59 protein-coding genes and 1 pseudogene (2 of these 60 running past the window's edge) are annotated in these 55265 nt (G+C 71.1%); 34 read left to right on the plus strand and 26 right to left on the minus strand.

The genetic code is table 11. The annotated features are described in order from the left end of the window. From OG858_RS02435 to OG858_RS02460, 6 genes are all read left to right on the plus strand, one after another. Window positions 1-421, plus strand: partial view of a response regulator transcription factor gene (locus tag OG858_RS02435; protein WP_319066221.1) — the 3' portion only. 248 nt of this gene lie to the left of the window's left edge; only the last 421 of its 669 coding nucleotides appear in the window; its start codon lies beyond the left edge, outside the window; the stop codon is at window positions 419-421. A gap of 91 nt (window positions 422-512) precedes the next feature. Further along, window positions 513-1073, plus strand: a complete 561-nt coding sequence (locus tag OG858_RS02440; RefSeq protein ID WP_319066220.1) for a GNAT family N-acetyltransferase — start codon at window positions 513-515, stop codon at window positions 1071-1073. A gap of 236 nt (window positions 1074-1309) precedes the next feature. After that, window positions 1310-2779 (plus strand): type III PLP-dependent enzyme domain-containing protein, encoded by a 1470-nt coding sequence (locus tag OG858_RS02445; RefSeq protein WP_319265190.1) that lies wholly within the window; start codon window positions 1310-1312, stop codon window positions 2777-2779. After that, window positions 2776-4095 carry a pyridoxal-phosphate dependent enzyme gene (locus OG858_RS02450; protein WP_327723209.1) on the plus strand — a complete coding sequence of 440 codons (1320 nt, stop codon included), beginning with the start codon at window positions 2776-2778 and terminating at the stop codon, window positions 4093-4095. The genes OG858_RS02445 and OG858_RS02450 overlap by 4 nt, the downstream gene beginning before the upstream one ends. A 1-nt stretch (window position 4096) precedes the next feature. Next, window positions 4097-5305 carry an aminotransferase class V-fold PLP-dependent enzyme gene (locus OG858_RS02455; RefSeq protein ID WP_328545178.1) on the plus strand — a complete coding sequence of 403 codons (1209 nt, stop codon included), beginning with the start codon at window positions 4097-4099 and terminating at the stop codon, window positions 5303-5305. 45 nt (window positions 5306-5350) lie between these two features. Beyond that, window positions 5351-6106, plus strand: coding sequence for a class I SAM-dependent methyltransferase (locus OG858_RS02460; protein WP_328545177.1), 756 nt, complete (start codon window positions 5351-5353; stop codon window positions 6104-6106). Between the two features lie 17 nt (window positions 6107-6123). Here the strand turns inward: OG858_RS02460 and OG858_RS02465 are convergent, their stop codons facing one another. The 3 genes from OG858_RS02465 to OG858_RS02475 form a co-directional block, all read right to left on the minus strand. After that, window positions 6124-6774, minus strand: coding sequence for a GNAT family N-acetyltransferase (locus tag OG858_RS02465; RefSeq protein WP_086751985.1), 651 nt, complete (start codon window positions 6772-6774; stop codon window positions 6124-6126). An 80-nt stretch (window positions 6775-6854) separates the two neighbouring features. Then, window positions 6855-8282 carry a rifampin monooxygenase gene (gene rox, locus OG858_RS02470; RefSeq protein WP_328545176.1) on the minus strand — a complete coding sequence of 476 codons (1428 nt, stop codon included), beginning with the start codon at window positions 8280-8282 and terminating at the stop codon, window positions 6855-6857. 360 nt (window positions 8283-8642) lie between these two features. Then, window positions 8643-8927 carry a hypothetical protein gene (locus OG858_RS02475; RefSeq protein WP_328545175.1) on the minus strand — a complete coding sequence of 95 codons (285 nt, stop codon included), beginning with the start codon at window positions 8925-8927 and terminating at the stop codon, window positions 8643-8645. Window positions 8928-8963: 36 nt separating this feature from the next. On the opposite strand from OG858_RS02475, the gene OG858_RS02480 reads away from it, so the two are divergent. From OG858_RS02480 to OG858_RS02490, 3 genes are all read left to right on the plus strand, one after another. Then, a complete protein-coding gene (locus tag OG858_RS02480; RefSeq protein WP_086751991.1) occupies window positions 8964-10052 on the plus strand; it encodes a glutamate--cysteine ligase 2 in 1089 nt (362 codons plus the stop codon). Window positions 10053-10277: 225 nt separating this feature from the next. Continuing rightward, the gene (locus OG858_RS02485; protein ID WP_319265202.1) at window positions 10278-12008 is read left to right on the plus strand and encodes a SpoIIE family protein phosphatase; all 1731 of its coding nucleotides are present in this window, start codon (window positions 10278-10280) and stop codon (window positions 12006-12008) included. A 164-nt stretch (window positions 12009-12172) separates the two neighbouring features. Further along, window positions 12173-12607 (plus strand): ATP-binding protein, encoded by a 435-nt coding sequence (locus OG858_RS02490; protein ID WP_086753729.1) that lies wholly within the window; start codon window positions 12173-12175, stop codon window positions 12605-12607. A gap of 16 nt (window positions 12608-12623) precedes the next feature. Here the strand turns inward: OG858_RS02490 and OG858_RS02495 are convergent, their stop codons facing one another. From OG858_RS02495 to OG858_RS02505, 3 genes are read right to left on the minus strand one after another with little or no spacing between them, the layout of a single operon-like run. Next, a complete protein-coding gene (locus tag OG858_RS02495) occupies window positions 12624-13073 on the minus strand; it encodes an ATP-binding protein (RefSeq protein WP_319066213.1) in 450 nt (149 codons plus the stop codon). Window positions 13074-13121: 48 nt separating this feature from the next. Then, window positions 13122-13424, minus strand: coding sequence for a DUF5133 domain-containing protein (locus OG858_RS02500; protein WP_086753720.1), 303 nt, complete (start codon window positions 13422-13424; stop codon window positions 13122-13124). Between the two features lie 59 nt (window positions 13425-13483). Next, window positions 13484-14323, minus strand: coding sequence for a SigB/SigF/SigG family RNA polymerase sigma factor (locus OG858_RS02505; protein WP_086753718.1), 840 nt, complete (start codon window positions 14321-14323; stop codon window positions 13484-13486). A gap of 381 nt (window positions 14324-14704) precedes the next feature. Between OG858_RS02505 and OG858_RS02510 the strand changes: the two genes are divergently transcribed. Beyond that, window positions 14705-15532 (plus strand): RNA polymerase sigma factor SigF, encoded by an 828-nt coding sequence (locus OG858_RS02510; RefSeq protein ID WP_086753716.1) that lies wholly within the window; start codon window positions 14705-14707, stop codon window positions 15530-15532. A 116-nt stretch (window positions 15533-15648) separates the two neighbouring features. Next, window positions 15649-16053: an STAS domain-containing protein gene (locus OG858_RS02515; RefSeq protein ID WP_086753714.1), complete on the plus strand. Its 405-nt coding sequence runs from the start codon at window positions 15649-15651 to the stop codon at window positions 16051-16053. A gap of 178 nt (window positions 16054-16231) precedes the next feature. On the opposite strand, the gene OG858_RS02520 is transcribed toward OG858_RS02515, so the two are convergent. Further along, entirely contained in the window at window positions 16232-16705 is a 474-nt protein-coding gene (locus tag OG858_RS02520) for a MarR family winged helix-turn-helix transcriptional regulator (RefSeq protein WP_234441059.1), read from the minus strand. Between the two features lie 63 nt (window positions 16706-16768). Here OG858_RS02520 and OG858_RS02525 point away from each other — a divergent pair, with 63 nt between their 5' ends. The 6 genes from OG858_RS02525 to OG858_RS02550 are packed head-to-tail and all read left to right on the plus strand — an operon-like array spanning window position 16769 to window position 22604. Beyond that, window positions 16769-17956, plus strand: a complete 1188-nt coding sequence (locus OG858_RS02525; RefSeq protein WP_086752025.1) for a PP2C family protein-serine/threonine phosphatase — start codon at window positions 16769-16771, stop codon at window positions 17954-17956. Between the two features lie 59 nt (window positions 17957-18015). Continuing rightward, window positions 18016-18915, plus strand: coding sequence for an STAS domain-containing protein (locus OG858_RS02530; protein WP_319066210.1), 900 nt, complete (start codon window positions 18016-18018; stop codon window positions 18913-18915). Continuing rightward, window positions 18912-19352: an STAS domain-containing protein gene (locus OG858_RS02535; RefSeq protein WP_086750352.1), complete on the plus strand. Its 441-nt coding sequence runs from the start codon at window positions 18912-18914 to the stop codon at window positions 19350-19352. The genes OG858_RS02530 and OG858_RS02535 overlap by 4 nt, the downstream gene beginning before the upstream one ends. Beyond that, window positions 19352-19792 (plus strand): anti-sigma regulatory factor, encoded by a 441-nt coding sequence (locus OG858_RS02540; protein ID WP_086750351.1) that lies wholly within the window; start codon window positions 19352-19354, stop codon window positions 19790-19792. The genes OG858_RS02535 and OG858_RS02540 overlap by 1 nt, the downstream gene beginning before the upstream one ends. Continuing rightward, window positions 19792-20862 (plus strand): ATP-binding SpoIIE family protein phosphatase, encoded by a 1071-nt coding sequence (locus OG858_RS02545; protein WP_319315190.1) that lies wholly within the window; start codon window positions 19792-19794, stop codon window positions 20860-20862. The genes OG858_RS02540 and OG858_RS02545 overlap by 1 nt, the downstream gene beginning before the upstream one ends. Beyond that, window positions 20859-22604: a PP2C family protein-serine/threonine phosphatase gene (locus OG858_RS02550; protein WP_327723213.1), complete on the plus strand. Its 1746-nt coding sequence runs from the start codon at window positions 20859-20861 to the stop codon at window positions 22602-22604. The genes OG858_RS02545 and OG858_RS02550 overlap by 4 nt, the downstream gene beginning before the upstream one ends. Here the strand turns inward: OG858_RS02550 and OG858_RS02555 are convergent. The 5 genes from OG858_RS02555 to OG858_RS02575 form a co-directional block, all read right to left on the minus strand. After that, window positions 22585-23022, minus strand: a complete 438-nt coding sequence (locus OG858_RS02555) for a MarR family winged helix-turn-helix transcriptional regulator (RefSeq protein WP_086750348.1) — start codon at window positions 23020-23022, stop codon at window positions 22585-22587. The genes OG858_RS02550 and OG858_RS02555 overlap by 20 nt on opposite strands. Before the next feature lie 107 nt (window positions 23023-23129). After that, a complete protein-coding gene (locus OG858_RS02560; RefSeq protein WP_086750347.1) occupies window positions 23130-23939 on the minus strand; it encodes an SAM-dependent methyltransferase in 810 nt (269 codons plus the stop codon). A gap of 34 nt (window positions 23940-23973) precedes the next feature. Then, window positions 23974-24468: a hypothetical protein gene (locus OG858_RS02565; RefSeq protein ID WP_319315197.1), complete on the minus strand. Its 495-nt coding sequence runs from the start codon at window positions 24466-24468 to the stop codon at window positions 23974-23976. A 602-nt stretch (window positions 24469-25070) separates the two neighbouring features. Beyond that, window positions 25071-25322 (minus strand): DUF397 domain-containing protein, encoded by a 252-nt coding sequence (locus OG858_RS02570; RefSeq protein WP_086750345.1) that lies wholly within the window; start codon window positions 25320-25322, stop codon window positions 25071-25073. A 2-nt stretch (window positions 25323-25324) separates the two neighbouring features. Continuing rightward, entirely contained in the window at window positions 25325-26146 is an 822-nt protein-coding gene (locus OG858_RS02575; RefSeq protein ID WP_328545365.1) for a helix-turn-helix domain-containing protein, read from the minus strand. A 304-nt stretch (window positions 26147-26450) separates the two neighbouring features. Between OG858_RS02575 and OG858_RS02580 the strand changes: the two genes are divergently transcribed. Both OG858_RS02580 and OG858_RS02585 read left to right on the plus strand, forming a co-directional pair. Continuing rightward, window positions 26451-27872 carry a tetratricopeptide repeat protein gene (locus OG858_RS02580; protein ID WP_086750343.1) on the plus strand — a complete coding sequence of 474 codons (1422 nt, stop codon included), beginning with the start codon at window positions 26451-26453 and terminating at the stop codon, window positions 27870-27872. A 622-nt stretch (window positions 27873-28494) separates the two neighbouring features. Further along, on the plus strand, window positions 28495-29046 hold the full coding sequence (locus OG858_RS02585; protein WP_319315203.1) for a DUF6624 domain-containing protein: 552 nt from the start codon (window positions 28495-28497) through the stop codon (window positions 29044-29046). Between the two features lie 45 nt (window positions 29047-29091). On the opposite strand, the gene mraY is transcribed toward OG858_RS02585, so the two are convergent. After that, entirely contained in the window at window positions 29092-30159 is a 1068-nt protein-coding gene (gene mraY / locus OG858_RS02590) for a phospho-N-acetylmuramoyl-pentapeptide-transferase (RefSeq protein ID WP_086750342.1), read from the minus strand. Window positions 30160-30359: 200 nt separating this feature from the next. Here mraY and OG858_RS02595 point away from each other — a divergent pair. Further along, a pseudogene (locus OG858_RS02595) lies at window positions 30360-30698 on the plus strand (MarR family transcriptional regulator); the annotation flags it as partial. A 105-nt stretch (window positions 30699-30803) separates the two neighbouring features. Further along, on the plus strand, window positions 30804-31304 hold the full coding sequence (locus OG858_RS02600; RefSeq protein WP_037692245.1) for a hypothetical protein: 501 nt from the start codon (window positions 30804-30806) through the stop codon (window positions 31302-31304). 15 nt (window positions 31305-31319) lie between these two features. Here the strand turns inward: OG858_RS02600 and OG858_RS02605 are convergent, their stop codons facing one another. The 3 genes from OG858_RS02605 to OG858_RS02615 all read right to left on the minus strand — a co-directional run bounded on the left by OG858_RS02605 (window position 31320) and on the right by OG858_RS02615 (window position 34407). Further along, a complete protein-coding gene (locus OG858_RS02605; RefSeq protein WP_319315206.1) occupies window positions 31320-32288 on the minus strand; it encodes an aldo/keto reductase in 969 nt (322 codons plus the stop codon). 67 nt (window positions 32289-32355) lie between these two features. Next, on the minus strand, window positions 32356-33657 hold the full coding sequence (locus tag OG858_RS02610; protein WP_373420852.1) for an MFS transporter: 1302 nt from the start codon (window positions 33655-33657) through the stop codon (window positions 32356-32358). A 144-nt stretch (window positions 33658-33801) separates the two neighbouring features. After that, complete coding sequence (locus tag OG858_RS02615; protein WP_373420853.1) at window positions 33802-34407, minus strand: LysE/ArgO family amino acid transporter; 606 nt, start codon at window positions 34405-34407, stop codon at window positions 33802-33804. A 78-nt stretch (window positions 34408-34485) separates the two neighbouring features. On the opposite strand from OG858_RS02615, the gene OG858_RS02620 reads away from it, so the two are divergent. Further along, complete coding sequence (locus tag OG858_RS02620) at window positions 34486-35394, plus strand: LysR family transcriptional regulator ArgP (protein WP_086750339.1); 909 nt, start codon at window positions 34486-34488, stop codon at window positions 35392-35394. A 25-nt stretch (window positions 35395-35419) separates the two neighbouring features. Here OG858_RS02620 and OG858_RS02625 read toward each other — a convergent pair whose 3' ends face one another. After that, window positions 35420-36100, minus strand: coding sequence for an NUDIX domain-containing protein (locus OG858_RS02625; protein ID WP_086750338.1), 681 nt, complete (start codon window positions 36098-36100; stop codon window positions 35420-35422). 103 nt (window positions 36101-36203) lie between these two features. Between OG858_RS02625 and OG858_RS02630 the strand changes: the two genes are divergently transcribed. Then, the gene (locus tag OG858_RS02630; RefSeq protein ID WP_037692233.1) at window positions 36204-36881 is read left to right on the plus strand and encodes an AIM24 family protein; all 678 of its coding nucleotides are present in this window, start codon (window positions 36204-36206) and stop codon (window positions 36879-36881) included. 88 nt (window positions 36882-36969) lie between these two features. Further along, window positions 36970-37596: an alpha-ketoglutarate-dependent dioxygenase AlkB gene (locus tag OG858_RS02635; protein WP_086750336.1), complete on the plus strand. Its 627-nt coding sequence runs from the start codon at window positions 36970-36972 to the stop codon at window positions 37594-37596. Window positions 37597-37613: 17 nt separating this feature from the next. On the opposite strand, the gene OG858_RS02640 is transcribed toward OG858_RS02635, so the two are convergent. Next, window positions 37614-38831: an FAD-dependent monooxygenase gene (locus tag OG858_RS02640; RefSeq protein WP_328545174.1), complete on the minus strand. Its 1218-nt coding sequence runs from the start codon at window positions 38829-38831 to the stop codon at window positions 37614-37616. A gap of 337 nt (window positions 38832-39168) precedes the next feature. Between OG858_RS02640 and melC1 the strand changes: the two genes are divergently transcribed. Together melC1 and melC2 are read left to right on the plus strand one after the other, a co-directional pair. Then, entirely contained in the window at window positions 39169-39534 is a 366-nt protein-coding gene (melC1, locus tag OG858_RS02645; protein ID WP_327723219.1) for an apotyrosinase chaperone MelC1, read from the plus strand. A 41-nt stretch (window positions 39535-39575) separates the two neighbouring features. Then, complete coding sequence (gene melC2, locus OG858_RS02650; RefSeq protein ID WP_086752293.1) at window positions 39576-40400, plus strand: tyrosinase MelC2; 825 nt, start codon at window positions 39576-39578, stop codon at window positions 40398-40400. Between the two features lie 118 nt (window positions 40401-40518). On the opposite strand, the gene OG858_RS02655 is transcribed toward melC2, so the two are convergent. Then, window positions 40519-41250, minus strand: coding sequence for a ribonuclease H family protein (locus OG858_RS02655; protein ID WP_328545173.1), 732 nt, complete (start codon window positions 41248-41250; stop codon window positions 40519-40521). Window positions 41251-41308: 58 nt separating this feature from the next. Further along, window positions 41309-42118 carry a VOC family protein gene (locus tag OG858_RS02660; protein ID WP_086747863.1) on the minus strand — a complete coding sequence of 270 codons (810 nt, stop codon included), beginning with the start codon at window positions 42116-42118 and terminating at the stop codon, window positions 41309-41311. Between the two features lie 196 nt (window positions 42119-42314). Here OG858_RS02660 and OG858_RS02665 point away from each other — a divergent pair, with 196 nt between their 5' ends. The 3 genes from OG858_RS02665 to OG858_RS02675 all read left to right on the plus strand — a co-directional run bounded on the left by OG858_RS02665 (window position 42315) and on the right by OG858_RS02675 (window position 44576). After that, window positions 42315-42737, plus strand: coding sequence for a DUF6153 family protein (locus tag OG858_RS02665; protein WP_086747864.1), 423 nt, complete (start codon window positions 42315-42317; stop codon window positions 42735-42737). 86 nt (window positions 42738-42823) lie between these two features. Then, on the plus strand, window positions 42824-43513 hold the full coding sequence (locus OG858_RS02670; protein WP_086747865.1) for a DUF3105 domain-containing protein: 690 nt from the start codon (window positions 42824-42826) through the stop codon (window positions 43511-43513). Between the two features lie 121 nt (window positions 43514-43634). Next, a complete protein-coding gene (locus tag OG858_RS02675) occupies window positions 43635-44576 on the plus strand; it encodes an SGNH/GDSL hydrolase family protein (protein ID WP_086747866.1) in 942 nt (313 codons plus the stop codon). On the opposite strand, the gene OG858_RS02680 is transcribed toward OG858_RS02675, so the two are convergent. Then, window positions 44573-45577, minus strand: coding sequence for a TerC family protein (locus OG858_RS02680; protein ID WP_328545172.1), 1005 nt, complete (start codon window positions 45575-45577; stop codon window positions 44573-44575). The genes OG858_RS02675 and OG858_RS02680 overlap by 4 nt on opposite strands. Before the next feature lie 161 nt (window positions 45578-45738). Further along, on the minus strand, window positions 45739-46218 hold the full coding sequence (locus OG858_RS02685; RefSeq protein ID WP_086747868.1) for a VOC family protein: 480 nt from the start codon (window positions 46216-46218) through the stop codon (window positions 45739-45741). Window positions 46219-46439: 221 nt separating this feature from the next. On the opposite strand from OG858_RS02685, the gene OG858_RS02690 reads away from it, so the two are divergent. Together OG858_RS02690 and OG858_RS02695 are read left to right on the plus strand one after the other, a co-directional pair. Further along, window positions 46440-47096: an ATP-dependent Clp protease proteolytic subunit gene (locus OG858_RS02690; protein WP_319265253.1), complete on the plus strand. Its 657-nt coding sequence runs from the start codon at window positions 46440-46442 to the stop codon at window positions 47094-47096. Further along, complete coding sequence (locus OG858_RS02695) at window positions 47096-47698, plus strand: ClpP family protease (protein ID WP_086747870.1); 603 nt, start codon at window positions 47096-47098, stop codon at window positions 47696-47698. The genes OG858_RS02690 and OG858_RS02695 overlap by 1 nt, the downstream gene beginning before the upstream one ends. Before the next feature lie 147 nt (window positions 47699-47845). Here OG858_RS02695 and OG858_RS02700 read toward each other — a convergent pair whose 3' ends face one another. Further along, window positions 47846-48211: a helix-turn-helix domain-containing protein gene (locus tag OG858_RS02700; RefSeq protein WP_086747871.1), complete on the minus strand. Its 366-nt coding sequence runs from the start codon at window positions 48209-48211 to the stop codon at window positions 47846-47848. A gap of 85 nt (window positions 48212-48296) precedes the next feature. Continuing rightward, window positions 48297-48890 (minus strand): DinB family protein, encoded by a 594-nt coding sequence (locus tag OG858_RS02705; RefSeq protein ID WP_256960334.1) that lies wholly within the window; start codon window positions 48888-48890, stop codon window positions 48297-48299. A 198-nt stretch (window positions 48891-49088) separates the two neighbouring features. On the opposite strand from OG858_RS02705, the gene OG858_RS02710 reads away from it, so the two are divergent. Next, window positions 49089-50558, plus strand: coding sequence for an FG-GAP-like repeat-containing protein (locus OG858_RS02710; protein ID WP_086747873.1), 1470 nt, complete (start codon window positions 49089-49091; stop codon window positions 50556-50558). 33 nt (window positions 50559-50591) lie between these two features. On the opposite strand, the gene OG858_RS02715 is transcribed toward OG858_RS02710, so the two are convergent. Then, entirely contained in the window at window positions 50592-51974 is a 1383-nt protein-coding gene (locus OG858_RS02715; protein ID WP_179200916.1) for a DUF6777 domain-containing protein, read from the minus strand. Between the two features lie 192 nt (window positions 51975-52166). Here OG858_RS02715 and OG858_RS02720 point away from each other — a divergent pair, with 192 nt between their 5' ends. After that, window positions 52167-53453: a streptophobe family protein gene (locus OG858_RS02720; protein WP_086747876.1), complete on the plus strand. Its 1287-nt coding sequence runs from the start codon at window positions 52167-52169 to the stop codon at window positions 53451-53453. A gap of 58 nt (window positions 53454-53511) precedes the next feature. On the opposite strand, the gene OG858_RS02725 is transcribed toward OG858_RS02720, so the two are convergent. Further along, the gene (locus OG858_RS02725) at window positions 53512-54843 is read right to left on the minus strand and encodes a lysine N(6)-hydroxylase/L-ornithine N(5)-oxygenase family protein (protein ID WP_086747877.1); all 1332 of its coding nucleotides are present in this window, start codon (window positions 54841-54843) and stop codon (window positions 53512-53514) included. A 118-nt stretch (window positions 54844-54961) separates the two neighbouring features. Between OG858_RS02725 and OG858_RS02730 the strand changes: the two genes are divergently transcribed. Further along, window positions 54962-55265: the 5' portion of a methionyl-tRNA formyltransferase gene (locus tag OG858_RS02730; RefSeq protein WP_086747878.1), read on the plus strand. It continues 644 nt past the right edge of the window; only the first 304 of its 948 coding nucleotides appear in the window; its start codon is at window positions 54962-54964; its stop codon lies beyond the right edge, outside the window.

The raw sequence follows: 55265 nt of genomic DNA on the forward strand, positions 1-55265 counted from the left end.
CTTCGACCTCGACGAGTACGCGTACGACGGGCTGCGGTCCGGTGCCAGCGGTTTCCTCCTCAAGGACGCGCGCCCCGAGGAACTCGTCGCCGGCATCCACGCGGTCGCCACCGGCGACGCCGTCGTGGCCCCCAGCCTCACCCGACGGCTCCTGGACGCCTACGCCCACCAGGTACTCGCTCCCACCGGCACCCCTCTCCCCGCCGACCCCCGGCTGAAGACCCTCAGCGAGCGCGAACACGAGGTGCTGGTCGCCATCGGCCAGGGCTGGACCAACGCGGAGATCGCCGAACGGCTCGTCCTCACCGAATCCACCGTGAAGAAGCACGTCGGCCGTGTCCTCGCCAAGATCGGGGCCCGCGACCGCATCCAGGCCGTGATCACGGCGTACGACGCCGGGCTGGTCAGGGCGAAGCCGTAGCCGCCGTGCCCGCCCCGTCGAGGCGCGGGCGCGCGCCGCGCAGGACGGCACCGGCCCACCGTGTGGCAGCGTCTGTGCGAGGCTGACGGACATGACGGTGCATCAAGCCTCGGAGTTCCTGCAGCTGACCCGCCCCGAGGAGGTCACCCCGGGGCTCAGACAGCAGATCGCCGGCTGTTGGGAGGTCGTGGCGAACGCCGGTGGCGCGGTCCTCGCCACCGAGTTCCCTCCCCTGCCGGTGAGCGCGCACGACGTCGGTCCCGTGGTCGACTCGCTCGTCCACGGGCTCGCCCCCGGTCGCGGCAGACTGCTCGTCGCCACCGTCGGCGGCTCGCTCGCCGGCTGGCTGATCGTCCGCCGGGAGCCGCATCCGCTCGGCGCGCACTGCGGCACGGTCAACCACGTCCAGACGCATCCGCGCTTCCGCGGCCGGGGCATCGGCACCGCTCTGATGCACCGCGTGCATGACATCGCCCGGGACGAGATGGGCCTGGAGCGACTCTCGCTCTCCACCCGGGGCGGCGTGGGCCTGGAGGAGTTCTACCGCAAGGTGGGCTGGGAGGAGGTCGGCCGCTGGCCCGGCGCGCTGCGGATCGCCCCCGGTGACGACCGTGACGCGATCCTGATGAGCCTCGCCCTGCGAACCGTCTGACCCTCCGAAGCCCCGCCCCGCCCGGCCCCTCGATCCGTTCACCCGTTCAACCCGTGCGCTCTTCCCGGCCGTCCTGTTCCCCCTCTCCGACCGTCCCGTTCCAGCCGTCGGACGTCGGGAAACAGCCCCTCCCCCACCGGGCCCGATTCCGGAAGGCCCGGCGAGGGGAGGGTTACGGTCGTTATGGCCGATTGCCGACACCGGTACGTCTTCCTCGGTGGGGAGGAACATCTGGGATGAGCGACGACGACCCGTTGTACCTGGAACCACGGCTGGAACCGCGCACAGCGGCTCTCCTGGACTCGGCGCAGCTCCTGCACACCCTCGTGGACGCTCTGGGCTCCCCGCTGAACGTCCTCCTGCCGGACCAGATCGCCGATAATGTACGGCGCTTCCGTTCGGTACTCGACCGCCATCGGCTGGCCGGGCGGATCTACTTCGCCCACAAGGCGAACCGTGCCGGCTCCCTCGTGCGCCGTCTCACCACGACGGACGCGGCCCTCGACGCCGCGTCGCTCGGCGAACTGCGGCACGCTCTCGGGTCCGGGTTCACCGGATCCCGGATCATGGCGACCGGTCCCAAGGACCCGGCGTTCCTCTGGCTCGCCACGCGCAGCGGAGCGTGCCTCAACGCCGACGGTCCCGGCGAGCTGGAGCAGGCGGCGGGTTTCGTCCGCGCCCACGGACTTCCGCGCGTCCGTGTCCTGCTGCGCCTGTCCGGGTTCGAGACGTCCGGAACCAGAACGCTCTCGCGGCGAAGCCGCTTCGGTACGCCGGTGAAGTCCCTGCACCACCTTCTCGATGTCCTCGAACGGCACCGGGACGAGCTGGAACCGGTCGGTGTCGGCTACCACCTCGACACCACGAGCCTCGACGAGAAGGCGGCGGCGCTCGAAGGATGCCTCCAGGCCATGGAGGAGCTGTGGATTCGTGGTTTCCAGCCGCGCGCCATCGACATCGGCGGCGGCTTCGGCGTCAGTTACCTGGCGCACGCGGCCCAGTGGGAGCGCTACACCACCGAGCTGACCCGCGCCGTCATGGGCGGCCGCCCGCCCATGACCTGGGGCGGCCACGGCTACGGTCTGCGGGCGGAGAACGGCACACTCAAGGGCGCGCTGAGCCTCTACCCGGCCCATCGGCCCACGGCCGGTGCCGCGTATCTCGACGAACTGCTGTCCCGCCCGGCGCCGAGCCTCGGGCGCCCGCTGGGCACCCTCCTGCTGGAGAGCCTCTACGACCTCTACGTCGAGCCCGGCCGGGCCCTGGCCGACCAGTGCGGACTCACCCTGGGCAGGGTCCTGGAGATCAGGCCCACGGACACGGGTGAGCCCATGGTGCGCCTCGCGATGAACGCGGGTGCAGTCGGCCTGGAGGACCACGGCGTGCTCATGGACCCCGTGGTCCTGCCCCGCGACCCGGCCCCGCCCGACACGGCGGGCCCGGTGGCGGTCCACCTCATGGGCAACCTCTGCCTGGAGGCGGATCTCATCACCCGCCGCACCGTGTACCTGCCCCGGCTGCCGCGGTCCGGCGATCTCCTGGCCTTCGCCAACACGGCCGGCTACTGCATGGACTTCGCGGCCACACCCGCCCAACAGCAGCCCATGGCACGGAAGGTGGCCGTCTACGAGGAGAACGGCCACCCGCGGTGGTGTCTGGACGAGGAGTACTGGCCGCTCGACCTTACGGGGGACCCGCAGGAATGAGGTACGACAACATCACCGACGCCATCGGCGACACACCGCTGGTCCGCATCGACCCGGCCGTTCACGGGCTGCGCAACATCGACCTGTACGCCAAGCTGGAGATGCTCAACCCCTTCGGCTCGCTGAAGGACCGGGCCGCGTGGAGCATGACCCGGCGGGAGATCTCCGGCGCCAAGGAGCGCGGCGAGACGATCGTGGAGCTGTCCAGCGGGAACACCGCCAAGGCCCTGGCCCTCATCGCCGGCTTGCACGGACTGCCGTTCAAGAGCGTCACCAACCGGATGCGCATACCCGAGATCAAGGACCTGCTCCTGCTGCTCGGCGCCGAGATCGAGGAACTGCCCGGCCGGACCGAATGCCTCGACCCGACCGACACCGACGATCCGCTGACCCTCTTCCACCAGCGGCTGAACCGCCCCGGTGGCGCCCACCTGCACACCGACCAGTACTTCAACGCCCTCAACACCGAGGCCCACGCCACCGGAACGGGCCCGGAGATCATCGCCGACCTGGACGGGCGGGCCCCCGACTGGTTCATCGCCTGCGTGGGCACGGCCGGGTCCTCCACCGGCGTCGCCCGGGCCCTGCGCGCGCACGATCCGGCGGTGCGCGTCGTCGGACTCGTGGGCCGGAAGGCGGACTTCATCCCCGGCATCCGCACGGTCGACGAGGTGCAGGAGGTCGGCATCTTCGACCCGGCCACCTACGACACGCTGGAGGCCGTGAGCGCCGACGAGGCCATCGACGGGATGCTCACCCTGCTCCGCCGCTGCGGCCTGCTCGCCGGCCCCACCGGAGGAGCGGCCTACTACGGCGGAGTCCGTCACCTCCGGGCGCTGGACGCCGAGTTGACGGAACGCAAGGCCGCCGTCTTCATCGTCTGCGACCGTGTGGAGAGCTACCTCGACTACGTCCGCCGGCGCCGCCCCGATCTGCTGGGCCGCCCTCCCGCGAAGACCTCGGTCACCACACTGACCGACACCGAGATCCGCTCGGCGACGGTCATCGACGTCGAGGACGCCCGGAAGTGGATCGCGGCGCAGCGCCCCCTCGTGGTCGACCTGCGCGGCCCCTTCGCGTACGCGGCGCTCCACATCGACGGTTCGGTGAACATCGTCGACGAGCTCTTCGGCGAACTCCTCCGGGGCGGGCTGCCCTTCGGCAGGCGTCAGCCCGTGCTGCTCGCGTGCCCGGTGGGCGAGCAGTCGGCCCGGTACGCGGCCCTGCTCACCCGCATGGGTCACCTCGACGTGCGCAGTCTGGCCGGCGGCATCATCGCCTGGCGGGACGCCGGTGCGCCGCTGGTGCGTGACTGACATGACGGATCCCGTCGCACGGCCGACGGAACTGGTGGAACTTGCGGGGTGGCAGCGGTCGTTGCGCGCCCAGTTCCCGATCGTCGTCGGGCATCCGGACCTCGCCTACCTGGACAGTGCGGCCACCAGCCAGAAGCCGCAGCCCGTCCTGGACGCCGTACAGACGTATCTGACCACCTCGAACGCCAACGCCGGTCGGGGCTCGTATCCCTGGGCCAACACCACGACGGCGCTGGTGGAGAACGCCCGCGGCCGGATCAAGGAGTTCCTGGACGACCCGGACCCGCGGCGGTCGTCGGTCCACTTCACCGGTGGGACCACCGAGGGGCTGCGGAGCATCGCCCGGGACTGGCTGCCCGCGCTCCTCGCCGACGGGGACGAGATCGTCGTCCCCTTCGCCGACCACCAGGCGAACCTTTCCCCGTGGCTGGAGGCACAGGAGCTGCTGGCCCGCCGGGGCGTGCGGGTCCGCGTCCGGTCTCTGCCGTACCAGGAGAGTTCGGGCGACTACGATCCGGGGGCGCTCGCCGCGATCGTCGGCCCCCGCACCCGTTTCGTGGCCGCCACCCATGTCCATCACGTCTACGGCGTTGACATGAACGTGCACCGCATACGGCAGGTGGTCGGGCCGGAGGTGCCGATCTGTCTGGACTCCGCGCAGGGCATCGGCCATCTGCCGGTCTCGACGGCCGGTCTCGACGTCGACTTCGTGGTGTTCTCCGGCCACAAGGCGATGGCCCTGCCGGGTTCCGGTGCCGTGTGGTCCCGGAACCGGCGTGGACCGGCCTTCCGCCCCGGCGGGTGGAGCGGCACTCCCAACACGGTCGGCATCGTCTCCCTGACGGCGGCGCTCGACTGGCTGGACGCCGCCGGAACCGACCGGATCGAGCGCTGGACGGTGGCGCTGACCTCCCGGCTCACGGACGGCCTGGCCCGGATGGACGCCTATGAGGTGCTGGGCTGCCGATCGAGTCTCGCGGCCGGCACCGAGGTGCAGCGGCGCCGGAGTCTCGTCACCTTCCGGCACCGCGAGATCGGTTCACGGGACCTCGGATTCATCCTCTTCAGCCACGGGTTCATGGTGCGGACGGACGGCCACTGCCAGGCGGGCCGTGGTGCGGAGGACGGCGCGGTGCGGGCGAGTCTGCATGTGCACAACACCCCACAGGAGATCGACCAGTTGCTCTCCACTCTCGCTTCTCTGCAATGATTTCCATTAGCAGAGGCGTGACGACACGGAGGCAGTGCGACCGGCATGGATGTGAGCACGGCGACGGCGGCGCGATGGGTGGAGCGCTGGGAACGTCAGCAGCAGCGGTACGCGGTCGACCGCGAGGAGCGGTTCGAGGTCATCGCGGACCTGGTCGAGCATGTGACGCGCGACTGCCCCGCACCCCTCGTCGTCGACCTGGGCAGCGGCCCCGGATGCCTGGCGGCGCGGCTCGCCGGCCGTCTGCCCACGGCCGAGGTGCTCGCCGTGGACGCGGACCCGCTCCTCCTGGAACTCGGCAGCGCCCACTACGGCAGCGCACTGCGGTACGTCAGGACCCTGATCGGCGCGCCCGGCTGGCTCGACACGCTCGCCCTGGCACGCCCCGCGGACGCGGTGGTGTCGACCACCGCCCTGCACTACCTGGGCACGGGCACCCTGCGACGGGTCTACCGGGAACTCGCCGGGCTGCTGCGCCCCGGCGGCATCCTTGTCAACGGCGACCACATCAGCCCGGACTCCACGAAGGTGTCCGAGCTGGCGATCGACATCGGACGCCGCCGAGCCGCCCGGAGCGCCGCGTCCCTCACCGAGGACTGGGAGTCCTGGTGGTCGAGCGCGGCCACCGACCCGGAACTGGCCCCCCTCCTCTCACGAAGGGACGACGGTGGCCGCCCCCACTGCGAGGGCAACGATCTGACCCTGTCCGGCCACGTCGCACTGTTGCGTGACGCGGGCTTCGAGCACGTCGGAGCGGTCTGGCAGGTGGGGCCCAGCCATGTTCTGGCCGCCGTCCGGTGAATTCCAGGTGGGAGACGTCAGGGGCGCGTCACGGCCGGGGAAGTGTCGTGGTCCTTCGTCGTGCGCCCCAGGTAAGTGACCGGGCCTGGGTCCGGGACCTCGATCTCGTGGAAGCCCAGGCGGTCGTAGAAGGCACGGGCCGGCGTGTTGGTGGTGACCATGGAGAGGTGGACTGCCGGGACTCCTCCGGTGTGCAGGGCCCGCAGGAAGGTGTGCATCAGGGCTCGGCCGTGGCCCCGGCCCTGCCAGGCGGGGAGGAGATCGATGTGCAAGTGGGCCGGATACGGGACGACTTCGGGGCGGAGCATGCGTTCGGGGTGGTGCAGGAGCTGGATGATCGCCTCGTCGGGGGTGGCCGGAGGGCCGAGGGGCGCCGGGAAGCGGTCCGCGACCAGGGGGAGCCACTTCTCGCGGAAGTCCTCGACGAAGGCGGGGGTGTTCGCGGTGCCGAGGATGTAGCCGACCGCTTGCCCGTGGCCGTCGTCCAGTACGAAGGTCAGTTCCGGTTCCAGGTGGGCGTACGGGGTGGCGAAGGTCGCCGGGAAGACGTCCGGGTCCGTGTAGACGGGGCGGCTGTCGCCGCCGTTGTGGGCGGTACGGACGCAGATCTCGTGGAGGGCGTCGTGGTCCCCGGGGCGGTACGGGCGTACTGCGGGAGGCGAGGTCATCGCAGCATCCTGCGCCGTGCGGGCCGGTCCCGACAACCGTCCGCGCCAGAAGCGGCCACGCCTCCCCCGTGGGACCGCGCTCAGCCGGCGGCCGCCCCGAACCACCGGGCGAGCCCGCCGAGCAGTTCCCGCTGGTCCTCACCCGCCCAGGCCACGTGGCCGTCGGGGCGCAGCAGCACCGCGGGCACGTCCAGGTCCTCGGCGGTGTCGACGACGTGGTCGACCCGGTCCGCCCAGCCGTCCACCGAGAGCCGGCCGGCCGGGTCGAGCAGGAGGCCTCGGCCCTCGTGCATCAGCTCGTAGAGACGCCCCTGCTTCAGCTGCACGTCCCGCATGCGCCGGCCGAGCAGGTCGTGGCCCTCGCCGAAGTCGTAGCGGACGTCGACCGCTGTGATCATCCCGGTCACGTACCGGTTCACCTCCTCGAAGTCCATCAGCTTCGAGAACAGCTCCCGCAGCGCGGTCGGACCCGGATCGGACCCCAGCAGGGTGATCTGCGCGCGGGTGTTGACCAGCACGCGGGCGGCCACCGGGTGCCGCTCGGCGTGGTAGCTGTCCAACAGCCCCTCCGGCGCCCAGCCGTTGATCGCGGCGGCCAGTTTCCAGCCGAGGTTGAACGCGTCCTGCACACCGAGGTTGAGCCCCTGTCCGCCGGTCGGCGGGTGGGTGTGCGCCGCGTCGCCGGCCAGCAGCACCCGACCGACCCGGTAGCGCTCGGCCTGCCGGGTGGCGTCCCCGAACCGGGACAGCCAGCGCGGTGAGTGCACCCCGAAGTCGGTGCCCGCGCAGGCCCGCAGCTGCTGCCTGAACTCGTCGAGGGTCGGTGGGGTCGTACGGTCCTCGGACACGCCCTCGGCCGGTACGAGGACGCGGTAGTTCCCGTCGCCGAGAGGGGCGAGACCGAACCGCAGTTGGGTCTTGCGGACCTCCTCGACGACAGCGGCGATCGTCGCCGGGGCCTCGGTCGCCTCCATCTCGCCCAGCAGCGTCTCGACCGTGGCGGGCTCCCCGGGAAAGGCGACGCCCAGGAGCTTGCGCACCGTACTGCGACCGCCGTCGCAGCCGACGAGATGGCGGGCGCGCAGCCGCGTGCCGTCCGCCAGCTCGGCGGTCACACCGCTCTCGTCCTGGCTCAGCCCGACCAGTTCGCTGCCGCTCCGGATGTCGGCGCCGAGTTCGACGGCGCGCTCGTGGAGCAGGCGTTCGGTGACCGGCTGCGGGGTGGCGACGCCGTACGCGTGAGCCGTGTCCAGCGTGTCCGGCCAGGGCTTCATGACGCCGCCGAAGAGACCTCCGACCCGGAACTTCTCACTGACCGCGAGGAAGCGGTCCAGCAGGCCTCGCTGGTCCATGATCTCGACGCTGCGCGCGTGCAGGCCCTGCCCGCGGGACTCCCCGGTCGGCGCGGTCAGCTTCTCCAGTACGACCGTTCGCACCCCGGCCAGCCGCAGCTCGCTCGCCAGCATCAGCCCGGTCGGCCCGCCGCCGACGACGATGACGTCGATCATCACAACCCCCATGTACGCGGATTCCCGCTTCGGTGACTCTCGCTTCGGTCGGCGATTGTGCGCCACGGGCGGGGTCTTGCCGCAAGCCCCCCGGTGCGCTATAAGTTGAGAGTGGCAAGGAGTGGTCGAGCTCCTTGCCTTTGTCGTTTCCCGGCGTCGTTCGGTGCCTCGGCGGTCCCTCGGCGGAGTCTGTCCGGTGCATTTCGGCGTCTCTTCCGGTCCGCGGTGGTCGGACACCCCGCTCCGGCGCTTCCGCTCCAGCCGGTTCGCGCGACGGCCTCGGCCGTGCCCACAATGGCGCTGTGCCGGGAACGGAGAGTCCGATGGTGTCCCGAACCGCGGGCGGCCCGGGCCCGGCGGTCAGTCGCTCAGCCGTCGGTGCAGGGGCTGCTCGCCCAGGTCTGCGCCCTTGCGGCTGCCGGCCCGCGCCTTGCGATGCAGCTCGGCCACCGCGGTGTCCTTCTCCCGCTCCGCGTCCTGGACGCACGTCGCGAGGCGCAGCGCGTTGTCCGGACAGGCTCCGACGTAGCCGATCGGGTTGCAGTCCTCGTCGACGGTACCGCCCGGGTACCCGGTCCGTCGCCGCGTGCACGGTTCCGGCCCGCGCGCCGACCGCTGAGGTGTCCCGGCGTCGTCCGAGGGCACACGGCTGTCACATCTACCGCGAAGGGGCCGGATGACGTGCGTACCGTCGGAGTGGAAGAGGAACTCCTCCTGGTCGACCCCGAGAGTGGCGAGCCGCAGGCGCGGGCCGCGGCGGTGCTCGCGCGGGCCGCGCGGGAGGGCACCGGCCAGGGCGTGTTCGAGAAGGAGCTCCACGACGAGCAGGTGGAGTTCGCCACGCACCCGCAGTCCTCGATGGCCGAACTCGGGGCCGAGATCATCCGCTGCCGCAGGGACGCGGCGCGCCATGCGGAGGGACTCGGCAGCGCGGTCGTCGCGCTGGCCTCGTCGCCGTTGCCGGTGAGCCCGACGATCACCATGAACAGCAGGTATCTGTGGATGGCGCGTGAGTTCGGCCTGCCCACACAGGTGCAGCTGGTCTGCGGCTGCCATGTCCATGTGTCCGTCGAGTCCGACGAGGAGGGCGTCGCCGTCCTGGACCGTGTGCGGCCGTGGCTGTCGATCCTGAGGGCCCTGAGCGCGAACTCTCCCTTCTGGCAGGGCCAGGACAGCCGGTACGCCAGCTACCGCAGCCAGGTGTGGGACATGTGGCCGATGGCCGGGCCGACGGACGTCTTCGGTTCGGCGGAGCGGTACCACCAGTGCGTCTCGAACCTGATCGCCACGGAGGTCGTGCACGACGAGGGCATGATCTACTTCGACGCGCGCCTGTCCCATCGGTATCCGACCGTCGAGATCCGGGTCGCGGACGTCTGTCTGCACCCCGACACCGCCGTCCTCGTCGCCACCCTCGCCCGGGGGCTCGTGGAGACCGCGGCCCGTGAGTGGCGGGCGGGTCTGGAGCCGCTCGCACACAGCGCGGGACTCCTGCGGCTGGCCACCTGGCGGGCCGCCCGCTCCGGTATGTCGGAGAACCTCCTGGACCCCGCCACGATGCGGCCCCGGCCCGCCGTCGAGGTGATCCACGCACTGCTGGACCACGTCGAGGAGGCCCTCGTGGAGGCCGGCGACGCCGACCTGGCCCGTGCGGCCGTCGCGGAGCTGATGGGGCGTGGCAACGGGGCCCGGGTGCAGCGCGAGGTGATGGAGCGGACGGGGAGCCTGCGCGAGGTCGTCACGGCGTGCGTCCGGCACACCCAGGCGTGAGGTCGGCGTCCTCAGGCCCGGCGTGTGCGCGTCCGTGGGCGGGGGTGGTCCGGCTACGGCGTTCGCGACGCTGCGTGGTTCGTGGGACGGGCTCCGAGCTGCTGTCGGGCACCTTTGGGGCGTAGGTCACCGGGGACCGGGGTACTGCGTGATGCACGTAGGCCGCACGGGCCCGCCGTGGCGTACTACAGTCCCGTCCGCGACCGGAGCAGGAGGAGCCCGAACATGAGCGCGTGGAGTCCGGACCACCTCGATCGGCAGCCGGTTGTCCCGGCTGGGCGGTCACCGGACGGGCTGCCCGATCTCCTGCACGCCGGCATGTACGTGGTGGACGACAACGGCTCCATCGTCTCGGTGAACGCCCGCTCGGAGGAGCTGCTCGGCCGCACGGCCGACGAACTCGTCGGTCGCGACGCCCACGAACTGCTGCACCGCGACCACCTCGGGCAGACGGTGCCCCGGGCGTCGTGCGCGATGATGCAGGCGTTCCTCAGCGGCCGTACGGGCGGCGGGGACCGTGAGTGGTTCCGGCGCGGCGACGCCACGCTGCTGCCGGTGACCTGGCTGGTCACACCGTGCCGGCTCGAGGACGGCGCGACCGGCGCGGCCATCCTCTTCTACGCGAGCGGCTCGGGGAACGAGGTGCTCCCCCCGGCCACCGAGTCGCCGACGCTGTCGCAGCTGGACCGGCTGGCACTGCTCGCGGAGACGACGACCCGGCTGACCTCGACGCTGGACTCCGACGAGGCGGTCGCACGACTGATCCGGCTGGTCGTGCCGCGGCTGGCGGACTGGGCCATCGTGGACCTGATCACCGAGAGCGACGACGTCTGGCGAACCACGGTGGCGACCCACCACGACGGTGTCGTGGTGCGGCGCGAGGAGCTGGAGGGCCCGCTGCCGCCGGTGCACGAGGAGTCGTTCATGCCGCTGTCCCGGGCCTTGCGCGGGGCGGCGTCCGCACTGGCCGGGCCGGAGACCTACCAGGGGCCGCCCGATTCGGGGATCGCGGTCGCGCAGCAGAAGCTGTTCCAGGTGACGGGTCTGCGCTCGGCGGCGATCGCGCCCATCCGCGGGCCGCGTGCGGTGCTCGGCGCCCTCACGCTGGGCCTCAGTGACCGGCCGGGGGCCTTCACCGACTCCGAGCTGTCCCTGCTGGAGGACATCGCCCGCCGGGCCGGGCTGGCGTTGGAGAACGCGCGCCTGTACCAGCGTCAGCGGCACATCGCGGAGACCATGCAGCGCCATCTGCTGCCCCAGATGCCGGAGGTGCCGGGTCTGCGGATGGCGGCACGCTACGAGTCGGCGTCGGAGTCCTCGCAGGTCGGCGGCGACTGGTACGACGTGTTCTCGCTGTCCGACGGGGCCACGGCCGTGGCCATCGGGGATGTCGTCGGGCACAACATCGACGCGGCGGCGGGGATGGCGCAGGTCCGCAACATGCTCCGGGCCTACGCCTGGGCCCTGGAGGAGCCGCCGAGCGCGATCGTGGAGAGGCTGGACCAGGCCGTGGTGAACGTGGCCGAGGCGTCCATGGCGACCCTGATCTTCGGCCGGGTCGAGCGGAGCGACGAGGGGTGGACGCTGCGGTGGACCAACGCCGGGCATCCGCCGCCGCTGCTGATCACCCATGACGGCCGGTCCCGGTTCCTGGACGAGGAGCACGACCATCTGCTCGGCACGGGCCTGATACGGGCGCGCACCGACACGCTCACCCCGCTCCCTGCGCTGTCCACGCTCGTGCTGTACACGGACGGTCTGATCGAGTCGCCGGGGCAGACGCTCGACCGGGGCCTGGCCCGGCTGCGCCAGCATGCGGCGGCGCTCGCCCACCGGCCCCTGCATGTGTTCTGCGACCTGCTGCTGGAGCGCGCCCGCCCCGTCGACAACGACGACGACGTGGCCCTGCTGGTCCTGCGGACGCCTGCCGAGGGCGGTGAGGCGGGTGAGCGGTAGTGCGCCGACGCCGACCAGGGGCACCGAAGGGCCACTCTCTTTCCCAAGGCCCCACACATCCCTACGCTTTCGCACGCGTAGCCGCTCCGCGCACGGGAAACACGAGCGTCGGAGGAGAACGCGACATCGCGTCCGCCTCAAGAAGCCGAGCGGGGGAAGACGAGTTGGCAACAGAGCCACGTAGGGACGACAAACTGCCTTCCGAGGAGATCTACGACAGCCACGCCGCCTTCGACGGAGAGCTCGGCGACGTGACAGGGGCCCGCACGGCCGCCGAGGGGTTCCTGGGCATCCTCGCGCGCACCTCACCGCCGGCGGCCGTCGAGCACTGGGACGACGTCCTGCTGGTGGTGACGGAACTGGCCGCCAACGCTGTGCAGTACGCTCCCGGGCGCTTCGAGCTGACGATGCGCCGCACCCTCGACGGGGTCCATGTGACGCTGGGGGACTCGAGCACGACGTCGCCGGCGCCGCGCCCCTTCAGTCCCAGCAAGGGCGCCGGCGGGATCGGCTGGTATCTGATCCACACGCTGTGCGACGAGGTGAGTGTGGTGACGCACGACCACGGCAAGGAAGTCCACGTCTTCCTGCCCTGGTGAGGTTCGGGGCGAGGCGTCAGGTCAGCGGCACCAGCACGCTGATCGTCTTGCCGCCGGCCGCGCGGCGCTGGACGTCGACCTCACTGGACAGCCTGTTGATCAGCGGCCATCCGTATCCGTTGGCCTGGTGGGCGCGCGGCAGTACGCCGTGCCCGTGGAGGCTCACGGGCACGGCGGCGCTGTGGTCCCGCACGTTCAGCCGCACGCCCTCCGGGGTGAGGGCGACGTCGAATGCGGCGATGCCGCCGCCGTGCCGGACCGCGTTCGTGACCAGTTCGGACACGACGAGAATGAGATCGATCATCGACTGCTCGGTCGGCGGTCCGGCCGGTGAACGCCACCGCTCCCCCACGAACGCCCGCACGTAGTGGCGGGCCGCCGCCGCGGTGGTGATCGCGACCGGCGGCCGGGCGGACGGTTCCTCCACGGGGGCGGGGTCGTGGCTCACGGGCGGGTGGCGTTCCATCGGCATCATGGTGAGTGCGGGGTCGACGACTCGGGACGGCTCGGCTCATCACTGTTCATGGAGCGCCGCATACCCGCTCGCGCCCGGACCATGGCCGTCGAGTTCCGCGGGGAGTCCCACACGGTTCCCGCACAGCTCCGCGGTCGCGGTCGCCTGCGCGGCGGCGAGCTGCCCGCGTGCCCTTCGCAGGGCCTGGCGAATGTCGCGGGTGCCCGTGGACACGCACAACGTGTACGCCAGGTCCTGCGCGCGGCGCGCTGTCTGGGGGTCGCTCCGCTCTCCCTCGTGGCCCGAGAGTGACTCGTACTCCTCGACGAGCCTGCGCAGGGTCGCGGGGTGAGGCATCAGCATCTGTTTCGCTCCTGGGTGATCCGATGAGGACAGCTGACAGCGGGTCAGGCGGCAGAGGCTCAGGAAGAAGGCGTGTCCGGGCCGAGGGCCTCCTCGCGGACGCGGGCGCAGCTGCGGTTGATGAGGCGGGAGACGTGCATCTGGGAGATGCCGAGGCGGTCGGCGATGCGGTTCTGCGTCATGTCCTCGAAGAAGCGCATGTAGAGGATGGCGCGCTCGCGTTCGGGCAGTCGGCGCAGGCCCTGCTTGACCGCCTCCCGGTCCACGACGACGTCGTACGCGGTGTCGGGCGCGCCGAGGGTGTCGGCGAGGCTGTAGCCGTCGTCGCCGGAGGACATCTCGGCGTCCAGCGACAGGGCGCTGAAGCTGTCGAGTGCCTCCATCCCGGCTTTGACCTCGTCCTCCGTGAGCCCTGCGAGGGCGGCGATGTCGGCGACCGAGGGTTCGGTGGCACCGCCGGAGGTCTGGCTGAGTTCGCGGCGCGCCACGCGTACCTTGTTGCGGAGGTCCTGGACCCTGCGGGGGACGCGAAGCGTCCACATCCGGTCGCGGAAGTGCCTCTTGATCTCCCCGGTGATGGTGGGCACGGCGTAGCTCTCGAACGCCCCCCGCTCGGGTTCGTAGCGGTCCACAGCCTTGACCAGGCCCATCGCGGCGACCTGGCGCAGATCCTCCAGCGACTCGCCACGGTTGCGGAAGCGGCCGGCGATGCGGTGTGCCATGGGCAGCCAGGCCCGGACGAGTTCGTCTCGTACATGGTCGCGTTCGGGCCCCGCGTCCATCGAGGCGAGCCGGGCGAAGGCGGTGGCGGTGTCGGGGGCGTCGTCGTGCGTCCTCCTGTCGGTCGTGCCAGGACGTACGGAGGTACCGGAACCGTTTGCGGACACATTGACCAGCATGGGAAATCGCTCCTGAACGACGCTTTCAGGGACTTGCGGCGGGAAACGGTGGATGGGCGACCAGGCCCGTGCGCGGAAGACCGCTCCCGCCGGCGTGCCTCCGATCCGGAGGCGTGGAACTCCGATTGCCCCGCGATTCCGTGGACAAACAACAGTGCGCGCATTCGCGGTGACGGACGTCGGCCCCGGTGATCCCCTCCGCCGGAGCCGACGGCGACTTCTGGCCAGAGTGGGGAGCGACACGGTCCCTTTCCCGTCCGAGGGGGACTGAGTCGCCAGTAGCGGGGCAAGCGTGGGATGGCAACAAGGCTTCGGGCGAGAGGGGTGGACAGCATGGCAGCCGTGACGGCACGTACAACGGCCACGGCACGGGGGAGGGTCATGGCGGACGGGGTGGACCTCCCGCTGATCGAGGACCCGTCACAGGTCAGGCCGAAGGACGCAAGGGAGATGTCGCGGCAGTTCTTCGACCGGCTGGCCATGTTGGACGAGGGCACGCACACGTATCAGTACGTGCGCAACACGCTCATCGAGATGAATCTGTCGCTCGTGCGGTACGCGGCCTCGCGCTTCCGCGGCCGTGAGGACTCGCTGGAGGACATCGTCCAGGTCGGGACCATCGGGCTGATCAAGGCCATCGACCGGTTCGACCTGTCCCGCGAGGTGGAGTTCACGACTTTCGCCGTGCCGTACATCGTCGGCGAGATCAAGCGGTTCTTCCGGGACACGAGCTGGGCGGTGCATGTGCCGCGCCGGCTGCAGGAGGCGCGGGTGGAGCTGGCCCGCGCGACCGACGAACTGCAGTCCCGGCTGGGCCGGACGCCGACGACGCGTGAGCTGTCCGAGCTGATGTCCCTGTCCGAGGAGGAGGTCGTCGAGGCGCGCAAGGCGTCCAACGGCTACAACACCTCCTCGCTCGACGCGGCGCTCACCTCCGACGGCGGCGAGGACGGCGACGCCGTGCTGGGCGACCTCATCGGCGAGGAGGACCCGTCGCTGCAACTCGTCGAGGACTTCAACTCGTTGGCGCCGCTGATCGCCGAACTCGACGACCGTGAGCGGCGCATCATCCATCTGCGGTTCGTGGAGGAGCAGACCCAGTCGCAGATCGCCGAGCAGCTGGGGGTGTCCCAGATGCATGTGTCCCGGCTGATCAGCCGGATCATCAAGCGGCTGCGCGTAGGGCTCCTGGAACCGGGAGTCGCCTGATCGGGGCCCGTGTGTCCGGACGATTCGCGGGTATGCGCACGGGCGCATCGCCGGGCGATGCGTGGAATCCGTGAATCGGGGCACCCGTCCCGATCGGTAGCGCCTTGGAGGCTCTTGTGTCCGTTGCCCAGAATCCCCTGTCGATCAAGGTCGATCTGCCTCGGGACGACGCCGTGCTGCTCACGATCGAGGGTGAACTGGACATCGACACGGCGACCGAGCTGCAGCATCATCTGGCGAACCAACTGCGGCACGGGCGGCGGCATTTCCTGTTGGACGTGTCGGCCGTCCCCTTCATGGACTCGTCCGGCATGAACATCATCCTGCGGACGTATCAGGAGGTGCGGCGGATCCCGGGCGGCGTGTACGTCATCGCCCCGGCGCCGGCCGTGCGGCGAATACTCGATCTCACCGGCGTCAGCCTGACCGTGGCCACGGTGGACAGCGTGGACGAGGCGCTGGCCGCCGTGGACTCCGGGCAGGTCGCCCGGGACCCGGACGAACCTCGGGCGGAGGAATAGCCGCTGTCGACGCGCCGACGGGCAGGGCCACTTGGCCTGAACGTCGGCGCGACGGGTGCACGCATCGCCAATAGTTGCCGTTTGACAACTATGGCCGGAAAGCAACAGAGTGAGCCGGGTCAAGAGTGTGGGAAGGGCTGGGGATGAGACTGTCGGACCGGGACCGGGTCGGCCGCGGTCACGCGCTCCGGGCGTCGGTGGCGTCGCCCTCGTGGATCTGCGCCGCCGCGGCGGCGCAGAACGCCTCCAGCCCCTCCAGCAGAGCGGTCCGCTTCGTGGTGGGCATCTGCTCCAGCACCGACCGCAGGGCGCGTTCACGGCGGGCACGCAGGTCCACCAGGAAGGCCTGTCCGCGTCGGCTCAGCCGCAGACACAGCTCGCGCCTGCTGGCCGTGCTGGCGTGGCGTTCCACGAAGCCCACGGCTTCCAGACGGTCGCACAGCCGGCTGGTGGAGGGCGGCGTGGAGCCGAGGGCGTCGGCGAGCATCCGCAGGTTGATGCCGTCGTTGTGCTCCAGGATGAAGAGCACGCGGATCTGGGAGGCGGACACCGGAGCCGTCGAGGCGCGCCCCCACAGGACCTCCAGCAGCTCGGCCGCCTCGGAGGTCACCCGCGCCACCTCGTCCGGCCGCTGGTTGGGGGAGGAAGTCACGGGCCCACTCTTCCAGGCATCTCGAACACTGTCAGCTGTGGAAAGAATGGCGTATCCGACATCGTGAACAGATTCGTGGCAGCCGAACGGGCGCTTCGCTCCGCTGCTCCGCACCACCTGCTGGACGCACTCCGCGCCGTACTGGGCGACGACGACTGGTCGGCGCGGGAGGTGGAGCTCTACCTGGCCGACTACTCGCTCACCGCGCTGCGGCCCGTGTCCACGCGCCCCGGCGAGCCGGAACCGCTGCCGATGCACGGCGGTCCGACCGGCCGGGCGTTCGGGGCACAGGAGCCGTACGTGGAGGAGCGCGGCGACGGCCGGGTGCGGGTGCATCTGCCGGTCACCGTGCGCGGCGACCGGCTGGGCGTGCTGCGTCTGACGCTGCCGTCCGCCGCGCACGCAGAGGACCGCCTCGCCGAACTGGCGGAGCTGGCCGTGGTGCTGGGGCACGAGTTGGTCGTCGCGGAGCGGGACACCGATGTGTACGTCCGGGCGCGTCGCTCCAGCCGGCTGACGCTGGCGGCGGAGATGCAGTGGCAGCTGCTGCCGGGCCGTTCCTCCACCCGGCCCGAGTACGCGCTCGGCGGCCAACTGGAGCCCGCCTACGACATCTTCGGCGACAACTTCGACTGGTCCGCCGACGCCGACCGGCTGATGCTGTACATCACCAACGGCATGGGTGAGGGCATCGAGGCCTCCCTGCTGACCAATCTGGGCATCAACGCGCTGCGCAACGCCCGCCGGGCCGGCCTCCCCATCGCCGACCAGGCGGCCCTGGCCGACCAGGCCGTCCACGCCCAGTACGGCGGGGCCCTCCATCTGTCGGTGCTCCTGCTGGATCTGGACCTGGCCACCGGGCGCCTGGCCATCGTCGACGCGGGCTCCCCCCGCATGCTCCTGCTGCGCGACGGGGCGGTCGCCACGGTCGCCCTGGACGCCCAGCTGCCGCTGGGCATGTTCGAGGAAACGGACTACACCGTGCAGGAGTTGACGATCGAACCGGGAGACCGGCTCGTCTTCGTCAGCGACGGGGTGTACTCCGTCGCCACGCCCGGCGGGGAGACGTACGGGGAACGGGCCCTGGCCCGCGCGGTCAACGCCACGCGTCTGCTGCCCGCCGCCGATGTACCCGGCGCGGTGCTCAGGGAGCTCTCCGGCCACCGTGGCACACCCGTGGCGGACGACGACGCGCTCGTGGTCTGTCTCGACTGGTTCGGCCGGGGGGAGGCCGGCCGGTCCCACCGATGAGTTCGCCCACCAGTCGTTTCCCGAAGAGGGGAGGCGCACCAGGACGTGAGGAGAGACCCGTGCCGGAACAGGACACGGCAGGACCGCAGTTGGCACCGGCGCAGGAGGTGGCGGAGTTCCTGCGCAACCGCCAGGAACAGATCGCTCAGCGCTGGGCCGACGCGGCGCTGTTTCGCACCGTGTTCACCCACTCGCGGGACGAGGCGGTGGAGGCGGGCCGGGCGGTCGTGGACGCGCTCGCCGCCGTGGCCGCCGCGGACAGCGTCGAGGACGCGGAGTCCGGCGGCTTCCATGTCGTACGCGAGCAGCTCGCGCGGACGGCCGCCTCCCGGGCGCGGGCCGGTTCCACCGTCACGCAGATCTCCGCCGAGGTGGACGCGCTGCGGCCGCCCGTCACCGAACTGCTGGTCGCCGAGTTCGCCGCCGCGCCGGCCACGCACCTGCGTGAGTGCACCACGACACTGACGGTCCTGATGGGCACCCTGCGTCTGGTGGTGCTGGAGACGGCTCTCAACGAGGGCGAGGAGCTCATCCACCGGCAGCGCCTGCAGCTGATGGAGGTCGCCACGCCGGTGATCAGCCTGTGGGAGGGGATCGTCGCCGTCCCCCTGATCGGCACACTGGACAGCGCGCGCAGCCAGGTGGTGATGGAGCGGCTCCTCGACGCGATCGTCGAGCAGCACGCCCGGTTCGCCATCCTGGACATCACCGGGGTCCCGACCGTCGACTCACTGGTGGCCCAGCACCTCATGAAGACCGTGGCGGCGGCGCGGCTGATGGGAGCCGAGTGCATCGTCTCCGGCATCCGGCCGCCGATCGCGCAGACCATCGTCCACCTGGGCATCGACCTCAGCTCGGTGCTCACGCGGACGAGCCTCGCGGACGCCCTGGCCTACGCGCTGCGGAAGCTGGGCACGGACATCGTGTCCCGTGACGGCGCCGGTTCGGGGCGCAGGTGAGCGGCGATCTCTTCGCCGCGTACGGCGGTCCGTCCCCGTACGGGGCTCCCGTACCGGTACTCAGGCTCGGCAACGTGCTCCTGGTGTCACTCCAGGGCGATCTGCACGACGGCGCGGCGGAACAGCTCCAGCAGGACATCAGCGCCACCGTCGCGCGCAGCGGCGCCACGGGTGTGATCATCGACCTCTCCGGTGTGGAGATGGTCGACTCGTTCCTGGGCCGGGTGCTCGGCGACATCGCCGCCCAGACGAGTCTGCTCGCCGCCGGAACGGTGGTGGCGGGCATGCGTCCGGCCGTGGCGATCACGCTGGTGGAGCTGGGGCTCACCCTGCCGGGACTGCGTACCGCGCTCAGCACCGAGGACGCGCTGCGCCTCCTCGGCGAACCGGACCCGACCTTCCCCCACCGAGTCCACGCCCGCCAGGAGAGTCCGTGATGCAGACCGCCGGCGGCATCTCCGCCTGCCTGCCGATCCACTCGGACCTCGATCTGGTGTGGGTACGTCAGCATGTGCGGCAGGCGGCCGCCCAGCTCGGCTTCGGTCTGGTCGATCAGACCAAACTGGTCACCGCGGCCAGCGAGCTGGCCCGCAACACCCTGGTCCACGGCGGCGGCGGCCAGATGGAGTGCACTCCTGTCGACAGGGGCGGCGCGCGGGGGCTGCGGCTGTCGTTCAGCGACGAAGGGCCCGGTATCCCGGACCTCGACCAGGCCCTCGTCGACGGCTACACCTCAGGCGAGGGCCTCGGGATGGGGCTGGGCGGCTCCCGGCGGCTGGTCCACGACTTCGCGATCGACAGTCGCCCCGGCTCGGGCACCACGGTCACCGTGACGTCCTGGCTTTCGGGTGCGCCGCGCCCGCGCGAGGAGCGGTGATGCCGCGCGTCTGGGAGGTTCCGGTGCACGACTCGACCCGGGTGCGCGACGCCCGGGTGGCCGCCGAGGCCGCGGCTGCGCGGGCCGGGCTGGACGAGGAACGCGCCGCCGGCTGTGCGCTGGTGGCCACCGAGCTGGCGACCAATCTGCTCAAGCACGCCGGTGGGGGGCTGATCCTGCTGGACGTCGTCTCCCGCCCCGCGCCGGAGCGGCCGGACGGCGCGGCCCCCATGGTGCAGATCGTGGCGATCGACCACGGGCCGGGGATGCGCGACGTGGCGGGCGCGCTGCGCGACGGTTTCTCGACGACGTCCTCGCTCGGCGCGGGCCTCGGCACCTGCCGACGGGTCGCCGACGACTTCGACCTGCACAGCACGGTCGGCCGGGGCACCATCGCCCTGGCGCGGCTCGGCGCCCGGCCGGGCCGCCGCGGCGGCCCGGCGTCCTCCTCCGCCCCGGCCGTGCGCGCCGGAGGCGTCAACGTCCCCTTCGCCGGCGCGGAGTTCTCCGGCGACGCCTGGGCGTGGGTCCAGAAGGACGGCCTCACCACGCTGATGCTCGCCGACGGCCTGGGCCACGGGCTGGCGGCGGCCCGTGCCTCCTCCGCGGCGGTCGAGCAGCTGTACCGCGCGCCCGAGCTGCCTCCCGCGCACCTGCTGCGCCGGCTGGAGGGCGCGCTGCGCGACACCCGGGGTGCGGCCGTCGCCGTCGCCCAGCTCGACGTCGCCGCAGGCAGGTTGCTGTTCGCCGGCATCGGCAACATCGGCGCGCGGCTGCGCACCGGCGCGACCTGGCAGCCGTTGCTGTCGCGGCCCGGCATAGTCGGCGCCCACCGGGCCGCCCGTCTCCCACAGCACGAGGCGGCCTGGGGGGAAGACTGCCTGCTCGTGCTGCACAGTGACGGCCTGCCCAGCCGCTGGAGTCCGGGCCCCGCCGCCCACAGCACCTCCCTCGACCCCGCTGTGATCGCCGCCGTGATCGTGCGTGACGCGAGCAGCCCCGCCCGGCCGGTACGCGACGACACCTCCGTCGCCGTACTGAGCCCCTCCCCGCCGGACCGCCTCCCATGACCCGTACCTGGCATGTCAGTTCCGTCATCGACGCCGCTCGGGCCCGTATCGCCACCGCGCGGCTGGCCACCGCGCACGGGGTCTCCGCGACCGACCGGACGCGGCTGGTGTCCGTGCTCACCGCGCAGCTGCGGCAGTGCCTCACGAAGGGGGGCGCGTGGCTGCTGACCGCGCGGGCCACGACGGCGCGGCCCGGCGGCAGCCGGTTCCTGGTCGAGGTGACGTCGGCGAACCGGCGGCCGGGCGAGTTCCGGCAGCCCTGGCGGCTCACGGTCGCCTGCTCGCAGGAGGGCCGCCTGCCGGACAGCGAGCATGTGCCCGGCGATCCGGTGACGCTCGCGGAAGCCCTGTTCGGGGCCGACGAGGACGCCGCGCTGCTGCTGGAGAAGCTCGACGAGCAGGAGGCCCTGGTCGCGTTCCACCGCGAGGAACTCCACCAGACCAACCAGGGGGTCCTGGCCCTGCACGCCGAGCTGGACGCGGCCGGGCGCGCGCAGCGCGAACTCTTCGCCGCCGAGCAGAAGGCCCGCGAGGAGGCCGAGAACGCGCGCGGCCGGCTCACCTTCCTCGCCGACGCCAGCGCCGCCCTGACCGCGTCCCTCAACCCCGACGCGATCGTGCGGCTGCTGCCCACCCTCCTGGTGCCCCGGTACGCCCGCACCGCCGACGTATGGCTGTTCGACGGGGAGGACGACGTGGCCCGTGGCGGCCCGCGACCGGCCGCCGCCGTCGTCGCGGCCCGCCGCGGGCGCCCCCAGTACGCCGCCGACCACCCCGGCGGGCTGCCCGGAGTCGACGACCAGCCGCCCTCGGCGCTCGACCCCGGCCGGCCGCTGCTGTGCGTACCCCTGATGACCCGGCGCGCGCCCCTGGGCGTGCTGACGCTGTCACCGCCGGACGACGAGCGCTGGGACGCCGACGACGCCTTCATGCTGATCGAGCTGGCCCGGCGGGCCGGTGTCGCCCTGGAGAACGCCCGGCGTTTCGAGCACAACCGCGACATCGCCGAGACCCTGCAGCGCGCCCTGCTCACCGAGCTGCCCACCACTCCGGGGCTGCGGCTGGCCGCGCGCTATCTGCCGGCCACCCGGGGCCTGAACATCGGCGGCGACTGGTACGACGCCTTCCGCCAGCCCGACGGCAGTCTGATCACCGTCATCGGCGACGTCACCGGGCACGGTCTGCGCGCCGCGGTGATGATGAGCCAGTTGCGGACCGCTTTGCGCGCGTACGCCGTCGACGGCAAGACCCCCGGCCAGCTCCTCACCCGTCTCCATCTGTTCCTGCACCATCTACAGCCCGACCTGTACGCCACCGCCGTCATCGCCCGGTTCCATCCGCGGGAGCCCACCCTCACCTGGGCCGCCGCGGGGCATCCGCCGCCGGTGCTGCGCGCACCCGACGGGCGGGTGCGCATCCTGGACGCCAAGCCCGGCGCGATGCTCGGCATCCCCCTCCATCAGGAGATCGCCGACCACACCGTCCCGCTGCCGCCCGGCTCGACCCTGGCGCTCTACACGGACGGACTGGTGGAACGTCGCGCCCAGGGCATCGACCCGGGCATCGACCGGTTGGCGTCCGCCCTCGAAGCGCTCCCGCCCGCCGCGCTCGACGACGATCTCCAGGATTCCGCCGACCAACTCCTCCATCCGCTGCTGGACGAAGAGCACGAGGACGACGTGTGCCTGCTGCTCTGCCATGTACACAGCGACGCCGGTCACATCACGGCACGGCCCGGCTGACGATTCCCCCCAGGATCCGCAGTACCTGCTCGACCCGTGCACGCTCGGCCGGTGACATCGTCGCCAGGGCGTCGGTGAGATGCCCCGACAGCCGTTCGGTGACGTCCGCGAGAAACCCGTGTCCGCGCTCCGTGACCACCAGACGCACCTCGCGCCGGTCGCCGTGGCGGACGCACCGCTGGAGCAGGCCGGCCGCTTCGAGCCGGTCGCAGAGCCGGCTGGCCGTGGGCAGGCCCACCCCGAGCTGCTCGGCCAGGGCCGTCAGATTCAGCTCGGGCCGCCGACGCACCGCTCGGAGTGCCAGGATCTGTCTCGGGGACAGCCGCGGAGTGACGTCCTCGACGGCCGAGAACCACAGCGGCACCAGGTTCTCCACGGCGTCGAGAAGCTGTTGGTCGAAGTCGTGGGGGCCCGTCATGCGGGGGGCCTACCCGAAGCGCCCGGGAGTACACGGCCTGCACCGCACGCTCCCGCGTCGCCCGCGCCGGGCAGTGCCGGGGCTGGTGCGGAGGGCGAGCGCGCCCGCTACGCCTTGTGGGCCACTCCCCCGTACACGTCCGTCGGCTCCGGGTTCGTGCCCGGCTCCGGACGCCACAGCGGGCAGGACACGATGCCGGGCTCCAGCAGCTCCAGGCCCTCGTAGTAGGCGCGCAGCTGCCGGGGGCTGCGCAGGACGTACGGGACGGCGCCGGTGTCGTCGTAGCCGTCCTGGGCGCGCTTGAGTTCGGCGTCGGTGTCCGTGCTGTCGTAGTGGACGAAGTAGCTGCCCGGCGGGAGGGCGGCCTGGAGACGGCGGACGATCTCCTGAGCCTCCTCGTAGTCCTGGATGTGGCCGAGGATGCCCATCAGCATCAGGGCCACCGGCTTGCCGAAGTCGAGGACCTTCCCGGCGGCTTCGAGGATGGTGTCCGGGTCGTGCAGGTCCGCGTCGACGTAGTCGGTGACCCCTTCGGGGGTGCTGGTGAGCAGCGCCTGCGCGTGCCGCAGTACCAGCGGGTCGTTGTCGACGTAGACGATGCGGGACTCCGGGGCGACCTTCTGGGCGACCTGGTGGGTGTTGTCGTACGTCGGAAGGCCGGTGCCGATGTCCAGGAACTGGCGGATTCCGCGCTCTCGGGCCACGAAGGTGACCGTGCGGATGAGGTAGACGCGGGAGGCGCGGGCCATCGTCTCGATGTTGGGGGCGATCTCTCGGTAGGAGTCACCCGCCTCGCGGTCGACCTGGTAGTTGTCCTTGCCGCCCATCCAGTAGTTCCAGATGCGGGCCGAGTGCGGCACCGTGGTGTCGATCTTCGACAGGGCTTCCTGATCGGGAGTGGGGTGGCCGTCTGCCATGGGAACTCTCCTGCCTCACATCGCGGGGTCGTCGCTAACCTATCGTCAACTGCCTTGCATTTTGCGAGAGTTGTGACGACCGAGTGACTGGGTCGCGGACGGGACCGCCCGACTCGCCGACATCGACGGTGACCACGGCTACGTGCTGGGCGAGGGTGTGGAAGACGCGGGCGTAGGCCGTGGCGGCCTCCGTGACCTCGGACGTGGTCAGGTGGAGCAGGGCCCCGTCGCGTTCTGCCACGGCGTCGGCGAGGTCCAGGGCCTGCATCCAGGTCACCCGGGAACGGCCCCGGCGCAGTGGCCCCTGGACGAGTTCCGCGATGAGGTTCCCGTCGACGGCCAGCCGTCCGGGTCCGGCGAGGAGTTCGCGGTAGGGCAGGGCCGGGTCCAGGTGGTGGAGGGCGGACGGCATGTGCCGGACGTCGAAGCCGAGATGGGCCAGTTCGGCGACCAGCCCGTTCCGGCCGGCCCCTTCGTGCCCCTCGACGATCAGGGTCCGGTACCGGGTGAGCGAGGGTGGCGGGATCATCCCCGCCCCTCGGGAACGGTCCGGTCGGCGTGCCCGGCGGGCGGCAGGGCTCGACCCGGGACACGAGGCGGCGTGGGCATGCCGCTCCCTTCGGGTGGTGCGCGGCGGGTGTCGACCTCGTGAGCCCGTGCGGGGCCTGGAGGCGACCCCAAGTCTGGGCGCGGCCGGGAGGTGACGGGAGTGCGTGTGTGGGTTGTCCGGTTGTGCGGGCGTAGTGACACCTCGATGGCCGAAGGGCCGTCGGCCGAAGCGGAACAGGGCCACCGACCAGCGTCGGGTCGAGCGGAACGGCTCGGCCGGTCGTCGGCCGGGCGAAGCGGGGCGGCGGCCGGCAAGCCGTTCCGGGCGGGCGAAGCGGGGCGGCGCACGGCCGGGTTGCCGCCGGGTAGGGCCGCAACGGCACGACCGGGCAGTCGGCGTGGACGAAGCGGAAGGGGTCGGCCGGACGGCCGCCGGGCGAAGCGGAGTAGAGCAGAGCAGAGTGGGCGACTGGGTGGCCGTCAGGCGAGGCGAACCCGATCGGCCGGGCGACCGTCGGGCCATACGGAGCAGAGCGGCCCCGCGGCCGTCGGGCGATGCGGAGGGGCGCGGTCCGGCAACCGTCACGCGATGAGGAAGTCGGCCTCCCCGGCCTTGGCGCCCTCCAGGAACGCCACCATCTCCTCCCGTGAGTAGACGAGGGCGGGGCCGTTCGGGTCCGTGGACTGACGCAAGGCGACACTGCCGTCGGGCAGGCGCTTGGCCTCCACGCAGGAACCGCCGTTCGTGCCGCTCCAGGGCTTGCGCCAGCCCTCGGCGCCGAGTTCGGGAGCGGGCATGCCGCTGTGGACGGGGCCGTCGGGTGTCTTTGCCATGTTCACAACTCCTTGCGTAGTGCCGCCAGGATGTCCCTGGTCCGAGCCACCGGTTCCGCCTGCACGGACATCCGGTCCAGCACCTCCAGGTAGGTCACGACGTCCGCGGGCTGGTCGACGTACTGGGCGCCCGCGAGGCCCTCGGTGTAGACGATGTCGGGGAGTTCGGAGAAACCGAAACGGAAGTAGTGGAAGGGGCCGTACGCCCCGGGGTGGGGCCCGGCCGCGAACCGCATGATCTGGATCCTGACCTTGGGCCGTTCCGTCGCCTCGGCGAGCCGGTCGATCTGGGCCCGCATCACCGCGGGGCCGCCCACCGGCCGGCGCAGCACGGTCTCGTCCAGGACGGCCCAGACGGCCGGCGCCTCGGGTTTGACCAGCAGATCCTGGCGCCTGAGGCGCAGGGCGACCCGGCGGTCGACATCCTCGGGGCTCGCGTTCGGGAAGCCGACCCGCATCAGCGCGGCGGCGTAGTCGTGGGTCTGCAACAGACCGGGTACGTACTGGGGTTCGTAGAGGCGGATGACGGCGGCTTCGCTCTCCAGGCTCACGTACGCGCTGAACCACTCGGGCAGCACGTCTCGGAACTTGTGCCACCAGCCGGGCTGGTTGGCCTCCCGGGCCAGGGCGAGGAAGCCCTCGATCTCGGTGCCGGAGACCCCGTAGGTGCGCAACAGCTCCTTCACATAGGGGATACGGAGCCCGACCTCGGCCTTCTCCATGCGGCGGACCGTCAGGGCGGTGACCTCGATGGCGCGGGCGGCGTCGTCGAAGGACACTCCGGCCTGCTCCCGCAGTTGGCGGAGCCGTTTGCCGAGGACCATGCGCAGGACCGTGGGCGCCGCAGGAGTGCTCCCTCCTGAGCGGGTCTCACTCACGTGCAACCTCCCGGGGCGGGATTCACAGCGTGCAGTGTGCCACGGGATCCAATGACACGAACAGGTCCTCGCGGTTCATTCTGAAATTATCAGAACGCAGGTTGCGGGCTGAGTTCTTCGGCCACCATAGTGACCGAGTGACCTGCCGCACATCGCGGGCAGCGTCCCTCGAACTCCTCCGGCCCGCCCAGGAGTTGGCGCCAGGGCGGGCACGGGTCAAGCCGCGCGCCGACACGATGCGACAACCTGGATGGCCGCCGTGACGAACGGATTACACGGATTACCGAGGAACCCGGTGAAGGGGACCGGTGGGCCCAACAAGCCCCTGGCGGCAGCCCTGAAGGAGGCCGGCTGCTCGTACGCCTCCCTCGCTCTCCGGGTCAATGACCTGGGCCGCTGCCAGGGCGCGGACACCAACTACGACAAGGCCTCCGTCACCCGCTGGCTGCAGGGCCAGCAACCACGGGGCAACACCCCGGAGTTGATCGCCGCGGTCCTCGGCGAGCGGCTGGGCCGCGCCCTCGCTCCGGCCGACCTCGGCTTCCCGCTCGATCGCGGACGACCGGTGACGGGACGGGCGTTGATGTACGTGGAGAACGTGGCAGAGACCCTGCACACCCTGGCAGAGCTGGGCTCCACCGACATCTCCCGGCGCAGTCTGCTCGGTTCTGTGCCGTTCGTGCCGGGCGCCCTGACGAATCCGCAGCGGGCCTGGCTGTTGTGGCTGGTGGAGAGCCGGGACACCCCGAGGCTCGCGCCGGTGCCGGGCGGCGGGCCGGTGGAGCAGGTCCACGCGATGCTCCGCATGTTCGACGAGATGGACAACCACTACGGCGGCGGCGGTATCCGCACGAGCATCGTCCAGTACCTCACCACCGAGGTCATCCCGCTGCTCCAGCAGCGCGGCATGCCGCCGCACCACCGGCGCGAGCTGTTCGCCGCCGCCGCCCGGCTCGCCGCCATGGCGGGCTGGAGTTCGTACGACGCCGGGGAGTACGGCCTGGCCCAGCGGTACATGACCCAGGGGCTCAGGCTCTGCGCGGAGGGCCGCGACCATGTGCTGGGCGGGCAGATCCTGGCCGGGCTGTCGCATCTGGCGACCAGCCTGGGCCGCCCCGACGAGGGCGTGGCCCTGGCCCGGGCCGGGGTCGCCACCGCCAAGGACTCGGGCAGCCCTCTCGGCCTGATGCGCCTGCACGCCATGTCCGCGCGCGGACACGCGGCGCTGGGCCGACCCCGCGAGACCGCCGAGGCGTTGCGCGCCGCCGAGAAACAGCTCGACGCGAGCCGGGGCGCCGCCCAGGAGTCGCCCTGGGTGCGGTTCCTCGACCACCACTACCTGCAGGCCGAGTCCGCCGTCTGCTTCCGTGACCTGGGCCTCGCAGCGCAGGCCGAGCACACGGCGGGCGAATCGGTGCGCGCCCACGCCGACCGCCGCCGGCGCCAGGCCATCAGCCGGTCGGTCCTCGCGACGGCTCACCTCCAACAGAACCGTCTCGACGAGGCGATCGCCACGGCCGACGACGCGCTCGAAGCGCTCAGCGGGGTGCACAGCGAACGGTCCATCCAGGCCCTCCGTGACTTCCGGGGCCGGCTGGCGTCCCGCCGCCACGAGCCCCTCGTACAGGACTTCGAACGCCGGTCGCGGGTGGTGCTGGGGGCGGCCGCCTGACGGTGAGGCCGCCTCGATGCGGGACCACCTGGGCAGCCTTCCGGCGAGAGCGCGTTCCGGGCCCGGCCCACGGGCGGATGGGCGCCGGAGACACCCGTCGCCCGGTCGGGGAGCAGGAGGCGTACGACGCCCTCGCCCAGGCCCCGGGTGCACCGGTGACCACCACCCTCTTGCCGCGCATACCGGGCCACCCGGCGGGGACGCCCCGTTCGCGAAGGGGCGGATTCTCGTCGACGTTCACCGCTGGGGAACATGTGCGGCGAGCGCCACCACCCGCCCGCACCTGCACAACCCCTCCACCACCTGGCGCTTTGTGGGCCCGGTGCTGTTGTCTGCGACAACAGCACCGGTGACCCGCCGCGCCGGTCCGCCCCCGTCACCCTGAGCACTCGGAGGAACTCGATGACGGCAGTCAGGGTCGGCGCGCCCCGCCGACGGATCCCTGCAGCGGCAGCGCACGACCCGGGGTGGAGTGTTCATGACGTCCCGCCCGGCGGGGTGGACCGATTCCCGGACACGGTGAGGCTGCCTTGATCTCGCTCACCTCGCTCAACGTGTGGCCCGCGCTCAACGTGTGGCCCGCGCTCGCCGCCCGGGAGCCGATGTGAAGGGCGCCCCGGCCATGGAATCCACGTCGGAACCCACGTCGGGCACCGCATCCCACCACCGGCGCGCACTCGCCGCCGAGTTGGTCCGCAGGGCCGAGGACGAACGGCGGCTGGCCCACGAGGCCCGGTCCGCGCCCACCTCGCGGGCCCGCGCCCTCATCGCCGAGTGCCACGCCGGAAACGGGGACGCCCTCGCCGCGATCGTCGCCCGCCACGGCTGGCCCACCGCCGAGTCGGTCGGCGAACCCGCCTCCACGGCGGCCCTGATGATCCTCCTGCACTCCCCCGACCTCGGCTTCCAGCTCACCTGCCGCGACCTGATCGCCGAAGCCGTCGCGGACGGCCGCTGCCCCGGTGTGCACCACGCCTACATCGCCGACCACTGCGCCGTCGCCCTGAGTCAGCCCCAGTTCTACGGCACCCGCATCAACCCCGGCACTCTCTTCCCGTACCCCATCCGCCACCCCGAGACCGTCGACGAACGCCGCCACGACGTGGGCCTCGGCCCGCTGGCCGAACATCTGCGGGCGGTGCGGTGCGGGTTGGGGGCGAGCGGCGGGCTCTAGGCGCCGGGCACGCCCCACTGGGGAGTTGACGGCGGGGCGTTCGTCTCAGCCCGCGGCCCACCCCGTGTAGAACAGGCCGAGGCCGATGATCACGCATATGCCCTGGATGGTCCAGAAGCGGACCACGACGAGGACTTCGGACCAGCCCTTGAGTTCGAAGTGGTGCTGGAGCGGGGCCATGCGGAAGACCCGCTTGCCGGTGAGTTTGAACGAGCCGACCTGGATGACCACCGACATGGTGATCAGGACGAACAGCCCGCCGAGAACGGCCATGAGCAGTTCGGTGCGGGAGCAGATGGCGAGGCCGGCGAGGGCGCCGCCGAGGGCGAGGGAGCCGGTGTCGCCCATGAAGATCTTGGCGGGCGAGGTGTTCCACCACAGGAACCCGAAGCAGGCCCCCATCAACGCGGCGGCGACGACGGCGAGGTCGAGCGGATCGCGTACCTCTATGCAGGAGGCGGGGTCGGTGAGTTCCATGGCGTTGGCGCACGAGTTCTGGAACTGCCACAGACCGATGAAGGTGTAGCCACCGAAGACCATGACCGACGCACCGGTGGCGAGGCCGTCCAGACCGTCTGTCAGGTTCACCCCGTTCGACATGGCCAGGATCATGAACAGGGCCCACACGACGAACAGCACCGGCCCGATGGTCCAGCCGAAGTCGGTGACGAACGACAGCTTCAGGGAGGCCGGCGTCTGGCCCCGGTCGTCCGCGAACCGGATGGCGAGGAGGGCGAACACGATGCCGACGATCAGCTGACCGGCCATCTTCGCCCCGGCCCGCAGTCCCAGCGAACGCCGCTTCACGATCTTGATGTAGTCGTCGAGGAACCCGACCACACCCATGCCCGCCATCAGGAACAGCACCAGGAAACCGGGGTAGGTCGGGCTCTCACCGGTGATGATTTTGGTGGCGGCGTAGGCGACGAGGGTGGCCAGGATGAAGGCGATACCACCCATCGTGGGGGTGCCGCGCTTGCCGGCGTGGCCGCGTGGGCCGTCGTCCCGGATGTACTGCCCGTAGCCCTTCCGGGCCAGCAGCTTGATCAGCAGCGGTGTGCCGATCAGCGTCAGAAACAGGCCGATGGCCCCGGCAAACAGGATCTGGTTCATGGGACGGCGGTCTCCCCCTCGGTCGCGCTCTGGTACGCGACGGCCTCACCGGTGTCGCTGGTTCTCACAGGCCCCACCCTATGCAGACACCTGATCTTCCTACGGTGGTGGGTAGTTGGCGACGAAGCGAGGGAGGGCAGCCGTCCCCGCCTCACGCTGCCTGCGGCACAATGACCGGTCATGGCCACCCGCCCCGATGCCTGGCCACCCGGCGCCGAGCCGGCGCACCCTTCGAACGGGCTCCCGGCGAACTCGCCGCGCACACCATGGTCACCACCGGCGCGATGACGAAGCGGATCGACCGGCCGGAGCGGGCCGGGCTCGTCACCCGCCGCCGCGCCGAGGACGACCAGCGCGGCCGCATCGTCGCCCTCACCCGGCCGGGACGGGAGTTGATCGACGAGGCGTTCACCGAGCACATGCGCAACGAGCACCGTCTCCTGGATCTGCTGACGTCGGCCGAGGCCGGGTCACTCGAAACGGTGCTCACGACCTGGCTGTCCCGCAGGGAACATCCGGGGCTCTCCGACGGCGAGTGACCCGCCGCCCCGGGCGCCGACCGACCGTCCGGCACGGACCGCGTCGCCGCCTCCCCCACCGGCCCACCGCTCGGGCACCCGGCCAGGGCTGAGACACTGCACGTCATGGCCTCCTTCACTCCCGCGCGCGCCCTGCTGATGCTGACCACCGGGCTGACCTGTCTGCTGATGGCGGGCGGTGCCCTGATCGGCGCGCTGATCGGCGGCGGTCTCGTCGCCCTGGGGGCGGCCGTGTGTGCCGGGCTCGTCGGCATGGTGGGCTCGCTCATCGTGCGGCGGCGGGCCATGGCGCACTTCGCCATGGCCCAGCGACAGGCGGGGCAGCGGGGCTACGCCGAGGGCATCGCGCACGGCGTGCTCATCCATGTGACCGCCTACGAGGCCGCCGTCTTCCCCCGCACCGGGCCGGAGGGCGTCAGTCCCGAGGAGCGCGCGGCCCGCCGCACCATCGCCTACCGCATGGCCGCTCTCGACGAGGTGCCCCAGCGGGTCCGCGTGGCCGCAGCGGACGCCCTCGCCCTGCTCGACAAGACCGACCGCGAGGGCGCCGAGGAGGCTCTTGCCCGCCTCGCCACCACGGTCCGCCTGGAGTACGCCCGCCTGTGAGGCCCTCGTCGCGGCTCAGTGACCGCTGATCGCGCGGGGCGTGTAGGGCCGCTCCAGCTCCTCGATCTCCTTCTCCGTCAGGGTGACGTCGAGTGAGGCCACGGCGTCGTCGAGGTGGTGCGGTTTGGTGGCGCCGACGATGGGGGCGGTCACGGTGGGGCGGCTCAGCAGCCAGGCGAGGGCGACCCGGGCCCGGGGCACGTCCCGCTCACCGGCGATACGGGTGACGGCGTCGACGATCTCGCGGTCGCCCTCCTGGTAGAGGGTCTTGCCGAAGTTGTCGGTCTCGGTGCGCGCGGTGACGGTGTCCCAGTCACGGGTGAGGCGGCCGCGGGCGAGCGGGCTCCAGGGCAGGGTGGCGACGCCCTGGTCCTCGCACAGCGGCAGCATCTCGCGCTCCTCCTCGCGGTAGAGGAGGTTGTAGTGGTTCTGCATGGACACGAACCGCGTCCAGCCGTGTCGCCGGGCGGTGTGCTGCATCTTGGCGAACTGCCAGGCGTACATGGAACTCGCCCCGATGTAGCGGGCCTTGCCCGCCTTCACCACGTCGTGCAGGGCCTCCATCGTCTCCTCGACCGGGGTGTTCGGGTCGAAGCGGTGGATCTGGTAGAGGTCCACGTAGTCGGTGCCGAGGCGCCGCAGGCTGTCGTCGATCTCCGTCATGATCGCCTTGCGGGACAGGCCCCAGGCGTTGGGACCCTGACGCATGGCGCCGTTCACCTTGGTCGCGACGACGACCTCCTCGCGCCGCGCGAACTCCGCGAGCGCCCGGCCGACGATCTCCTCGCTGGTGCCGTCGGAGTAGACGTTCGCCGTGTCGAAGAAGTTGATCCCGGCGTCCAGCGCCTGCCGGATCAACGGGCGTGACGCCTCCTCGTCCAGGGTCCATTCGTGCGTGCCCCGGTCGGGGAGCCCGAAACTCATGCATCCCACACAGATCCGGGACACGTCCAGACCCGTCGAGCCGAGCTTCACGTACTGCATCGTTGCAACTCCTGCCTGTGGGGGTGTGCGGCTGACAAGCGTACGGAAGCGCGGATGCGCCGACCGGTCAGATCCGGTAACGCCGCAGTGCCGGTGTCACCGTCGCGAGGAGCAGCATCGCGGCGATGACGAGCAGTCCGCCGCCGACGACGGCCGTACGGGCGCCGAAGGCGGCGCCGGCGGTGCCGTGCAGGACGTCGGCGAGGCGGGGCCCGCCGGCCACGACCACGGTGAAGACGCCCTGCATCCGGCCGCGCATCTCGTCGGTGGCGGCGGACAGCAGGATGGCACCGCGGAAGATCATGGAGACCATGTCCGCGACACCGGCGGCGGCGAGGAACAGCACGGCGATCCAGAGACTGGTGCTCAGCCCGAAGCCAGTGATGGCCGCGCCCCAGGCCGTGACGGCCACGACGACCATGAGTCCGTGCCGGTGGGAGCGAGAGAAGGTCCCCGACATCAGGCCGCCGACGACGGCGCCGATGGGGATCGCTGCGAACAGCAGACCGAGTGCGAGGCCTTCGCCGTAGGGCGCGTACGTGGTGTCGGCCAGCTGCGGGAAGAGGGCGCGCGGCATGCCCAGGACCATCGCGATGATGTCGGCGAGGAAGGACAGCAGAAGCACCTTGTGCAGGGCGATGTAGCGGAAGCCCGCGAGCACCTCCCGCCAGCCGGCCCGCCTGGTGGTCGTGGTGTCCAGGGGAGGCAGGGAGGGCAGCTTGTGGACCGCCCAGAGGGTGATGCAGAGGGCCACCGCGTCGATCAGGTACAGCTCGGCCAGGCCGATGACCGGGATGAGGGCTCCGGCGAGCAACGGCCCGGCCACCAGGCCGAGTTGCATCACGGTCGAGCCGAGGGCGGCGGCCGCCGCCAGTTCGTCGGCGGGGACCAGTCGGGCCACGGAGGCGTTGCGGGCGGGTGAGTTGAGGCCGAAGAACGCCTGCTGGAGGGCGAGCAGCGCCATCAGGGTCCACACGGATTCCAGTCCGGTGACGGCCTGGATCCAGAACAGCACCGAGGTGACGGCGATGCCGGTGTTGGTGACGAGCAGCAGGGTGCGGCGGTCCACGCTGTCGGCGACCGCGCCGCCCCACAGCGCGAAGACCACCAGGGGCAGCAGCCCGGCGAGGCTCGCGTAGCCGACCCAGGCGGAGGAGCCGGTGATGTCGTAGATCTGCTTGGGTACGGCGACGGCGGTCAGCTGGCTGCCGACGGCCGTGACGATGGTCGAGGACCACAGGCGCCGGTAGGCGGGGCGGCGCAGGGGGCGGGTGTCCATCGCCCAGCGGCGCCGGCCCCGGCGGGGTGGCGTCGGCGGGTCGTCCTCCGGTGCGGTGTCGTCGCCTGCGCTGCTCTTGGTGGTGTCCACGGGCATCCTGATGCTCGATACATCTTTCGATACGGGCACCACTATCGCGGAGATCGCCACCGCCGGAACAGGCGATGCGGCAGCCGTCTCACATGCTGTCACCGCGCCCGAGCATGCATTCGGCTCACCGCGCACGCCGTGGCCTCACGCTCCGGCGATCAGCATCCCGCCGAGCGCGAGCATCGTCACCGCGACCAGGCCGTCGAGGACCCGCCAGGCCGCCGGGCGGGCCAGGAAGCGGCTGAGCAGCCGGGCTCCGAAGCCGAGGGCCGCGAACCAGCACAGGCTGGCGAGGACCGCGCCCAGGCCGAAGGTCCAGCGCAGGGGTCCGCGGTCGGAGGCGATGGAGCCGAGCAGGAACACGGTGTCGAGGTAGACGTGCGGGTTGAGCCAGGTCAGTGCCAGACAGGTGAGGACGGCCCGGCGGCGCGAGCCCGCCGACCCGCTCTCCGTGCGCAGCGCGTCGTCTCCGGGCCGCAGGACACGGCGGGCGGCCAGGGCTCCGTAGACCAGGAGGAAGCCGCCGCCGACCAGGGCGACCGCCTTCAGCGCGCCGGGCCAGGCGACCACCACCGCGCCGATCCCGGCGACGCCGAGGGCGATCAGCACGGCGTCGGAGAGGGCACAGATGGCCACGACCGGGAGCACGGCGTCGCGGTGCAGTCCCTGGCGCAGGACGAAGGCGTTCTGGGCGCCGATGGCGACGATGAGGGAGAGGCCGGTGCCGAATCCGGCGGCGAGGGCGGTCATTTCGCTGAACACACCCACGACGCTAGGAAACACACCGCCCTGCGTACAGCTAAAGATTCTTACGTATCATTAGCAATTATGATGTCCCAGCTTCCGCTCGATCTGGTGCGCACCCTGCTCACGGTGGTGGACGAGGGCACGTTCGACGCGGCGGCCGGTGCTCTGCATGTGACGCCGTCGGCGGTCAGCCAGCGGGTCAAGGCGCTGGAGCAGCGGGTCGGCCGGGTCCTGCTGGTCCGTGAGAAGCCGGTGCGGCCGACCGAGTCCGGCGAGGTGATCGTCCGGTTCGCGCGCCAGCTGGCCCGCCTAGAACACGACGCGCACGCCGCACTGGGCATGAGGGGAGCCGGGGAGAGCACGCGCGTGTCGATCGCGGTGAACGCCGACTCGCTGGCCACCTGGTTCCTGCCCGCCCTCACCCGGGTGCCCGAGGATCTGCGCCCCTGTTACGAGCTGCTCCGCGAGGACGAGCAGCACACGGCCCGGCTGCTGCGCGAGGGCCTGGTGATGGCCGCGGTCACCTCGGCACCGGACGCCGTGGCCGGCTGCTCGGTCCGGCCGCTCGGCCGGATGCGGTACGTGCCCTGTGCCGCTCCCGCCTTCGCCGAGCGGTGGCTCGGCACCGGATCGGGTGTGCGACTGAAGGACGTGATCGTCGACGCGCCGGTCGTGTTCTTCGACCGGCGGGACGAGTTCCAGGACGCCTTCGTCCGGCGGCTGACGCGGGGCCGTCCGGCAAGTACCCGACGGCACTACGTGCCGACGTCGGAAGGCTTCGCCGACGCCGTGGCCGCCGGGATGGGCTGGGGCATGGTGCCCGCCGCGCAGGCCGGGCGGCTGCTCGACGCCGGACGGCTCGTCAACCTGGCGCCGGAGCGGACCGTGGACGCCCCGCTGTTCTGGCAGCAGTGGAAGCTCGACTCCCCCGCGCTGACGGCCGTGGCGGACGCGGTCGCCGCCGAGGCCGCCGAGGCGCTCGACCCTTGAGGCGCTCGACCCTGAGGCCGTCGCTCTACACCCTGCCTCCGGCGGCGAACGGCCCCTCCAGGGCCGCCCACTGGAGCAGCATGATGGTCTTGGCGTCGGCGATCTCGCCGCCGCGGATCATTTCCAGGGCCCGGCGGAAGGAAAGTTCGACGAGTTCGATGTCCTCACCCTCCTCGTCGAGGCCGCCGCCCTCGTGGGTGCGGGTCGACGGGCCGTACGAGGCGGCGTAGAAGCTGACGCGTTCGGTGACCGAGCCGGGGCTCATGTAGATGTCGAAGACGTGCTGGATCTCGCCGATGGTGTGGCCGGTCTCCTCGACGACCTCGCGCCGCACGGCGATCTCGGGATGCTCGTCCTCCTCGTCGAGGAGGCCGCCCGGTGTCTCGATGAGCATCCCGTCGGGGTGGCCGTTGACATACACCGGGTAGCGGAACTGCCGGGTGAGCAGCACGGTTTCGCGTTCGGCGTCGTAGAGGAGGACGGTGGCGCCGTTGCCCCGGTCGTGCGTCTCGCGCTCCTGCGTGCTCCAGGTGCCGTCGGCGCGCTGGAAGTCGAAGGTCGTGGTGCGCTCCACGTACCAGTGACTGGACAGGAGTTGCACGTCCCGCACCCTGACGCGCGGGTTGCCGGTGAGGTTCCGGCCGGTGCGGTCGAGCCCGGTGCGGCCCCGGCGGTCCGGGAGGTCGACGCCGATCTTGTTGGTCATGTGTCCGCTTTTACCATTCCGGTCGAGACGTTGTCAGGCGCCTCAATTCGGTTACCGCGCGCGTCGCTTGGCGGAACCGGTCGGTCCGGGACAGCATGCCCGTATGAAGAGTGATCTTTTCTCCAACGAGAACATGGTCCAGCCGGCGTACGCGCCGGGGATGAGCGTGCAGAACGCCAAGTCCATCAAGTACGCCGTCAACGGCGAGATGCTCGCGCGGCAGGGCGCGATGATCGCCTACCGGGGGAACCTGCAGTTCGAACGCAAGGGCCAGGGCGTGGGCGGCATGCTCAAGCGCGCGGTCACCGGGGAGGGGCTGCCGCTGATGGCGGTGCGCGGTCAGGGCGAGGCCTGGTTCGCGCACGAGGCGCAGAACTGTTTCGTCGTCGACATCGAGCCGGGTGACGTGTTCACCGTCAACGGCCGCAACGTGCTCTGTTTCGACGCCTCGCTGTCGTACGAGATCAAGACCGTGAAGGGCGCCGGCATGACCGGCGGCGGGCTGTTCAACAGCGTGTTCACCGGACAGGGGAAGCTCGGGCTCGTCTGCGACGGCAATCCGCTGGTCATCCCGGTCTCGCCGCAGCAGCCCGTGTTCGTCGACACGGACGCGGTCGTGGGCTGGACCGCGCACCTCAACACCTCGCTGCACCGCTCCCAGTCCTTCGGCTCGATGATGCGCGGCGGCTCCGGCGAGGCCGTGCAGCTGAAGCTGGAGGGCGAGGGCTTCGTGGTCGTACGGCCGAGCGAGCTGACGCCTCAGAAGGCCCAGCAGCACTGAGCCGACAGGCGACGAGGGAGCCCGCGGCTCCCGGAGCCACCGGAAGATCGAACGAACAGACTTTCGAATACCGGGGTACGCTGGTCGTATGGCCATGCACCTCCAGGGCTCCCTCTTCGACCAGTCCGACGATCTCCGCCTCGGCTCCCTGGACGGCCTGCGCCGACGGGAGCTGGGCGCCGGGGCCTGGGTCGATGTGCTGCCCGGGTGGCTCTGCGGGGCCGACGCGCTGTTCACACGGCTCGCCGGGGAGGTGCCCTGGAAGGCGGAGCGACGGCAGATGTACGAGCAGGTCGTGGACGTGCCACGCCTGCTCGCCTTCTACGGCGCCGAGGACGCCCTCCCGGACCCCGTCCTGGACGAGGCCCGGGAGGCGCTCTCCACGCACTACGGCTCCGAGCTGGGTGAGCCGTTCGCCACGGCGGGGCTGTGCTTCTACCGCGACGGCCGGGACAGCGTGGCCTGGCACGGCGACCGGATCGGGCGGGGCGCCCGGGAGGACACGATGGTGGCCATCCTGTCCGTGGGCGATCCCCGCGATCTGGCCCTGCGCCCGCACGGCGGCGGGAGGACTGTGCGGTTGCCGCAGGGGCACGGCGACCTGATCGTGATGGGCGGATCCTGCCAGCGCACCTGGGACCACGCGGTCCCCAAGTCGACGCGGGCGGTGGGGCCGCGCATCAGCGTCCAGTTCCGGCCTGAGGGTGTGCGCTAGAGGACCCCGGGGGCGGGCTACCTCCGGTCGGCGTCGGCGAGGGCACGCGCCTGCGACGACCGGGCCAGCTTCGGGCCCAGCCAGCGCTTGAGGCGGCGCAGCGCCTCCAGGCGGCCGGCCGCGCGGTCGAGTCGGTAGTACAGCTGCGGCGGCACATAGGGCAGCAGCGGGGAGTGCCGCTGACCCAGGAGCGCGAACATCTGCTCCGGGGGCAGGTCGATGTACCGGTGGATGTTCTCGTACCACTGGGCGCTGTGCCGGGCGGCGCTCTGCAGCCGCAGCAGCTCGGACTTGCGCCGTCGCTCGTACACGGCGAGCGCGGTCTGCCTTTCGGGGTGGGCGCCGAGGGCTTCGGCCAGGCAGATGGCGTCCTCCAGGGCGAGGGTGGTGCCGGCGCCGATGGAGTAGTGCGTGGTGTGGGCGGCGTCGCCGAGCAGGACGAGGTTGCCGTGGTGCCAGGCGCGGTTGGTCAGGGTGCGGAAGTTGAGCCACTGGGCGGTGCCGTCGTCCTGGGCCCGGCCCAGGAGGGGGTGGCCGTCCAGGATGTCGGCGAAGAGCTTCTCCAGCAGGGCCAGTCCGTCCGCCTCGCCCAGGCGGTCCAGGCCCAGGCCGTTCAGCGTCCGGGGGGAGCACTCGATGACGCAGGTGCTCTGCTCGTCGCTGAAGGGGTAGGCGTAGGCCCAGATCCAGCCGTGCTCGGTCTCCTGGAAGGAGAACGTGAAGGCGTCGTAGACCTTGCTGGTGCCGAGCCAGATGTAGGTGTTGCGGCCGAGCGTGACGTCGCTGCCGAAGCGGTCGGCGTACCTCTCGCGCACCGTGCTGTTGACGCCGTCGCCGGCGACGACGAGATCGGCGTCCGGCAGGTCGTCGGCCGTGATCCCGTCCTCGTACTCGACGCGGACACCGAGGGCCCGCGCCCGTTCGGCGAGCAGTTCGAGCAGGCGGCGCCGGCCGATGCCGAAGCCGTCGTCGCCGGGCTGGACCGTCGTACGGTCGCGGACGTGGGCCACCCCGCTGTTCCAGTTGACGGAGTTCTCGCTGATGGCGAGGGCCGTCTCGGGGTCCTTCTCCCGGAGTTTGTCCAGCAGCTCGGACCAGTAGGTCACGCCCCAGCCGTACGTCGATCCTGCCGGGTTCCGTTCATGGACGGTGATGTCGTGGGACGGGTCCTGCCGCTTCATCAGGATCGAGAAGTACAGGCTTGCGGGTCCGCCGCCGACGCACGCGATCTTCACGCACACTCCCATTTCGCTGCGCAAAGCGATCAATTGACCACGAAGAGTAGCAGTGCGCGTGTGCCCCGGATTCGCGTCACTTTGCCCGGGTGATGCCGACCACTCGATTCACGCAATCACCGCAAGACCATCGGCCGCACTCGCGCCACCGGGCGGAATTTCCCCCTCCGCCCACGATCGAAGATCCATCACAACAAGATCATCTTTGTTCAACCTTGCACGACATTTACTTAATTGTCCGGATCGCAGCCAACCGGCTTCCTGGGATTTCTCCGGTTCCCCACCGGATCGATAGGCATGACGAGTCATCAAGTCCCCCCTCCCAGGAGGTTTCCGCATGCCCGACATCTCCCGCCGCCATGCCCTCGGCGCCGCGGCCGCCCTCGCCGTGACCGTCGGCGCCCCGCTCACCGCCGCCGTCGCGGACGACCACGGCGGCCACCTGGACCCGCGGGCCCCCCAGGCCTTCGACGAGGTCTACCGAGGCCGCCGGATACAGGGGCACGCCACCGACGGCGGCGGTCACCATCACGGCGCCGGGTACGCCGTGTTCGTCGACGGGGCCGAGCTGCACGTGATGCGGAACGCCGACGGCAGCTGGATCAGCGTCGTCAGCCACTACTCCCCCGTACCGACCCCGCGCGCCGCCGCCCGCGCCGCGGTCGACGAGCTCCAGGGCGCCCGTCTCGTCCCCTTCAACTGATCACCCGAACCACCGCGAACACCGCAAGGAGCCGCAGAGCCATGACCGTACGCAAGAACCAGGCGACCCTGACCGCCGACGAGAAGCGGCGTTTCGTCGACGCGCTGATCGCGTTGAAGCGCTCCGGCCGCTACGACGAGTTCGTCACGACGCACAACGCGTTCATCCTCGGCGACACCGACAACGGCGAACGTACGGGCCACCGTTCGCCGTCCTTCCTCCCCTGGCACCGCAGATTCCTGCTGGAGTTCGAGCGGGCCCTGCAGTCCGTGGACCCCACCGTCGCGCTGCCCTACTGGGACTGGACGGCCGACCGCACGGCACGCTCGTCCCTGTGGGCTCCGGACTTCCTCGGCGGCACCGGGCGCAGCCGCGACGGGCGCGTGACGGACGGGCCGTTCGCGGCGTCCACCGGGAACTGGCCGATCAACGTGCGCATCGACGGCCGGACCTACCTGCGGCGTTCCCTCGGGAGCGCGGTGCGGCAGTTGCCGACCCGGGCCGAGGTGGACTCCGTGCTGGCGATGTCCACGTACGACATGGCGCCCTGGAACAGTGTCTCGGACGGTTTCCGCAACCACCTGGAGGGCTGGCGGGGCGTGAACCTCCACAACCGGGTGCACGTCTGGGTGGGCGGCCAGATGGGCACCGGAGTCTCGCCCAACGACCCGGTCTTCTGGCTGCACCACGCGTTCGTCGACAAGCTGTGGGCCGACTGGCAGCGCCTGCACCCGGGTTCTCCGTACGTGCCTGCCGCCGGGACGCCGAACGTGGTCGACCTGAACGAGACGATGAAGCCGTGGAACGACACGGCCCCGGCGGCGCTGCTGGACCACACCGCGCACTACACGTTCGACGCGGCCTGATCACGTGGGGTGACCTGGAGCGCTTCAAGAAGTTCATCGAGAAGCGCGACCGGAAGACCGGGGAGTGGCGCGGCACAGTCGTGTGACCCCCACGTCTCCCGTGCGGTCCGCCCGGGGGCTACTCGGCTCCGGCCGCCGCCGTGCGGCACTCCGGGTGGCCCCAGCCCTGGTCGTTCTTGGCGATGGGCTCACCGGCGGCGTACGGGCGGCCGCACAGGCAGCGGCCGGGGAACTTCGCCTTGATCGTGCGGGACGACGCCGAGGACGAGGACGAGCCGGTACGGGCGCCGGGCCTGCCGGACTTCCCGGACTTCTTCGCCGCGCTCCAGCGGGACGGGGCCGTGTCGGGCGCGGCCGGCGGTTCCGGGGAGCCCAGCTCGGTGCCGGCGGGTTCCTGCACGATGGCCGCCTGGCTCGCCGCACGGTCGGCGAAGTCGTTGAGGCGGTCGCCGTCGACCTGGTGCGCGGGGACGTAGCGGAACTCCACGGAGCGGCCGTCCAGCAACTCGTCGATGCGGACCACGAGTTCACGGTTGGCGACCGGCTTGCCGGCGGCCGTGCGCCAGCCGTTCCGCTTCCAGCCGGGCAGCCAGGTGGTGACCGCCTTCATCGCGTACTGGGAGTCCATCCGGATCTCGATCGGGACGGCCGGGTCGGTGGCCGCCAACAGCCGCTCCAGCGCGGTGAGTTCGGCGATGTTGTTGGTGGCCCTGCCCAGCGGGCCGGCCTCCCAGCGCGAAGGGATCTCATCGTCCTCGGCGACCACCCAGGCCCAGCCCGCTGGTCCGGGGTTTCCCTTGGACGCTCCGTCACAGGCGGCCACAACACGTTCCGGCATGCGCTCGATCATGCCATGCGCGGGGGCGTGGGGCCGTCCACGGGTTCCACGCCCCCGGCGCCGTACCCGCTCAGCCGACGTCCGAGAGCGCCGGCATCTCGCCCTGTGTCCTGGTGACGTCGATGACCGAGAACGACGCGCCCTGCGGGTCGCTCAGCGCGGCGAAGCGGCCGAAGGGGGTGTCCATCGGGCCGAAGCGCAGGACGCCGCCCAGCTTGGTGGCCCTGGCCACCGCGTCGTCGCAGTCGGGAACGCTGAAGTACACGTTGATGTACGAGGGCACCTCGGGCGGGAAGTCCTCCGCGGTCATTTTCATCCGGCCGAGCAGCGGGCCCTTCCCCAGGTCGAAGACCCGGAAGTCCATCTGGGGGCTGTGGGGGTCGTCCATCTGCTTGGCCCGGAACGAGAAGACGGCCGGGAAGAACGTGTCGGACTTCTCGGGTTCACGGGTGAAGATCTCGGCCCAGATGTACGCGCCGGGCACACCCATGGCCTCGAAGCCCTCGTGGATGCCTGCCTGCCAGACGCCGAAGACGACGTGATCCGGGGAGCGGGCCAGCAGCATGGAGCCGAACTCGCCGACCTGCATCGGCTCCATCAGCACCTCGCCGCCGTTGTCACGGACCTTGGCCGCGGTGGCGTTCACGTCGGACGAGGCGAAGTACAGGCACCAGGCGGACTGGCCCTCCTGGCCGGGCATCGGCGGGACGACCGCCGCAACCGCCTTGCCGTCCACGTACGCCTGCGTGTAGTTGCCGTACTCGGAGGACGACTCGCCGAACGTCCAGCCCAGTACGTCGCCGTAGAAACTCTTCGCCCCCTCGACGTCGCTGAACATCGCGTCGGCCCAACAGGGCGTTCCCTCGGGATGTGCGGCCATCGCTGCCACTCTCCTCGGTTCGTTCAGGTGGTTTCCCGGCTCTCACGCTAGTCAGGACCCGTCCCGGACGCGCGCCGAACGGGACGGACCGCGTGAAACCGGTACGGGATCCACGGGACGGGACCACGGCTGTGCGTCGTCTGATAATTTCAGCGGCGCTCGCACTCCCGTTCGCCTCGACTCGTGAGGTGCCCCCATGTCCGGCCGAACCTTCAGACGTACGGCGCTGCCGTGCGCCCGGGGCCGGTCGGCACACCTGATGCTCGTGGTCGCGTTGGCCCTGACCACGTTCCTGTTGTTCTGCGCGGGCTCGCCTCCCGGTGAGGCCCCGGCGCAGCGCCCGCATTCGGTGTCGGCGGGGCCGTCTGCGAAGGGGTTCGGCGCCGCGTGGGCGAGCCAGGTGGAGCGCGACCCCTGTGAGCACGGTCCCGGCGGGCACGACTGTCACGCCCCCGACCCCGCCGCGGTGCTGGGCCAGGTTCCGCTGCCCGGCGCCGACCACACCGCCGCGTCCTGGCAGCCCGCCACGGCGCCGGCCCCGGTGGCGCTCGACGGTTACCGGGAGCCGGGGCGGGCCCGCCCTCCCGATCTCCACGAACTGCAGTTGCTCCGCGTCTAGGCCGGCCACCGGCCCGCTCGACAGATCCCAGACGACTCGCAGAACCGCCGGGCCCGTGCGGGGCACGGCGGGGAGAAGGACACCCCATGGCTTCATCCAAGGCGAAGGCCAACAACAGCGGCCCCAAGGGCAAGAACAACAGCCCGAAGGCGAGGGAGGCGGCGCGGCGCGCCCGCGTCGAGGAGATACGCAAGGCGGAGCAGGCCCGTGAGCGGCGCATGCGCATGCTCATGATCGGCGTCACCACCGTGATCCTCGCCGGACTCGTCGGCGGCGGCTGGTACCTGATCGACTCCGCCCAGCAGAAGGAGGAGGCGGAGGCCGCGGCGAAGGCTGCGCCGGTGGACGGCGTGAAGAGCTGGTCGAAGCTCACCCAGAACCACGTCGCCGAGCCCGTCGACTACAAGATGAGCCCGCCGGTGGGCGGCGACCACAACCAGGTCTGGGTCAACTGCGACAAGCAGGTGTACACCAAGGCCGTGCCGAACGAGAACGCGGTGCACGCGCTGGAGCACGGCGCCGTCTGGGTCACGTACAACGACAAGGCGGCCAAGGCCGACGTCGAGTCGCTGACCGGGCTCGTGAAGAAGACGACGTACACGTTCATGAGTCCCTACGAGGACCAGTCCTCGCCCATCGTGCTGAGCGCCTGGGAGCACCAGCTGAAGGTGGACAAGGCGTCCGACCCCCGGGTGCAGAAGTTCCTCACCAAGTACGTTCAGGGCGAGCAGACGCCGGAGCCGGGTGCCGCGTGCTCCGGCGGCATGACTCCGTGACCTGACCGCGTGGGGCGTCCGGCCGAACCGGGCGCCCTCGTGGCCGACACGGGTCTTCCGCCCTGACCCGCGCTGTGCTTGCCTGGGGAACCGTTTCGATGGCCGGGGCGGGAGTCGCCGTATGCGCAAGCCGTGGATCACGGGAATGGCGGGGGCGGTGCTCGCCGCGCTGCTGCTGGGCGCGTGCGGGGATCCGGAGTCCGCGCCGGACGAGGCACCGCCGTCGGCCGCGGCGCCGGACGCGTCACCGACCACGCGTCAGCGGGCCGCCACCGCGCGCCCGGACACCGACGGTGACACCACCGACGCCGGCGCGGTGAAACCGGCGCCCAAGGTGCTCTACCTCGGGGACTCGCTCGCCACGGAGAACCAGAACGTCCTCGGCGCGTTCCTGAAGGACGACCTCGACGCCCGTTACACGAGCGCCCCGTACTCGGGCACCACCCTGTGCGACTACCTGGAGGGCACCGCCGACCGGTCGCTCGTCCCGGGCCAGGACAAGGCGGCGGCGCTGGTGCGTCGGCTGAGCCCGGACTATGTGGTGCTGCAGTTCTGGGGCAACGCGTGGGACTACACGCCCTGCATGGACGGCATCACCTATGGCAAGGCCCGCACGGAGTACTTCCGGCGGTACACGGCCGCCGCCGAGCAGCTCACCGACCAGATCGCGAACGCGGGCGGCACGCGCCGGCCGACGATCGTGTGGGTGCTGCAGGGCCCTGACCCGATGACCCCGGACCGGGTCCGCCGGGTCAACGCCCTGTACGAGAAGCAGGCCAGGGCCTCCGGTGACATCGTCGCCGACGCCGGCCGGGCCGTGAGCCCGGCCTCCGCCCGCTACACCTGGGCCCAGTACCTGCCGTGCACCGCGTACGAACGCGAGCACGACGGCTACTGCACCCAGCCGGGTCGTGCCCGCACGGCCCTCCACCACGACAAGGACTACCTGCACTTCTGCCTGGCCCCGACCACGTCCAGGCCGAGGCCGTGCCCGGTGCCGTCGCCCGGCATCACGCGGATGGCCCGCGAGATCGCGCGGGCCATCGCCGACGAAGCCTCCTAGACCGGCTGTGAGGTGTGTTCGTCGTCTCCCGAGGCCGCCGCCCGCTCCTCCTCCTCCTGCTGCTGTCGCTTCGAGGCCCACAGGCTCGTCACCGTCGTCACGGCCAGGACCAGGACGATGAAGCCGAGCGAGAAGGGGATGGATATCTCCGGGACGTGGACGCCGGACTCGTGCAGGGCGTGGAGGACGAGTTTGACACCGATGAAGCCGAGGATGATCGACAGGCCGTAGGAGAGGTGGACGAGTTTCTTCAGGAGGCCGCCGATGAGGAAGTACAGCTGGCGCAGGCCCATCAGGGCGAAGGCGTTGGCGGTGAAGACGATGTACGGGTCCTGGGTGAGGCCGTAGATCGCGGGGATGGAGTCCAGGGCGAAGAGGACGTCGGTGGAGCCGATGGCGAGCATCACGACGAGCATCGGCGTCATGACGCGCTTGCCGTTCTCCTCGATCCACAGCTTGGTGCCGTGGTACCGGTCGGCCACTCCGAATCGTTTCTCCACTGCCTTGAGGAGCTTGTTCTCCTCGTACTCCTCCTCGTGGCTCCCCTTGCGGGCGTCCTCCACCAGCTTCCAGGCGGTGTAGATCAGGAACGCGCCGAAGAGGTAGAAGACCCAGGAGAAGGTGGAGATGATCGCCGCGCCGGCCGCGATGAAGATCGCGCGGAGCACGAGCGCCATGAGGACACCGACCATCAGCACGCGCTGCTGGTACTGCGAGGGCACGGCGAACTTGCCCATGATCAGGACGAAGACGAAGAGGTTGTCGACGCTCAGGGACTTCTCGGTGATGAAGCCCGCGAAGAACTCTCCCGCGGGCTTGCCCCCGCCGACGGCCAGCACGACCAGGCCGAACGCGATCGCCAGGGCGATCCAGACGGCCGACCAGATACCGGCCTCCTTGATCGACACGTCGTGGGGTTTTCGGCCGATGAAGAAGTCGACGGCGACCAGTACGCACAGGGCGACGATCGTGAGCAGCCAGGTGGTCAAGGAGACGTTCAAGGTTCCTCCGGGTAACGGGTGGTGCACAGGAAAGCCTCACGGGCGTCCTTTGCGACCGCTACCCGGCTCAGGTAAAGATTCGTCGAAATCCAGGCACTTCCCCGGTGGGAGGCCCGGTCCTGGGGGCCACCCACCAAGGGGGAAGGTTTCCGGGAAGCCGGCTACTCGCCCGCGTACGCCCTCTCCAGCGCGGCGAGATCGAGTTTGCCCATCGACATCATCGCCGCCGTCGCGCGGGACGCCTTCTGCGGGTCGGGGTCGCTGATCATCTCGATGAGGGCGGTGGGCACGACCTGCCAGGACACCCCGAACCGGTCCTTGAGCCAGCCGCAGGGACCGGGCTCGCCGCCCTCGGTGAGGCTGTTCCAGTAGTGGTCGATCTCGTCCTGGTCGGCGCAGAGGATCTGGAAGGAGACGGCCTCGGTGAACTTGAACTGCGGGCCGCCGTTCAGGGCCACGAACCGTTGGCCGTTGGCCACGAAGTCCACGGTGAGCACGGAACCGGCCGGCTGGGGTGCGCCCTCGCCGTAGTGGGTGACCCGGCCGAGCCGGGAGTTCTTGAAGATCGAGACGTAGTGGGCGGCCGCCTCCTCGGCCTGGCCGTCGAACCACAGGCAGGTGGTGAATCCGTCACTGGACATGGGTGCCTCCTTCGGCGGGGTGTGTTCGTCTCTGTGTCGACCGATCCTGGTCCCGAAACTCATCGGTGGCGCGGGCACGAGATGTGGCCGACCTTGGCGGGCGGTCGTCGCTCTGCTGTCGGCGAATCTGCCGTGGGCAGAGAAAGGCCAGGTGAGGGGCGGTCCATGGGGAGAGTGGAGACAGCGGCCACCGCGGTCGCGTCCATCCACAGGGAGGAACCGTGACTCCACTGATCACCGGCCGGGCCCCGACGCTCGCCCCGCGCGCCGAGGAGGGCGACACCTCGCCGTCACGCTTCGACGACCATCTCGCGGCGCGGCTCCTCGCGCAACGGATCGTCCTGCTCGGCACCCAGGTCGACGAGGTCTCCGCGAACCGGGTCTGCGCCCAGTTGCTGCTGCTGTCGGCGGAGGACCCGCGCACCGACATCAGCCTCTACATCAACAGTCCGGGCGGTTCGGTGACCGCGGGCCTCGCCATCTACGACACGATGCGGCTGGTCCCGAACGACGTGTCGACGCTGGCGATGGGCTTCGCGGCGAGCATGGGCCAGTTCCTGCTGAGCGTGGGCACGCACGGCAAGCGGTTCGCCCTGCCCAACGCGCGGATCATGATGCATCAGCCGTCGGCGGGCATCGGCGGCACCACCGCCGACATCGAGATCCAGGCGGAGAACCTGGAGTTCACCAAGCGGACCATCGAACGGATCACCGCGGAGCACACCGGCCAGAGCGAGGAGACGATCTCCCGGGACGGCGACCGTGACCGCTGGTTCACGGCCGAGCAGGCCAAGGAGTACGGGATGGTCGACCGGGTCGTCGAGTCGCTCGACGACGTTCGGCCGGCCTCTTCACGCCGACGGATGGGACTGCAGTGATGGGGACGTACACCATTCCGAACGTGGTCGAGCGGACCCCGCAGGGCGAGCGGTCGTACGACGTGTTCAGCCGGCTGCTGTCCGAGCGGATCATCTTCCTCGGCACGGAGATCGACGACGGGGTGGCGAACGTCGTCATCGCGCAGCTGCTCCATCTGGAGTCGTCGGCACCGGAGAGCGAGATCGCGATCTACCTCAACTCGCCCGGGGGATCGTTCACTTCGCTGATGGCGATCTACGACACGATGTCGTACGTGCGCGCGCCGATCTCGACGTTCTGCGTCGGGCAGGCGGCCTCGACCGCGGCGGTGCTGCTGGCGGGCGGGGATCCCGGGCGGCGGTTCGTGCTGGAGCACGCGCGGGTGCTGCTGGGGCAGCCGGCGAGCGGGGGACGTCAGGGGACGGTCTCCGATCTCGCCCTCCAGGCCAAGGAGATGGTGCGGATCCGGGCGCAGGTCGAGGGGGTGCTCGCGCGGCACACGGGGCGTGATGTGGGCGAGCTGCGGGCCGACATGGATCGGGACAAGGTGTTCACAGCGGAGGAGGCGGTGGCGTACGGGCTGGCGGACGAGGTGTTGAATCGGCGGTTGGTGGGGGTCTGAGGCTCGCCGAGCGGGGAGGATGCGTCGCTCCTTCCGGCGGCCGCGGTCCGGACGTGACTGCTCGCGCCATGCGGCGAAACGCGCCCACGCGGCGAAAGCCGCCTGTCGACGCGGCCCCGCGCCCCTTCAGGGCGCGGGGCGGGAGCATCAGGCCACGAGGCACAGTCCGTTGTAGGGAACCCCGGACGTCCTGCGGGTGGTGTGGCGGGTCAGTTCCGTCTGGGCCAGGGACAGCAGGTCGCCCAGGCCCAGGCCCAGGGCCTGGGCCGCGGCCGCGAGGACTTCCGACGAGGCTTCCTTGCGGCCTCGTTCCACCTCGGAGAGATACGGCATCGAGATGCGGGCCTCGTCGGCGACGTCCTTCAGAGTGCGTTCCTGGGCGAGCCGTTCGCGGCGGAGTACGTCGCCGACGAGGTCGCGCCAGAGGGGTTCCTTGGCGGGTGGGCCGGCCGGAGGGGCCGTCGCCGGGCGCAGGGTGATGACTCGGGCTTCGTTCGAGGCTTGTTGGCTCACTTCTTCAGCCTAGGAACTCCGTGCGGGAGGGGAAGAGGGCGGCGTTCCGCCCTCAGGGAAATCGTCGGGAATCCGCTCCGGGGTCTCACTGACCGATGCGGCCGTCGATGCGTTCGCGCAGGAAGTCGGCGTGGCCGTTGTGGCGGGCGTACTCCTCGATCATGTGGACGAGCACCTCACGGAGGGCGATGGGTTCGTCGTCGTGGCGGCCGGCGACGGCGAGGTCGGGGGCGGCCGCCACGAAACGCTCGGCGAAGTCGACCTCGCAGCGCCAGGTCTTCCAGGCGTCGGCGACGGCCTCCTCGTCGGCCACGGCGTCGTTGAAGTCCCCGTCGGGGTCGTCCCCGGCACGATAGTGGCGCGGCGACGCCGGCTCGCCCGCCAACGCCTCACGGAACCAGTACTGTTCCACGCCGGCCAGGTGGCGTACGAGCCCGAGCAGTGACATGTTCGACGGTGGCACCGCGCGGCGGGCCAGGGCCTCGGCGTCGAGACCCGCGCACTTCAGCTCCAGGGTCAGCCGCTGGTTGCGCAGGTATCCGACCAGCGTGGCCCGTTCCCCGTCGAATCCTCCCTCGCCGCGCGGGTCCCCCTCGGGGCCGACGAACCTGTCGCCCCACCCCGTCCTCCGCTCCGGCAGTGGCTGTTCGTCGGGCCGCGTATCACGATGGTCGGTCATGCGGAGGAGCATCGGTCGTCACCGAGGCGGTCCGCCACTGCTTTTCGCTCCTCGGCTCTCCGAGACCGACGGCGGTTTCTGTGAACTCCCGTACAACCCTTGCGCCCCATGCGGTGTCAAACAGGTCGCCGGACAAGGAACGGGCCCTTTCCGGACACCCCCGCGCTGCCCGGCCTTTCTTACTGTCTGGAGCCGTACATGCGCAAGAACCGTTCGGCAGCACTCGCTGCCGCCACATTTCTTCTCGTCTCCGGCGCGGCGATCGCCACCGCGCCGTCCGCGTACGCCGGGGTGCCCGGCAGCACCCAGGCCAGTGACCGCAACAGCGACTTCAACGGGGACGGATACGAGGACGTCCTGGTCGGCGCGCCCGGAGCCACCGTCAGCGGCAAGAGCGGCGCGGGACTGGTGACCGTGCAGTACGGCTCGACCAAGGGCATCGGTACGAGCAACGTCGCCAGATTCAGCCAGTCGACGTCGGGGGTCGCCGGCGCGGCCGAGACGGGTGACGGGTTCGGCCGGGCGGTCGCCACCGGCGACCTCGACGGCGACGGGTTCGACGACGCGGTGGTCGGCATTCCCGGCGAGGACCTCGGCTCGGTCAAGGACGCGGGCGGCGTGGCCGTCCTGTGGGGCTCGAAGGCCGGGCTCAAGGGCGCCGAGAGCGACTGGCTGGAGACCCAGGAGCCCGCCGCCGGTGAGCGGTTCGGCGCCGGTCTGGCCGCGGCCCGCTTCACCGCCGAGAGCGAAGGGGACATCCTCGCCGTCCTCGACGGGTACGGCCTCGAACTGTTCGCGTACGACGACGCGGCACCGAGTTCGATGCGCCGGGAGTCCACCCGGCGGCTCGGCGCCGAGGCCGAGGCCCGCGACATCCGGCCCACGTCCCTGACCACCGGCGACTACGACAAGAACGGCTTCGCCGACCTGGTCGTGTCGGGGCTGAGCGTCGGGGAGGAGCCGGGGTACGGCTGGTCCGCGTATCTGTCGGGGAACGCCGACGGGCTGAAGTACGAGCGTGATCTGCGCGGCGGTCCGGTCGCGGCGTCCGGGGACATCAACGACGACGGGTACGACGACCTGGTGACCGGCGAGCCGAATTCCCCGGACGACCAGCCCGGCGAGACGCAGACCGGCGGTCTGGTCGGCGTGCGCCTCGGCGGTCCTGACGGTCCGGCGGCGGAACCCGACTGGTGGGTGCAGGACTCCCCCGGTGTGCCCGGTGTCGCCGAGGCCGGCGACGGCTGGGGTTCGGACCTGTCGGTAGCGGACACCGACGGGGACGGGTACGCGGACGTGGCGATCGGCGCGGCGGGCGAGGACATCGGGACGGTAAAGGACGCAGGTGCCGTGTGGGTGCTGCGCGGCTCGGCCTCCGGGCTGACCTCTACCGGCGCCAGGTCGTGGGACCAGGACTCGGCGGACGTGCCAGGTGCCGCCGAGAAGGGCGACAAGTGGGGCGCCCAGGTCCGGCTGACCGACCCGAACAGCGACGGCCGCTTCGGGCTGCTGGCCGCCGCGCCGGGCGAGAACACCGGCGACGGTCATGTCTGGGTGCTCTCGGCGGGCGCGGGCGGCATCACGGCCACGGGGTCGTGGACGTACAACGGTGCTTCGCTCGGGGCGCCTTACGTGGACGCCCTGTTCGGGTCGGCGATCGACGAGTGAGGCGCACACGCGCCGTGCGGCTTCGCCGACCGGTCAGGAGCCCGGGGTGATCGACTCCGGGGTGTCGTAGAGGGAGGCCGACTCGGTCGTCGTGGTGTCGTCCGGCGGCGAGTCGGCCGACTCGGGGCTCTCCGGCGCCGTCGTGGGCTCGGAGGTCGGCGTCTCCGGCTGAGACGGGGGCGAGGTGGACGGGGTCACCGAGGACGAGGAGGGGCAGGGGCTCGCGCTGTCGTCGGCGTCCCGGCCCGTCGCGGTCTCCGTCGCGCCGTCGGCCTTCCGCCCGTCGTCCGTGGCTCCGCTCGGGGACGACGGGCACGGCTTGGGCGACTTCGAGGGCGGTTCCTCGGAGAACGACGTCGACACCGACGGCGAGGGCTGGTTGACGGGCGGGGTGGTCTTCTTGTCCTTGCCGCCCGTGTCGCCGGAGGGGCGGGTGAACCATTCGTCGTGGTCGGGGTCGTAGAGGACGAAGACGTTGATGATCACCGTCGAGCGCTCGACCACCACGACGTTCTGCGGCCGGTACGAGGGCCAGGAGTCGCCCTTCGGCTCGGGTGTGGTCTTCAGCGCGACCGGCGGCTTCAGCGGGTTGCCGCAGGCGCAGCGCACCCGGGGCACCCCTCGGTCGTCGACGAGGACGGCGGTCCCGGACTGCAGGACGGCCTGGTAGCTGGTGGCGGCGCCGTCGCGGTAGCCGTGGTTGGTGACGCGGGTGTCCATGCGCAGCTGCACCGGGGTGAGTGCGCGCAGATAGGCGGGTACGTCGGGGGACTCGACGCCGGCGACGGAGGCGAACGCGTCGTTCTTGGCGGGGTTCGCCCCGAGCACCTTGATCTGCTTCTCGACGTCGCAGCTGGCGACGTTGCGCGTACCGCCGTAGAGACCGGGGGACGAACCGTCCACGGCACGGGTCACATTGGCGGGTTCCGAGCTGCTCGGTGTGGCCGTGGGGGTCTCGGGCGGGGTGGAGCTGTCCGTGGCCGTCGACTCGGTGAACGGGTCGGGGCCGGACTTGCCCGCGGCCTGGAGGAAGACCTCTCCGCCGGCCGAACCGCCCGAGTCGTCGGAACGGGTGAGGACGATGATCAGGACCACGGCGACGACGGCCGCGGTGACCATGAGGGCGATACGGGGAGCGGACCGCCACCACGGATGGCCGGGGCTCGCGGGCTGCTGCCCGGAGTCGCCGGGGCCTGTGCCGCGCCCGCCGGGTCCCCCTGACCCGCCGCCGGAACCACCGGTTCCGCCCGGCCCTCCGGTGCCACCCGGGCCCGAGGCACCGCTCGGCGGCTCCGGGGGCACCCGGCCGCTCGGCCGCGTCGGGTCGGCCGGGGCGGGGCTGGGCTGCGACGGCCCGGACAGGGGGCCGGAGGGCGGTCCTGTCGGGCGGCCGGAGGACGGCTGTTCGGAGCTCACGGGTCTTCTCCCGCCGTAGGGCTGCTGCGGCGATTCAGATATTTCATCCATTCAATGCCGCTTCGTTCCACAACAGGGCCATTGTGTGCTCTGGTCCCGTGCCCCCCGCAAGCCGAAGGGGCACCGCCGCAGGCCGAGGGGTTCCGAGCTCCCGGCGCGCGGAGTGCCTGCGCCGTGCTTAGCGTGGCAAGAGTGAGTCCCCAGACCCTGCCTCCTCGGCAGACGACAGCACCTGAGCGGGCGGTCGCCCGCCACGGCTGGCTCCAGGCCCTCGCCACCGTGCTGGCCGGGCTGGTCGCGATGATCGTGGTGGCGTCCCTCGGGCTGTGGGCGGCGGGTGCGGCGGACCTCCCGGACGGCGCGTTCCCCCGGGTCGTCGCGGCCACCGTCGTGACGGCGGTCGGCGGCACGATCGAACTCTCCGGCGGCGCCGGGTCCATCGCCGAGACCCAGGCGGGCCTGACCGTGATCCCGCTGTCGGTGACCCTCGTGGGCGCACTGGTGATCGCCGCCGGGTTCCTGCGGCCCCTGCGCCACCGGGCGGTCGCGGGGGCGGCCGAACTCGCGGGCTGGGCCGCCCGCATCGCCGTCCTGTGGCTGGCGGCGCTGATCGGCCTCGCCCTCGCGGCCCGGCAGACCTTCGACGTCTCGCTGGGCGACGTGGGCGACTTCTTCGGCACCTCCGCCGACGTGGGGTTCGAGACGGCCGTGGCGCCGACGGTGTTCTTCGGGCTGCTGTGGCTCGCAGGGGTCCTCGTCCTGGCGCTGCTGGTGTCGCGCGGGGCGCCGCTCCCGGCGCGGTTGCTGCGGTTCCAGGAGTCGGTGCGCCCGGCCGCGTACGCCATGGTCGGCCTGCTGCTGGCGTACGTCGGGCTCGGGCTGGTGATCGGCGTCGTGGTGGCACTGACCCGTGGGCACGCCGCCGAGACGACCGCGCTGATCCTGCTGGGCCTGCCGAACGTCATGTGGCTGACCTTCACGATCGGCCTGGGCGCCACCTGGGACAGCCAGGTCGAGGGGCCTTTCGGGCTGCCGATGCCGAAGATCCTCGACGAGGTCGTGCGCGGGCCCGACGTGTCCACCCTGAACCTGGGCTCGCTCGCCGAGTACGACGGCCGGGTGTGGTGGCTCCCGGTCGTGAACGTCGTGCTGCTGCTCGTCGCCGCGTTCGTGATGGCGGCCCGCTCCCCGGCCCGGACCCGGCTGTGGCAGCACGCCGTGCACATGGCGGCCGCCCTCGCGCTCACCGTCCTGATGATCTGCCTGATGGCCCGGATCTCCGCGCACTACGGACTGTCGGTCATCGGGATCGGCGACCTCGGCGGCGACCTGGGCGGGGAGTTGTTCCTGCGGCCACGACTGTGGTCCACGCTCGGGCTCGCCGTGCTCTGGGGACTCGTGACCGGGTTCCTGGGCGGAGCGCTGGCCAAGGGAGTGCGTCGGCGGGGCGCGGTCGACGCGGACGCCGACCGCCGGTAGACGGGCGGGCGCCGCGCGGCGCCCGCCCCCGGTGTCAGCCGCTCATGGCGTCAGGCGCTCATGCCTCCGTCGTCGTCAGGTCCGTCGTGCGGCGGGCGAGGATGGAGTCGCAGATCTCGCCGGCGCGGACGGCCGTGGTGGAGAGCAGGGTCGAGGTGAGGCCGTGGGTGTGTTCGGTGCCGCCCTGGAGGTAGATGTCCGCGGTGACATCGGGGGCGGTGGCCACCCGGTGGTCACGGCCGACCTGCAAGGCGTCCTCGTCGTCGCGCAGGCAGAGTTTGCCGATCTCCCCCAGGTTGTCGCCGATGCCCCGCGGCCGGTAGCCCGTGGCGTGGACGAGGAGGTCGGCGGAGAGAACCTCGCGTTCCCCCGTCGGCAGGAACTCCACCGTCACCTTGACCTCGTCCGTGCCCGCCTCCACCTCGCGCAGGCGGGAGACGTTCATCATCCGCAGCCGCTCCCGGCCCTGGACCTTCTCCTGGTACATGGACCGCGAGAGCGACTCGATCAGGTCCATGTCCACGACGGAGTAGTTGGTGCTGCGGTGGTAGTCGAAGAGCGACTGCTTCACCTCGCGGGGCGCGCCGTAGTACAGGTCGACGGCCTCGGGGTCGAAGATCTTGTTGGCGAAGGGGCTGTCGTCGGCGGGTGTGTAGCCGTACTTGGCGAACACGGAGCAGATCTCGGCCTCGGGGAAGCTGCGGTGGAGGTAGTCCACGGCCTCCGCCGCGCTCTGTCCGGCGCCCAGGACGACGGCACGGCGTATCGGCCGTCCCGAGCGTTGGGCCTGTTCGACGCGGGGCAGCAACTCACTGGTGTGCCAGACACGGTCGGACAGGGCCGCGCCGGGCGGAAGGTGCGGTTCCAGGCCGGCGGCCACGCAGATGCTGCGGGCACGGCGGACGGTGAGCCGTTCCGGGTCGCCGGGGGTGCGGCTGGTGACGTCGAAGTAGCGGACCTCGCCGTCCCGGGTGACGGGGCGCACGGAGACGACCTCGGCGGAGTACTCGACGAGGTGCGCGACACGGGCGGCGGCCCACTCGAAGTAGTCGTGGAACTCGATGCGCAGGGGGAAGAGGGTCTTCAGGTTGAGGAAGTCGACGAGCCGGCCCCGGTCGCGCAGATAGCACAGGAAACTGAAGTCGCTGGTGGGATCGCGCATCGTCACCAGGTCCTTCAGGAAGGACACTTGCATGGTGGCGTCGTCGATCAGCATCCCCCGGTGCCATCCGAACCGGGGTTGTCTCTCCAGGAACCCGACCCGCAGCCCGCCCGCCGTACCGGCGTTCACGGACTGTTCATGGAGTGCGATGGCGAGTGCGAGATTCGATGGGCCGAATCCGATACCCAGTACGTCGTAGATTTCCGGCCCGGTGTGCAGCGTCGTCACCGCGTCATCGCCTTTCGTAGTACAGGTCACAGAGTTTCACAAGGTGGAACACAGCTCCCCCAGCAGAGACATGTTAGATAAGGTAAGCCTTACCTAGCAACGGCTGAGGAGGGCTCATATGCGGGTCGTTATGTTCGGGTACCAGACCTGGGGACACCGGACACTGCAGGCACTGCTGGATTCCGGCCACGAAGTGGTCCTGGCAGTCACCCATCCCAAGAGCGACCACGCGTACGAGAAGATCTGGAGCGACTCGGTCGCCGATCTCGCCGAACAGCACGGTGTGCCCGTGCTGCTGCGCAATCGCCCGGACGACGACGAACTCCTGCGCGTGCTCAAGGAGGCGGATCCGGACCTCATCGTCGCCAACAACTGGCGTACCTGGCTGCCGCCCGAGATCTTCGATCTGCCACCGCACGGCA

The organism is Streptomyces europaeiscabiei, assembly GCF_036346855.1.
GTDB classification, from domain to species: domain Bacteria; phylum Actinomycetota; class Actinomycetes; order Streptomycetales; family Streptomycetaceae; genus Streptomyces; species Streptomyces europaeiscabiei.

Coding starts and splice junctions, on each gene's coding strand:
- OG858_RS02670 (WP_086747865.1), top strand. CDS start 42,824: ATGGCTTCATCCAAGGCGAAGGCCAACAACAGCGGCCCCAAGGGCAAG.
- OG858_RS02450 (WP_327723209.1), top strand. CDS start 2,776: ATGAGGTACGACAACATCACCGACGCCATCGGCGACACACCGCTGGTC.
- OG858_RS02695 (WP_086747870.1), top strand. CDS start 47,096: ATGGGGACGTACACCATTCCGAACGTGGTCGAGCGGACCCCGCAGGGC.
- OG858_RS02655 (WP_328545173.1), bottom strand. CDS start 41,250: ATGATCGAGCGCATGCCGGAACGTGTTGTGGCCGCCTGTGACGGAGCG.
- OG858_RS02575 (WP_328545365.1), bottom strand. CDS start 26,146: ATGGTCCTCGGCAAACGGCTCCGCCAACTGCGGGAGCAGGCCGGAGTG.
- OG858_RS02455 (WP_328545178.1), top strand. CDS start 4,097: ATGACGGATCCCGTCGCACGGCCGACGGAACTGGTGGAACTTGCGGGG.
- OG858_RS02685 (WP_086747868.1), bottom strand. CDS start 46,218: ATGTCCAGTGACGGATTCACCACCTGCCTGTGGTTCGACGGCCAGGCC.
- OG858_RS02675 (WP_086747866.1), top strand. CDS start 43,635: ATGCGCAAGCCGTGGATCACGGGAATGGCGGGGGCGGTGCTCGCCGCG.
- melC1 (WP_327723219.1), top strand. CDS start 39,169: ATGCCCGACATCTCCCGCCGCCATGCCCTCGGCGCCGCGGCCGCCCTC.
- OG858_RS02505 (WP_086753718.1), bottom strand. CDS start 14,323: ATGCTGGTCAATGTGTCCGCAAACGGTTCCGGTACCTCCGTACGTCCT.
- OG858_RS02560 (WP_086750347.1), bottom strand. CDS start 23,939: ATGGCAGACGGCCACCCCACTCCCGATCAGGAAGCCCTGTCGAAGATC.
- OG858_RS02660 (WP_086747863.1), bottom strand. CDS start 42,118: ATGGCCGCACATCCCGAGGGAACGCCCTGTTGGGCCGACGCGATGTTC.
- OG858_RS02635 (WP_086750336.1), top strand. CDS start 36,970: ATGGCCATGCACCTCCAGGGCTCCCTCTTCGACCAGTCCGACGATCTC.
- OG858_RS02460 (WP_328545177.1), top strand. CDS start 5,351: ATGGATGTGAGCACGGCGACGGCGGCGCGATGGGTGGAGCGCTGGGAA.
- OG858_RS02605 (WP_319315206.1), bottom strand. CDS start 32,288: ATGCAGTACGTGAAGCTCGGCTCGACGGGTCTGGACGTGTCCCGGATC.
- OG858_RS02710 (WP_086747873.1), top strand. CDS start 49,089: ATGCGCAAGAACCGTTCGGCAGCACTCGCTGCCGCCACATTTCTTCTC.
- OG858_RS02545 (WP_319315190.1), top strand. CDS start 19,792: ATGCCGCGCGTCTGGGAGGTTCCGGTGCACGACTCGACCCGGGTGCGC.
- OG858_RS02540 (WP_086750351.1), top strand. CDS start 19,352: ATGCAGACCGCCGGCGGCATCTCCGCCTGCCTGCCGATCCACTCGGAC.
- OG858_RS02565 (WP_319315197.1), bottom strand. CDS start 24,468: ATGATCCCGCCACCCTCGCTCACCCGGTACCGGACCCTGATCGTCGAG.
- OG858_RS02495 (WP_319066213.1), bottom strand. CDS start 13,073: ATGGAACGCCACCCGCCCGTGAGCCACGACCCCGCCCCCGTGGAGGAA.
- OG858_RS02445 (WP_319265190.1), top strand. CDS start 1,310: ATGAGCGACGACGACCCGTTGTACCTGGAACCACGGCTGGAACCGCGC.
- OG858_RS02705 (WP_256960334.1), bottom strand. CDS start 48,890: ATGACCGACCATCGTGATACGCGGCCCGACGAACAGCCACTGCCGGAG.
- mraY (WP_086750342.1), bottom strand. CDS start 30,159: ATGAACCAGATCCTGTTTGCCGGGGCCATCGGCCTGTTTCTGACGCTG.
- OG858_RS02510 (WP_086753716.1), top strand. CDS start 14,705: ATGGCGGACGGGGTGGACCTCCCGCTGATCGAGGACCCGTCACAGGTC.
- OG858_RS02580 (WP_086750343.1), top strand. CDS start 26,451: ATGGCCGCCGTGACGAACGGATTACACGGATTACCGAGGAACCCGGTG.
- OG858_RS02600 (WP_037692245.1), top strand. CDS start 30,804: ATGGCCTCCTTCACTCCCGCGCGCGCCCTGCTGATGCTGACCACCGGG.
- OG858_RS02630 (WP_037692233.1), top strand. CDS start 36,204: ATGAAGAGTGATCTTTTCTCCAACGAGAACATGGTCCAGCCGGCGTAC.
- OG858_RS02570 (WP_086750345.1), bottom strand. CDS start 25,322: ATGGCAAAGACACCCGACGGCCCCGTCCACAGCGGCATGCCCGCTCCC.
- OG858_RS02615 (WP_373420853.1), bottom strand. CDS start 34,407: ATGACCGCCCTCGCCGCCGGATTCGGCACCGGCCTCTCCCTCATCGTC.
- OG858_RS02550 (WP_327723213.1), top strand. CDS start 20,859: ATGACCCGTACCTGGCATGTCAGTTCCGTCATCGACGCCGCTCGGGCC.
- OG858_RS02665 (WP_086747864.1), top strand. CDS start 42,315: ATGTCCGGCCGAACCTTCAGACGTACGGCGCTGCCGTGCGCCCGGGGC.
- OG858_RS02585 (WP_319315203.1), top strand. CDS start 28,495: ATGGAATCCACGTCGGAACCCACGTCGGGCACCGCATCCCACCACCGG.
- OG858_RS02485 (WP_319265202.1), top strand. CDS start 10,278: ATGAGCGCGTGGAGTCCGGACCACCTCGATCGGCAGCCGGTTGTCCCG.
- OG858_RS02440 (WP_319066220.1), top strand. CDS start 513: ATGACGGTGCATCAAGCCTCGGAGTTCCTGCAGCTGACCCGCCCCGAG.
- OG858_RS02500 (WP_086753720.1), bottom strand. CDS start 13,424: ATGCTGATGCCTCACCCCGCGACCCTGCGCAGGCTCGTCGAGGAGTAC.
- OG858_RS02465 (WP_086751985.1), bottom strand. CDS start 6,774: ATGACCTCGCCTCCCGCAGTACGCCCGTACCGCCCCGGGGACCACGAC.
- OG858_RS02555 (WP_086750348.1), bottom strand. CDS start 23,022: ATGACGGGCCCCCACGACTTCGACCAACAGCTTCTCGACGCCGTGGAG.
- melC2 (WP_086752293.1), top strand. CDS start 39,576: ATGACCGTACGCAAGAACCAGGCGACCCTGACCGCCGACGAGAAGCGG.
- OG858_RS02620 (WP_086750339.1), top strand. CDS start 34,486: ATGATGTCCCAGCTTCCGCTCGATCTGGTGCGCACCCTGCTCACGGTG.
- rox (WP_328545176.1), bottom strand. CDS start 8,282: ATGATCGACGTCATCGTCGTCGGCGGCGGGCCGACCGGGCTGATGCTG.
- OG858_RS02625 (WP_086750338.1), bottom strand. CDS start 36,100: ATGACCAACAAGATCGGCGTCGACCTCCCGGACCGCCGGGGCCGCACC.